At 68.7% G+C, this 40,753-nt stretch carries 42 protein-coding genes, 1 tRNA gene, 2 pseudogenes and 1 riboswitch; of the genes and pseudogenes, 18 read left to right on the forward strand and 27 right to left on the reverse strand.

The window, feature by feature from the left end; genetic code table 11:
* Nucleotides 1-169: 169 nt before the first annotated feature.
* The 9 genes and pseudogenes from UK23_RS27635 to UK23_RS27675 all read right to left on the reverse strand — a co-directional run bounded on the left by UK23_RS27635 (nucleotide 170) and on the right by UK23_RS27675 (nucleotide 9,269).
* Nucleotides 170-1,240, reverse strand: coding sequence for a hypothetical protein (locus tag UK23_RS27635; RefSeq protein ID WP_045314581.1), 1,071 nt, complete (start codon nucleotides 1,238-1,240; stop codon nucleotides 170-172).
* 136 nt (nucleotides 1,241-1,376) lie between these two features.
* Nucleotides 1,377-4,278, reverse strand: a pseudogene (gene gcvP / locus UK23_RS27640) (aminomethyl-transferring glycine dehydrogenase).
* A gap of 150 nt (nucleotides 4,279-4,428) precedes the next feature.
* A riboswitch (glycine riboswitch) is annotated at nucleotides 4,429-4,524 on the reverse strand.
* Between the two features lie 55 nt (nucleotides 4,525-4,579).
* Nucleotides 4,580-5,539, reverse strand: coding sequence for a Clp protease N-terminal domain-containing protein (locus UK23_RS27645; RefSeq protein WP_045314582.1), 960 nt, complete (start codon nucleotides 5,537-5,539; stop codon nucleotides 4,580-4,582).
* Between the two features lie 88 nt (nucleotides 5,540-5,627).
* The gene (locus UK23_RS27650) at nucleotides 5,628-6,194 is read right to left on the reverse strand and encodes a MerR family transcriptional regulator (RefSeq protein WP_045314583.1); all 567 of its coding nucleotides are present in this window, start codon (nucleotides 6,192-6,194) and stop codon (nucleotides 5,628-5,630) included.
* Between the two features lie 305 nt (nucleotides 6,195-6,499).
* Nucleotides 6,500-6,973 carry a bifunctional nuclease family protein gene (locus tag UK23_RS27655; protein ID WP_030468959.1) on the reverse strand — a complete coding sequence of 158 codons (474 nt, stop codon included), beginning with the start codon at nucleotides 6,971-6,973 and terminating at the stop codon, nucleotides 6,500-6,502.
* Between the two features lie 125 nt (nucleotides 6,974-7,098).
* Nucleotides 7,099-7,686: a MerR family transcriptional regulator gene (locus UK23_RS27660; protein ID WP_052685115.1), complete on the reverse strand. Its 588-nt coding sequence runs from the start codon at nucleotides 7,684-7,686 to the stop codon at nucleotides 7,099-7,101.
* A gap of 3 nt (nucleotides 7,687-7,689) precedes the next feature.
* The gene (garA, locus tag UK23_RS27665; RefSeq protein ID WP_030476302.1) at nucleotides 7,690-8,148 is read right to left on the reverse strand and encodes a glycogen accumulation regulator GarA; all 459 of its coding nucleotides are present in this window, start codon (nucleotides 8,146-8,148) and stop codon (nucleotides 7,690-7,692) included.
* A gap of 113 nt (nucleotides 8,149-8,261) precedes the next feature.
* Nucleotides 8,262-8,645 (reverse strand): glycine cleavage system protein GcvH, encoded by a 384-nt coding sequence (gcvH, locus tag UK23_RS27670; protein ID WP_045314585.1) that lies wholly within the window; start codon nucleotides 8,643-8,645, stop codon nucleotides 8,262-8,264.
* A 42-nt stretch (nucleotides 8,646-8,687) separates the two neighbouring features.
* Nucleotides 8,688-9,269 (reverse strand): CDP-alcohol phosphatidyltransferase family protein, encoded by a 582-nt coding sequence (locus UK23_RS27675; protein ID WP_045314586.1) that lies wholly within the window; start codon nucleotides 9,267-9,269, stop codon nucleotides 8,688-8,690.
* Nucleotides 9,270-9,844: 575 nt separating this feature from the next.
* Here UK23_RS27675 and UK23_RS27680 point away from each other — a divergent pair.
* Nucleotides 9,845-10,510: an ANTAR domain-containing protein gene (locus tag UK23_RS27680; protein ID WP_156213433.1), complete on the forward strand. Its 666-nt coding sequence runs from the start codon at nucleotides 9,845-9,847 to the stop codon at nucleotides 10,508-10,510.
* Between the two features lie 141 nt (nucleotides 10,511-10,651).
* Nucleotides 10,652-11,014: an STAS domain-containing protein gene (locus UK23_RS27685; RefSeq protein WP_052685116.1), complete on the forward strand. Its 363-nt coding sequence runs from the start codon at nucleotides 10,652-10,654 to the stop codon at nucleotides 11,012-11,014.
* Here UK23_RS27685 and UK23_RS49000 read toward each other — a convergent pair.
* Nucleotides 11,004-11,663, reverse strand: a complete 660-nt coding sequence (locus tag UK23_RS49000) for an ATP-binding protein (RefSeq protein WP_052685117.1) — start codon at nucleotides 11,661-11,663, stop codon at nucleotides 11,004-11,006. The two genes, UK23_RS27685 and UK23_RS49000, sit on opposite strands and share 11 nt — an antisense overlap.
* Nucleotides 11,664-11,758: 95 nt before the next feature.
* Here UK23_RS49000 and UK23_RS27695 point away from each other — a divergent pair, with 95 nt between their 5' ends.
* Together UK23_RS27695 and UK23_RS27700 are read left to right on the forward strand one after the other, a co-directional pair.
* Nucleotides 11,759-12,193 (forward strand): ATP-binding protein, encoded by a 435-nt coding sequence (locus UK23_RS27695; protein ID WP_045314588.1) that lies wholly within the window; start codon nucleotides 11,759-11,761, stop codon nucleotides 12,191-12,193.
* Nucleotides 12,190-12,975, forward strand: coding sequence for a SigB/SigF/SigG family RNA polymerase sigma factor (locus UK23_RS27700; RefSeq protein ID WP_045314589.1), 786 nt, complete (start codon nucleotides 12,190-12,192; stop codon nucleotides 12,973-12,975). Before UK23_RS27695 ends, UK23_RS27700 begins: the two co-directional genes overlap by 4 nt.
* 92 nt (nucleotides 12,976-13,067) lie before the next feature.
* Here UK23_RS27700 and UK23_RS27705 read toward each other — a convergent pair whose 3' ends face one another.
* Both UK23_RS27705 and argS read right to left on the reverse strand, forming a co-directional pair.
* Nucleotides 13,068-13,367: a WhiB family transcriptional regulator gene (locus UK23_RS27705; protein ID WP_045314590.1), complete on the reverse strand. Its 300-nt coding sequence runs from the start codon at nucleotides 13,365-13,367 to the stop codon at nucleotides 13,068-13,070.
* A gap of 69 nt (nucleotides 13,368-13,436) precedes the next feature.
* Entirely contained in the window at nucleotides 13,437-15,170 is a 1,734-nt protein-coding gene (gene argS, locus UK23_RS27710; protein ID WP_045314591.1) for an arginine--tRNA ligase, read from the reverse strand.
* Nucleotides 15,171-15,318: 148 nt separating this feature from the next.
* Between argS and UK23_RS27715 the strand changes: the two genes are divergently transcribed.
* Together UK23_RS27715 and UK23_RS27720 are read left to right on the forward strand one after the other, a co-directional pair.
* A complete protein-coding gene (locus UK23_RS27715; protein ID WP_045314613.1) occupies nucleotides 15,319-15,741 on the forward strand; it encodes an ester cyclase in 423 nt (140 codons plus the stop codon).
* A gap of 17 nt (nucleotides 15,742-15,758) precedes the next feature.
* On the forward strand, nucleotides 15,759-16,604 hold the full coding sequence (locus UK23_RS27720) for an NAD(P)H-binding protein (protein ID WP_045314592.1): 846 nt from the start codon (nucleotides 15,759-15,761) through the stop codon (nucleotides 16,602-16,604).
* Here the strand turns inward: UK23_RS27720 and UK23_RS27725 are convergent.
* The 7 genes from UK23_RS27725 to UK23_RS27755 form a co-directional block, all read right to left on the reverse strand.
* Complete coding sequence (locus tag UK23_RS27725) at nucleotides 16,552-17,235, reverse strand: M50 family metallopeptidase (protein ID WP_045314593.1); 684 nt, start codon at nucleotides 17,233-17,235, stop codon at nucleotides 16,552-16,554. The two genes, UK23_RS27720 and UK23_RS27725, sit on opposite strands and share 53 nt — an antisense overlap.
* Nucleotides 17,236-17,324: 89 nt before the next feature.
* Nucleotides 17,325-17,954, reverse strand: coding sequence for a DUF4383 domain-containing protein (locus tag UK23_RS27730; RefSeq protein ID WP_045314594.1), 630 nt, complete (start codon nucleotides 17,952-17,954; stop codon nucleotides 17,325-17,327).
* Between the two features lie 36 nt (nucleotides 17,955-17,990).
* A complete protein-coding gene (locus tag UK23_RS27735) occupies nucleotides 17,991-18,305 on the reverse strand; it encodes a hypothetical protein (RefSeq protein WP_045314595.1) in 315 nt (104 codons plus the stop codon).
* 206 nt (nucleotides 18,306-18,511) lie between these two features.
* Nucleotides 18,512-19,975, reverse strand: a complete 1,464-nt coding sequence (locus tag UK23_RS27740; RefSeq protein ID WP_045314596.1) for a helix-turn-helix transcriptional regulator — start codon at nucleotides 19,973-19,975, stop codon at nucleotides 18,512-18,514.
* Between the two features lie 6 nt (nucleotides 19,976-19,981).
* Nucleotides 19,982-20,668 (reverse strand): SAM-dependent methyltransferase, encoded by a 687-nt coding sequence (locus UK23_RS27745; RefSeq protein ID WP_052685119.1) that lies wholly within the window; start codon nucleotides 20,666-20,668, stop codon nucleotides 19,982-19,984.
* A gap of 119 nt (nucleotides 20,669-20,787) precedes the next feature.
* A tRNA-Glu gene (locus UK23_RS27750) sits at nucleotides 20,788-20,859 on the reverse strand.
* A 144-nt stretch (nucleotides 20,860-21,003) separates the two neighbouring features.
* Entirely contained in the window at nucleotides 21,004-22,368 is a 1,365-nt protein-coding gene (locus UK23_RS27755) for a PucR family transcriptional regulator (RefSeq protein WP_156213434.1), read from the reverse strand.
* 83 nt (nucleotides 22,369-22,451) lie between these two features.
* Between UK23_RS27755 and UK23_RS27760 the strand changes: the two genes are divergently transcribed.
* Genes UK23_RS27760 through UK23_RS27775 form a run of 4 tightly spaced genes read left to right on the forward strand, consistent with a single transcriptional unit; the run spans nucleotide 22,452 to nucleotide 27,842 of the window.
* On the forward strand, nucleotides 22,452-23,876 hold the full coding sequence (locus UK23_RS27760; RefSeq protein WP_045314597.1) for a sodium:solute symporter: 1,425 nt from the start codon (nucleotides 22,452-22,454) through the stop codon (nucleotides 23,874-23,876).
* Nucleotides 23,873-24,811, forward strand: coding sequence for an agmatinase (gene speB / locus UK23_RS27765; RefSeq protein WP_045314598.1), 939 nt, complete (start codon nucleotides 23,873-23,875; stop codon nucleotides 24,809-24,811). Before UK23_RS27760 ends, speB begins: the two co-directional genes overlap by 4 nt.
* Nucleotides 24,808-26,421 carry a thiamine pyrophosphate-binding protein gene (locus UK23_RS27770; RefSeq protein ID WP_045314599.1) on the forward strand — a complete coding sequence of 538 codons (1,614 nt, stop codon included), beginning with the start codon at nucleotides 24,808-24,810 and terminating at the stop codon, nucleotides 26,419-26,421. The genes speB and UK23_RS27770 overlap by 4 nt, the downstream gene beginning before the upstream one ends.
* A gap of 44 nt (nucleotides 26,422-26,465) precedes the next feature.
* A complete protein-coding gene (locus UK23_RS27775; protein WP_045314616.1) occupies nucleotides 26,466-27,842 on the forward strand; it encodes an aldehyde dehydrogenase family protein in 1,377 nt (458 codons plus the stop codon).
* Here UK23_RS27775 and UK23_RS27780 read toward each other — a convergent pair.
* Genes UK23_RS27780 through UK23_RS27790 form a run of 3 tightly spaced genes read right to left on the reverse strand, consistent with a single transcriptional unit; the run spans nucleotide 27,836 to nucleotide 29,131 of the window.
* A complete protein-coding gene (locus UK23_RS27780; RefSeq protein ID WP_045314600.1) occupies nucleotides 27,836-28,429 on the reverse strand; it encodes a hypothetical protein in 594 nt (197 codons plus the stop codon). The genes UK23_RS27775 and UK23_RS27780 overlap by 7 nt on opposite strands.
* Nucleotides 28,419-28,760, reverse strand: a complete 342-nt coding sequence (locus UK23_RS27785) for a hypothetical protein (protein ID WP_156213435.1) — start codon at nucleotides 28,758-28,760, stop codon at nucleotides 28,419-28,421. Before UK23_RS27785 ends, UK23_RS27780 begins: the two co-directional genes overlap by 11 nt.
* Before the next feature lie 11 nt (nucleotides 28,761-28,771).
* Nucleotides 28,772-29,131: a hypothetical protein gene (locus UK23_RS27790; RefSeq protein WP_045314602.1), complete on the reverse strand. Its 360-nt coding sequence runs from the start codon at nucleotides 29,129-29,131 to the stop codon at nucleotides 28,772-28,774.
* Nucleotides 29,132-29,243: 112 nt separating this feature from the next.
* On the opposite strand from UK23_RS27790, the gene UK23_RS27795 reads away from it, so the two are divergent.
* From UK23_RS27795 to UK23_RS27805, 3 genes are read left to right on the forward strand one after another with little or no spacing between them, the layout of a single operon-like run.
* Complete coding sequence (locus UK23_RS27795; protein ID WP_045314603.1) at nucleotides 29,244-29,621, forward strand: D-arabinono-1,4-lactone oxidase; 378 nt, start codon at nucleotides 29,244-29,246, stop codon at nucleotides 29,619-29,621.
* Nucleotides 29,622-29,654: 33 nt separating this feature from the next.
* Nucleotides 29,655-30,473, forward strand: a complete 819-nt coding sequence (locus tag UK23_RS27800; protein WP_045314604.1) for a hypothetical protein — start codon at nucleotides 29,655-29,657, stop codon at nucleotides 30,471-30,473.
* A gap of 58 nt (nucleotides 30,474-30,531) precedes the next feature.
* Nucleotides 30,532-31,476 carry a zinc-binding dehydrogenase gene (locus tag UK23_RS27805; protein ID WP_045314605.1) on the forward strand — a complete coding sequence of 315 codons (945 nt, stop codon included), beginning with the start codon at nucleotides 30,532-30,534 and terminating at the stop codon, nucleotides 31,474-31,476.
* Nucleotides 31,477-31,530: 54 nt separating this feature from the next.
* Here the strand turns inward: UK23_RS27805 and UK23_RS27810 are convergent, their stop codons facing one another.
* From UK23_RS27810 to UK23_RS27825, 4 genes are all read right to left on the reverse strand, one after another.
* Complete coding sequence (locus UK23_RS27810) at nucleotides 31,531-32,238, reverse strand: anti-sigma factor family protein (RefSeq protein ID WP_045314606.1); 708 nt, start codon at nucleotides 32,236-32,238, stop codon at nucleotides 31,531-31,533.
* The gene (locus tag UK23_RS27815; RefSeq protein WP_045314607.1) at nucleotides 32,235-32,786 is read right to left on the reverse strand and encodes a sigma-70 family RNA polymerase sigma factor; all 552 of its coding nucleotides are present in this window, start codon (nucleotides 32,784-32,786) and stop codon (nucleotides 32,235-32,237) included. The genes UK23_RS27810 and UK23_RS27815 overlap by 4 nt, the downstream gene beginning before the upstream one ends.
* Nucleotides 32,787-32,907: 121 nt before the next feature.
* Nucleotides 32,908-33,828: a DUF1996 domain-containing protein gene (locus UK23_RS27820; protein ID WP_231114704.1), complete on the reverse strand. Its 921-nt coding sequence runs from the start codon at nucleotides 33,826-33,828 to the stop codon at nucleotides 32,908-32,910.
* A 132-nt stretch (nucleotides 33,829-33,960) separates the two neighbouring features.
* The gene (locus UK23_RS27825) at nucleotides 33,961-34,470 is read right to left on the reverse strand and encodes a hypothetical protein (RefSeq protein WP_052685121.1); all 510 of its coding nucleotides are present in this window, start codon (nucleotides 34,468-34,470) and stop codon (nucleotides 33,961-33,963) included.
* 248 nt (nucleotides 34,471-34,718) lie between these two features.
* Here UK23_RS27825 and UK23_RS27830 point away from each other — a divergent pair, with 248 nt between their 5' ends.
* Genes UK23_RS27830 through araD form a run of 3 tightly spaced genes read left to right on the forward strand, consistent with a single transcriptional unit; the run spans nucleotide 34,719 to nucleotide 37,961 of the window.
* The gene (locus UK23_RS27830; RefSeq protein WP_231114705.1) at nucleotides 34,719-35,366 is read left to right on the forward strand and encodes a GntR family transcriptional regulator; all 648 of its coding nucleotides are present in this window, start codon (nucleotides 34,719-34,721) and stop codon (nucleotides 35,364-35,366) included.
* The gene (locus UK23_RS27835; RefSeq protein ID WP_045314608.1) at nucleotides 35,353-36,258 is read left to right on the forward strand and encodes a dihydrodipicolinate synthase family protein; all 906 of its coding nucleotides are present in this window, start codon (nucleotides 35,353-35,355) and stop codon (nucleotides 36,256-36,258) included. Before UK23_RS27830 ends, UK23_RS27835 begins: the two co-directional genes overlap by 14 nt.
* Nucleotides 36,255-37,961, forward strand: coding sequence for an L-arabinonate dehydratase (araD, locus tag UK23_RS27840; protein WP_419503905.1), 1,707 nt, complete (start codon nucleotides 36,255-36,257; stop codon nucleotides 37,959-37,961). The genes UK23_RS27835 and araD overlap by 4 nt, the downstream gene beginning before the upstream one ends.
* Here araD and UK23_RS27845 read toward each other — a convergent pair.
* Nucleotides 37,923-38,804, reverse strand: coding sequence for an alpha/beta hydrolase family protein (locus UK23_RS27845; protein ID WP_045314610.1), 882 nt, complete (start codon nucleotides 38,802-38,804; stop codon nucleotides 37,923-37,925). The two genes, araD and UK23_RS27845, sit on opposite strands and share 39 nt — an antisense overlap.
* Before the next feature lie 100 nt (nucleotides 38,805-38,904).
* On the opposite strand from UK23_RS27845, the gene UK23_RS27850 reads away from it, so the two are divergent.
* Together UK23_RS27850 and UK23_RS27855 are read left to right on the forward strand one after the other, a co-directional pair.
* Nucleotides 38,905-39,447: a TetR/AcrR family transcriptional regulator gene (locus UK23_RS27850; protein WP_045314620.1), complete on the forward strand. Its 543-nt coding sequence runs from the start codon at nucleotides 38,905-38,907 to the stop codon at nucleotides 39,445-39,447.
* Between the two features lie 230 nt (nucleotides 39,448-39,677).
* Nucleotides 39,678-40,753: pseudogene (locus UK23_RS27855) on the forward strand (hypothetical protein); the annotation flags it as partial.

Genomic DNA, 40,753 nt, shown 5'->3' on the forward strand with positions numbered 1-40,753 from the left:
CTCTTGATCAAATCGCCTCTAACTACTACCAACAGCCCCGGAACCCGCCGTCGCGCGGCACGGCAGCCGGGCCGGTTGGCAGTAGGAAAGTGCTGGATGACCTTGGGTTGGTGGTACTTGCAGACGTCATGGCCACCAGACGGCGTGAGGCGCCCTGGGAATCAACCGTCTAGGCGCCGACGACCCTGTGCTCGACCAGAGCCGCCATCGCCTCCACGACGGGGCACCGCTCCAGCGGGGTCAGCTCCTCCAGGCCACGCGCCTTCCGGAGCGCGAGGCGCAGCGTGGACGCGGCCAGCGGCGTGGCGACCTGCCAGGCGTGGAACAGCGCCAGCGGCAGCTCCCACCGGCCCGCGGCGTCGTCGAGGCGGCCGTCCAGCAACGCCCTGGCGCCGGAGCCGATGGAGGGCCAGCGGTGCAGTTCGATCACCAGCTGGGCCGGGGTGAGCGACTGGAGCTCGTCGCAGCGGGCGAACGGGTGCTCAGCGACGTCGGTCAGCAGGTCCCAGGAGACCCGCGGAGGCGAGCCCTGGGTGAAGTCGGTGGCCAGGTCCGTCGCCTCGGACAGCTGGGCGGCGCAGGAGTTGAACGACGCACGGTCGTGGAACGGGACCTCCTCCCACAGCACGCCGAGCCGGCGGTCCACGGGCGGATGGCCGGCACCTCGCACGAACAGCGACTTCTCGACGTTGTGCACGACGGTGACGGCGATGAGCGCGCCCAACGGCACCAGCGACGGCGGGCCGGAGTCGTGCGCCGCGAGCACCGCTTGGTAGGCGAGGCGATCGGCGTCCAACGGGCCGCGCAGGTGGTGGGCCAGCTCGTGCGCGATGACGAACCGCAGGCTGTGCGTGGCCAGCAGGTCCGCCGTGTGCTGTTGGAAGGGTTCCAGCGGGATCGTCAGAGTCTGCACGGAGCCGGACGAACGCTCGACACGGCTCGTGTACCGCAGGATCGCGGCGAGGAGGGCGGTGTCGAACGGACGGCGCCTCCTGAGGCGCCTGAACAGTGAGCTCGGGCGGGCGACGGCCAGGGCCAGGTGCCTGCTGTAGACCGGGATCAGGGCCAGGACGGCCTCGGAGATCCCGATCAGCACGGAACCGTCCGGGTAGCTCGTCGAACCGGCCGAGGCCGCGGCGTCCGACGTCAGCCCGACCGACCGCAGGCGCCTGCGGTCGTGGCCTGCCTGGGCCATCGCCTCGACGACCGAGTCCTTGATCTCATCGGCGGTCTCCGCCATCGTTCGCACGCTCGATCAGTCGGCAGTTGATCAGCGAGCGTTACGGACTTTTCGTTGCACCACAACGTTTCCACCCGACCGGACCCAGAAATACCGAAGGGGCGCACCCCCGAGTGCGCCCCTTCGGAGTATCAGATCAGCTGCCGTACGCCGAGAGCGGCGGGCAGGAGCAGACCAGGTTGCGGTCGCCCTTCGCGCCGTCGATGCGGCGGACGGGCGGCCAGATCTTCGGAGCGGAAGTACCGGCCGGGTAGACGGCTTCCTCGCGGGTGTACGGGTGGTTCCACTCGCCGACGGTCACGCTGGCCGCGGTGTGCGGGGCGTTGCGCAGCGGGTTGTCCTCGACGGGCCACTCGCCGGCGCCGACGCGGTCGATCTCGCGCTTGATGGCGATCATGGCGTCGATGAACCTGTCGATCTCGGCCAGGTCCTCGGACTCGGTCGGCTCGACCATCAACGTGCCCGCGACCGGGAACGACATGGTCGGCGCGTGCAGGCCGTAGTCCGCGAGCCGCTTGGCCACGTCGTCGACCGTCACGCCGGTCGCCTTGGTGATCGGGCGCAGGTCGAGGATGCACTCGTGGGCCACGAAGCCGCCCTCACCCGTGTAGAGCACCGGGTAGTGCTCGTCCAGGCGGCGGGCCACGTAGTTCGCGGCGGCCACGGCGGTCAGGGTGGCGCGGCGCAGGCCGTCGCCGCCCATCATGCGCACGTACGCCCACGAGATCGGCAGGATCGACGCGGAACCCCACGGGGCGGCGCTGATCGGGCCGACACCGGTCGCCGGGCCCGCGGTCGGCTGCAGCGGGTGGTTCGGCAGGAACGGCGCGAGGTGCGAGCGCACGCCGATCGGGCCGACGCCGGGGCCACCGCCGCCGTGCGGGATGCAGAACGTCTTGTGCAGGTTGAGGTGCGAGACGTCCGAACCGAACTTGCCGTAACGCGCCAGGCCGATGAGCGCGTTGAGGTTCGCGCCGTCGACGTACACCTGGCCGCCCGCGTCGTGGACCAGGCCGCAGACCTCGCGAACCGTGTCCTCGTACACGCCGTGCGTGGACGGATAGGTGATCATGATCGCAGCGAGGTCGTCCGAGTGCTCCGCGACGGTCTCGCGCAGGTGACCCATGTCGATGTTGCCCTTGTCGTCGCACTTCACGACGACGACGCGCATGCCGGCCATGACGGCGGACGCGGCGTTGGTGCCGTGCGCGGACGACGGGATCAGGCAGACGTCACGGTCGGCGTTGCCGTTCGCGCGGTGGTACGCGCGGATCGCGAGCAGACCGGCGAACTCGCCCTGCGAACCGGCGTTGGGCTGCAGCGACACCGCGTCGTAGCCGGTGACCTCGGCCAGCCACGCCTCCAGGTCCGAGACGATCTTCAACAGGCCCTTGGCGTCCTCGACCGGCGCGAACGGGTGCAGCGTCGAGAACTCCGGCCACGTGATGGACTCCATCTCCGCGGTCGCGTTCAGCTTCATCGTGCAGGAACCGAGCGGGATCATGCTGCGGTCGAGCGCGACGTCCTTGTCCGACAACGCACGCAGGTAACGCAGCAGCGCGGTCTCTGAGCGGTGCGCGTGGAAGACCGGGTGGGTCAGGTAGTCGGACGTGCGGCGCAGGTCGGCCGGGATGCCGTCCGCGGTGTCGGCGTCGATGGCGTCCACATCGGACCCCGTCACACCGAACGCTTCCCACACCGCGACGAGGTGCGCGCGCGTCGTCTTCTCGTCGCAAGCGATTGCCACGACGTCGGCGTCGACCTGGCGCAGGTTGATGCCGAACGAACGCGCCTTCTCGACGACCTCGGCGGCACGACCCTCGACCCGGACCTGGACGGTGTCGAAGAACTCGCCGTGCACGACGTCCAGACCGGCCTCGCACAGGCCCGTGGCGAGCACGGTGGCGAAGCGGTGCACGCGGGTCGCGATCGCGCGAAGACCCTCAGGACCGTGGTAGAAGGTGGTAGACCGCGTACATCGACGCGATCACGGCGAGCAGCACCTGCGCGGTGCAGATGTTCGACGTGGCCTTCTCGCGGCGGATGTGCTGTTCACGCGTCTGCAGCGCGAGCCGGTAGGCCAGCGAGCCGTCGGAGTCGACCGACACACCGACGAGACGGCCGGGCAGCTGACGCTCCAAACCGGAGCGGACGGCCATGTAACCGGCGTGCGGGCCACCGAAGCCGATCGGCACACCGAAGCGCTGCGTGGTGCCGACGACGACGTCCGCACCGATCTCGCCCGGAGCGCGCAGCAGCGTGAGGGACAGCAGGTCCGCGACGACGACCGCCTGCGCACCCGCGTCGTGGATCTCGGTGATGAGGTCCTTCTGGTCGCGCACCACACCGGACGCACCGGGGTACGACAGCAGCACGCCGAAGAAGTCGCCGCCCAGGCCGAGACCCTCGATGCCCTGCGACAGGTCCGCGACGACGATCTCGATGCCCAGCGGCTCGGCGCGCGTCTCGATGACGGCCAGCGTCTGCGGCAGCGTGTCCGCGTCCACGACGAACTTGTTCGACTTCGAGCGACCGCCGCGGCGCACCAGCGTCATCGCCTCGGCGGCGGCGGTCGACTCGTCCAGCATGGACGCGTTCGCCACCGGCAGGCCGGTCAGGTCGCCGACCATGGTCTGGAAGTTCAGCAGCGCCTCGAGCCTGCCCTGCGAGATCTCCGGCTGGTACGGCGTGTACGCGGTGTACCAGGCGGGCGACTCCAGCACGTTGCGCAGGATCACGCCGGGCGTGACGGTGTCGTAGTAGCCGAGGCCGATCATCTGCGTCATCGGGCGGTTCTGCGACGCGAGCTCACGCAGCTCGGCGAGCGCCTCGGTCTCCGTCGCCGGAGCCGGCAGGTCGAGCACGAGGTCGCGCTCGTGAATGGACGAAGGCACCGCGTGCTGCGCCAGCTCCTCCAGCGATCCGACGCCGATGACGTCGAGGATGCGCGCGAGTTCGGCCGGGCGCGGACCGACGTGGCGGTCGGCGAACGGGGTGCCGTGCTCGAGAGCGGCGAGCGGAATGCGGTCCTGCGTCATCAAACGCCTCCGGGGGCTGCGGGCACACGTGTCCTGGTGCCCTCCCCGCTCTGTCCGTACCCCGAAGGGCGCCTGAGAGGTTCACCCCTGCTCTCACAAGGGCTTTCACCGTCGGCGGGTTCCTCGAGAGGAACCACTTTCCAGAGGCGTCTAGCTCACGCGGTCCTGGGTGCCTGAGAGGTTCCCGGGGAGGAACTTGCTCCTTCGGCGCCGGGCTCGAAACCCGGTCTCTCCCGCCTGAGTTCAGCGACTACCCGAGAAGAATACCCGCAGGCAGCCCGGCTAGTCGCCAAGGCGCGACCTACGTCTCAACAGCGAGACCGCGCAACACCCTGCCAACAGGGTCGAGCAAATCGTCGCGCACCGCCACCAGCAGGTGCTCGGTGCTCACGACGGCGTCGCCACGACGGGCCGCCACGGCCTTCGCGCCCTCCACGAACCTCCCGACCCCGGCACCGCTCGCGGCCGGCAACGCGGCCGGATCCACACCCGCCGCCCGCAGCGCCGCCGCCCCACCGGACTCGAACTCCGGCCGCAACCGCCGCCCGGCGGCCGTCAACTGGTCGTCGACGGTCAGCACCGCCGCCACCAGGTCCGCGGCCGTGGCTTCCTCGCGTCCTGCGGCCAGCGCGAGCCTGTGCGCCTCGTTCCGCACGACGGTCAGCACAGGTCCGCCCAGCCCCTGTCCACGGGCGACGAACCGGACCAGCCAGCGCACGTAGCCACCACCGGCGTCGCCCTCCAACGCCCCGGCCTTGCGCAGCAACCGAACCGCGGGAGCCTCTTCCGGTTTCGCGGCACGCCGCACCGCTTCGATCGTGGCCTCGGCATCCACCCGCAGCACGGCCAACAGCTCGGCGGCGCGTCCGGACTTCAGCGACAGCAACGCCACCGAGAGATGGGTCGTGGTCAGCACCCCGTCGCCGGCCTCGGCGATCGCCGCACGCAAGCACTCGTCCAACGCCCGGCTCACCGGCAGCGCGGACTCGAGGCCAGTGCGGTCGTGGGCTGTGCGCATCAGTGCGGCCACGTCTGGGTCAGCCTCACCTGCGCCGCCGTCGTCAGCGGCCCAGTTCCCGACGCCCCTGGCCACCGCGTGTGCCCGCACCGACCACACGCCCAGTCTGCGGCCGGGTCCGATCGCGTCCGCCAGAACGATCAGCAGGTTCTCGGTGCCGACGACGGCGAACCCCAGCCGGGAAGCTCGCTGCACCGCGTCGGCGAGCACCTTCACGACCTGGGAGGAGGGTGTGCACATCATGCGTTCAACGCTAGGGATCGCTCACGCGTCAGCGCGTCCGCCGACTGGCCACCGACACCCGTCCGGTCGGCCAGTCCGGAAGCGACGGTCAGCCGGTCGCGCGTTCCCTGCGCCGGCGCGTCAGCTCGTCCTCGGTCATGGGAGCGATCTCGACGCCGTCCGCACGTTCGGCCGGGAACTCGTGGATCGTCCCGGAGATCTCCCGCATGGCACCGGAAACCGCGATCCCGAACACGCCCTGACCGCCCTGCAGCAGGTCCACGACCTCTTCCGGCGAGGTGCACTCGTACACGGTCGTGCCGTCCGAGAAGAGCGTGATCTTCGCCAGGTCCTGCACGCCGCGACGGCGCAGGTGGTCGACCGCGACCCGGATGTTCTGCAACGAGACACCGGTGTCCAGCAACCGCTTCACGACCTTCAGAACCAGGATGTCCTTGAAGGAGTACAACCGCTGACTGCCGGACCCGTGGGCCATCCGCACCGTCGGAGCGACGAGCCCGGTCCTGGCCCAGTAGTCGAGCTGCCGGTACGTGATGCCCGCGATCTGGCACGCCGCGGGACCCCGGTAGCCGACGAGTTCGTCCGGCAGCGAGGAGTCCGGGAACAGCTCACCCTGCTGCCCGGATTCGGCCCGCACGGGCGCTTCCTCGACCACGCCTGCCTCCCCTCGGAACGGCCACGAAACTCATGGCCGTCAAGCCGCTGCGTCAGCTCACGCGAAGCAGCGACGTCCACTCGAGTTCGACGGTAAGACCGGTCAGAGGGCAGGTCAACGCGACGCGCGGGGAGTGTCGACCCTCAACCTCAGGTAGAGAGTCACCTCGTCACCCGAACCAGGACGTTCAGGTGACGTTTAGTGATCGTTTAGCGGGTAAATCGAGCGGAAAGTAGCCCAAATGAGCGACGAGCCACGGAGGTACCGCGGTTCCAAACGAGACAGACAGCGACACCGAGCAAAACTCAGGTGTCCGCGCCCCTGAAGTCCTCCGGCGAGACCGAGTCGAGGAACTCGCGGAACTTCTCGACCTCGTCCTCCTGCTCGTCCGGGATGATCAGGCCGGCCTCGGCCAGCACCGACTCCTCGGCGTGGATCGGCACTCCGACGCGCAACGCCAGCGCCACCGAGTCCGAAGGCCGCGCGGAGACCCGCACGTCGCCGTCGAACACGAGCTCGGCGAAGAAGGTGCCCTCCTGCAGGTCGGTGATCCGCACCTGTTCGAGGTTGCGTCCCAGCGCCCCGATGACGTCCTTCAGCAGGTCGTGCGTCAACGGGCGGGCGGGACGGACGCCCTGTTGCTCGAGCGCGATGGCCGTGGCTTCGACGGAGCCGATCCAGATCGGCAGGTACCGCTCGCCCTCGGTTTCGCGCAGAAGAAGGATCGGCTGGTTCTGGGGCAGCTCCACCCGTACGCCGACGACGCGCATCTCGCTCATCGGGCCTCGCCTCCCTCTATGTCGTTCGGGAGTACCCGGATTCACACCCGAGCATCCCCCGGCGTACGTGTTCGACGCTACCCGCCAAGCGGGCCGTGTGCTCAATTGTTGCGGGCCGATCGTGATCAAGACGACTGGCGCAAGCCCGCTCTTACCAACAACGTGTGCAACGAGGTGAACAGGTCAGCCAATTCCCGGACCGTCTCGGGATCTGAGAAGGACTTCAGCAGAACCACCTCGTGGTCCGCCGCAGCGCGAACCGCGCGCAGGTGTTCGCGCTCGACGCCGAGTCCGGTCATCGTCCGGATCGTGCGGAGCGCGGTGATGTCGTCGGCGGTGAAACGGCCGCCGGGGCCGGCGCGCAGCAGACCGTCACGTTCCAGCTGGGACAGCTGTTCGGCGCTGAATCCGGTCTGCGCCAGCAGTTCGACCCGCGACAACGACGAAGAGTCCACAGGGGTGGCGTCGAGTTGTTCGCGGATCACCTTGAGCGGCAGGTATCTGTCGCGTTGTGCGGACAGCACGAAACGCAACCTCTCGACGTCCGCCACGGAGAACTGGCGGTAGCCGGAGGCCGTGCGTGCCGGGCGGACCAGCCCCTCCGCTTCCAGGAAGCGGATCTTGGAGATGGACACCTCGGGGAACTCGGGGCGGAGCTGCGAGAGCACCGCCCCGATGCTCAGTCCCCCACGTTGTGGCCGCCCGGCCGTCACGCGTCAGGCTCCCGCGGAGCCAGGACCCGTCAGGAAGACGAGGCGGAACTTGCCGATCTGGACCTCGTCACCGTTCGCGAGGACGGCCTGGTCGACCGGCTCGCGGTTGACGTAGGTGCCGTTGAGGCTGCCGACGTCGATGACGACGAACTCGCCGCTCTCCCGGCGGAACTCGGCGTGGCGGCGCGAGACCGTCACGTCGTCCAGGAAGATGTCGCTGTCGGGGTGGCGCCCTGCGCTCGTCGTGTCGCGGTCCAGCAGGAACCGGGACCCGGCGTTGGGGCCGCGCTTCACCACGAGCAGCGCGGAACCGGCGGGAAGTGCGTCAACACCGGCAACTGCCGGCTCCTGGGCGGGCGCCTCGGCGCCGCCCTCCATCTCCTGGAGGAAGTCCGCCCGGAAGACGGAGGTCCGCTCCGGGGACTGCTCCGGCGGAACGCCTGGGCCGTCGTTCGTGCTCACCTGAGCTCTCCTCCTGCTGCTGGATCCGTCACTTCCGGTAAAACCTATCGCGTTCGGGTCGCCACCTTCAGCGCGGCTCCCCTTCCGGCCGAAGATCCGGCGAAAGATCGACGTCACTCCTTCTCCACCAACGCCTTGTACCCGTCAGCGTCCAGCAGGCCTTCCAGCGCGTCCGCGTCGTTCAGGCGGATCTCCACCATCCAGCCCTCGCCGTACGGGTCGGTGTTCACCGAGTCGGGTGCCTGCACCAACGCGTCGTTGATGGCGACGACCTCACCGTCGAGCGGGGAGTAGAGGTCGGACACGCTCTTGGTGGACTCGACCTCGCCGAACGTGTCGCCCGCGGAGACGGTGTGGCCGACTTCGGGCAACTGCACGAAGACGACGTCACCGAGCTGTTCCTGGGCGTAGTCGGTGATGCCGACGCGCACGGTGTTCTCGCCAGTGCTGGCGACCCACTCGTGCTCCTCGGTGTAGCGAAGCTCCTCGGGAATCAACTGACTGCGCTCCTCGTGCTGAACCTGTATGGGGTGATCTTTTCACGCGGCCTTGGTGGGAGTGACCCTCAGGGCCTGGAAGAACTGGTAGACGTACAGCAGCGCCGACCACAGGTAGAGCGCTCCGCCCCAGGCCGTGAAGGCGTAGGCGAACGGCTGGGCGAGCTGCGCCCACGCCGAATCACCCTGCGCGAGCAGCAGCAGGGGGAACGCGTACAGCAGGTTGAACGTCGCGGCCTTGCCCAGGTAGGTGACCTCGAACGGGCCCCAGCCCCGTTGCCTCAGGATCAGCAGGCAGACGCCGACGACGAGCTCTCGCCCCACCAGCACGAGGGCGATCCACAGCGGCACGATGTCCCTGATCACGAACGCCAGCAGCGTGCAGAACACGTAGAGGCGGTCGGCGGCGGGATCGAGCAGCGCGCCCAGGTTGCTCATCTGGTTGAGCCAGCGCGCGAGCTTGCCGTCCAACCAGTCGGAAAGCCCCGCGAAGACGAGGACGAGCAGCGCCCAGCCGTCCGCGCGGGGTCCGAGCAACAGGTACAGGAAGAGCGGAACACCGGCCAGCCGCAACACGCTGAGCAGGTTCGGAATCGTCAGCAGGCGATCAGCCGGATCACGCACACCCGCACTCTAAACGAGTGACTGCGCAGGGGCTGCCGGATGGCGTCACGGCACGCGGTGCGACTGGTTGCGGGTTCGTGCGGAGCGTTCAGTTCTTACAAGATCAAGCTGTCTTGAAGAGTGTCCAGCCGCGGCGCTGCATCTCGGCGCCGGAGATGGCGTGCGGGCGGCCCCGGTCGTCCCGGCCGACCCAGCGAGCGCGAAGACCCTCGAGCACGTACGCGTGGCCCCGGCTCCACACAACGCTGCAAGGCGTCGTGGGCAGCCCACAGGAATCAGGCGCAGTTGCCTCGTGTGGCTGGATCTCCATGGCGGTTCTCATTTCAGTCCCTCCGTGACATCAGGGATGTCGCGCACCGGGGCTCCGGCGTTATCCCTGTGAACGAATTCTGGCGGACTGTGGTTCAGAACACGTGTCCTGTTTGGGTCCTTAGCGTTAACTGGATCAATCGGCGCGCCGAGCTGTTCGGGTCCGAAGCGGGACGGATAACTGGTTGGTTGCCTACGCAACCGTTCGTCGTACGCCGACGACCGCACGTCTCGTGCCGGGCATCGGCAGGGCATAACCTCGCGTGGTGGACCAGGTGAAATTTGGTGGCGAACTGATCTCCCGCTTGATGGACCACCTGTGTGAGCGACTGCAGGGGTGCCGTGGCGTAGGGCTGAGCGTGTGGCCGGACGGCGCGGTGCTCAGGGCGATCGGCGTCGCGGAGGACCTGGACCAGGCGCAGGTGGAGGGCGGGGAGGGGCCGCTCGTCGACGCCTCGCGCGACGAGCGGCAGGTCACCGGCAAGGTCGGCGATCTGGACGTCGTGGCGGTCCCCGGCAGCTGGGGTGACGGCGGTCCGGTGGTGCTGACCGTGTACCTGGACCACCCGCCGCGGGTGGAGGACCTCAAGGCCATCGAGGAGATCGAGCCGCTCGTCGCGACCGCCGCCGCGGTGGTGGAGTTCTGCGCCGGGGAGGTGCTCAGAGCGGACCAAATGGTGCGGATGGTGCAGCACCGACGCTACATCGAGCAGGCCAAGGGGCTGCTGATGGGAGCACGGCCCTGCACGCCGGGGGACGCGTTCGAACTGCTCGTGCGGGCCAGCCAGCACGCCAACGTGAAGCTGCGGGACGTGGCCATGGCCCTGGTGCTGGTCGCCAGCGGCGAACTGGAGGACGCCGACAGCATGACCCCGCCACCGAGGATCGCCTACGACACCGCGCAGCGACTTTGGGAGGCGCTGCACGTTTGAGATCTGCCGCGCCGGGGTACGAAACCCTCGACCTGTCCTGGTCGCGGACACTCACGTACGGTGAGGCCGCAGCGGTTGAGCCAGCAGCCGCATTGGAGCCGCTGCGGTAGTGGCTCCCTGGGTGCGAGAGGGAGAACATCGGTGACTGTGCAGGACCCGCGAGCGGAGCAGACCATCGCACTGTCGGCCAGCCAGCCGGCGGCCGGTGTCACGGTGCTCGCCGTGTCCGGCGAGGTCGACATGGTGTCCGCGCCCGCGTTGCGCGACGCCCTGGTCAACGGCCTGGCCGACGGTGGCACCTTCGTGATCGACATGAAGGGCGTCACGTTCCTCGGATCCGCCGGTCTGGCGGTTCTGGTGGAGGCCGCGAGGCTGGCGCCCCAACACTCCGCGGCTCTCAAGGTCGTGGCCACCGCACGGGCCGTGACGCGCCCTCTGGAGGCCACGGGCCTCGGTGAGGTGTTCAGCGTGCACGAGTCCGTGGACGCTGCCGTCAGCGCCTGACGGTGAGGCGGTTGCCCGCCGCCTCCAGGGCCTCGGCGACCGCGTGGAGCGCCTGCTGGACCCCGGTCCTGTCCTCACCGAGCTGGGTGAGGTCGACGGTCAGCGGCACGGTGCCTCCGCGCGCCGCCGTGGTGAGCGTGCGCCTCAGTGCCGGTCCGGCCTCCGCGGGCACGTTGCCCCGGACGACGGCGACGACGCCGGAGGAGGTCTCGTGGAGTTCGCAGTCGGGCGCCACCTGCGGCCCGAGGGTCAGGGGCGATCGGGCCCGGCGCAGTCGCACCGTCGTGCCTCTCGCCGAGCGGTCTATCACGACCTCGTCCACGCTCTCCCGCATGAGCAGAAGTCCTCGGCCGCGCATGGTGAGCGCGGGCGGCGGGACGCGCCACTGGCCGTGGTCGGAGACGTCGACGGCGACAGTGCCGTCGTCGCCGATCTGCGCGCGGACCTCGATGGTGCCCTGCGCGGGCGCCGGGTACGCGTGCTCGACCGAGTTGTTGACCGCCTCGCTGACGGCGAGGACGAGATCGCTCGCCTCGTCCTCGTCGAAACCGCTGCCCTGCAGCCACTCGCGAAGTTGGTGCCGAACCGGCGCGACCTCACGTGCGTCTGCGGGGAAGCGAAGGGCCAGGGAGTCCTCTTGCACCAGCACAACGCTCCTCCCCTTGGATGCCTCTGCCAGGTGATTTCCCAGGCCGTCCGGCCAATACACGTGTGAAATGAGATCAATTCGGGTACGGCAATGACATGCCGGCCTTCAGCAGAACGGACTACGAGGTGGGTGTGACGCATTTGTCAGGGGTCGAACTCAGGATGGCCGCGGATCCCACGCAGCTGTCCATCGTCCGCGCCGTCGCGGCGGACATCGCCATGCGGCAGGACTTCGACCTCGACTCGATCGAGGACCTGAAGCTCGCCGTCGACGAGACGTGCTCCACGCTGATCACGCTGGCGGCGCAGGACGCCGTCCTCAGCTGTCACTTCGCGGTGGACGGCTCCGGCGCGGTGAGAGTGTCCGCCCAAGTCGTCGCCAAGTCGGCCTCCGGGCCCGACGAGGGCAGCTTCGGGTGGCGCGTGCTGACCGCGCTCGTCGACTCCGTGGAGACCAGAGTCGACGAGGCCGAAGGGTTCGTGGTCCACATCGACCTCGTGAAGTCTTCGGCAGGGGCGGTGGATGCGTGACGGGCTCCGAAGAGGCGACCACGACGAAGCAGGGCGGTGACTACGACCACCTGGCCCCGCTGTTCGCCGAGCTCGCGGTGACCCCCGAGGGGCCCGCGCGTGAGACGTTGCGGGACAGACTCGTGACCGAGCACCTCCCGGTCGCCCAGCACATCGCCCGCCGGTTCGGCCACCGCGGCGAACCGCACGAGGACCTGGTGCAGGTGGCGACGGTCGGCCTGATCAACGCGGTCGACCGGTTCGACCCCGATCGCGGATCAGACTTCTTGTCGTTCGCCGTGCCGACGATCATGGGTGAGGTCCGGAAGTACTTCCGCGACTCCAGCTGGTCGGTCCGCATGCCGCGACGCCTGAAGGAACTGCACCTGGCGATCAACGCCGGCACTTCGCGGCTGTCGCAGTCGCTGGGTCGCGCGCCGACGCCGTCCGAGCTCGCCGAGCACCTGGGGCTCTCCCGTGAGGAGATCCACGAAGGACTCGCGGCCGGAAACGCTTACCAGAGCGCGTCTTTGGACGACATGCTGATGTCGGAGGACTCGTCCATCTCGCTGGGCTCGACCATCGGCGAGGAAGACCCCGAGATCGCGATGATCGAGCAGCGGGAGGCACTGCACCCGTTGCTGCAGAAGCTGCCCGAACGGGAGCGGAAGATCGTGATCATGCGGTTCTTCGGCAACATGACGCAGACGCAGATCGCCCAGAAGGTCGGGATCTCGCAGATGCACGTCTCGCGGTTGCTCGCGAAGACGTTGCGGCAACTGCGAGACGTGCTGGAGGAATGACGGCTGGGCGCCAGCCCTGATGGCGTCTGCAAGTACCGCCAACCCGAGTGTTGGTAGTACTTGCAGACGCCATCAGCACCAGCCACGCATGGCTAGGACGCCACGCGGACGCGGCGCCGGGCAGCAGTGATGATCTGGCGCCGCTCGTCCTCGCCCATGCCTCCCCACACGCCGTACGGCTCCTGGGCTTCGAGGGCGTGCTCGCGGCACTGCGCCAGCACCGGGCAGTGCGCGCAGATCGCCTTGGCCTTCTCCTCCCGGGCGGCTCGGGCGTAGCCGCGTTCGTTGTCCGGGTGGAAGAAGACGGCGCTGTTCTGGCCGCGGCACAGCCCTTCCATCTGCCAGTCCCACACGTCGGTGACCGGCTTGGGCAGACGGGTCGTGCAGGTCATCGCGACTCCCTTGCTGGGCGGAAGAGTTGCGATCACTGCGTACCCGTGGTCTGACCAGCGGTAAACCTGTTAGAGCCTTTCGGGTGCCCCGATACCCAGCAAGGACAGACCCAGCGTGAGCACCCGGGACGTGAGCGTGAGCAGGTGCAGCCGCGAGTCCTGCAGCTCCTGCGACTCCGCCGTGGCCACCGGGCAGTTGTTGTAGAACGTCGAGAACGCCGTGGCCGTCTCGAACAGGTAGTTCGTGATCTTGTGCGGCGCCAGCTCGTCCACCGCCGCCTGAATGGCCGTGGGCAGCTGCAACAGCTTCAACGCCAGATCCCGCTCCGCCGGCTCCTGCAGTACGAGAGCAGCGTCAGCAGGCGCCGCACGCCCGACCTTGCGCGCGATCGAGAGGATCCGGGCGTTCGCGTACTGGATGTACACCGACGTGTCGCCGGTCGTCGCCAGCATCTTCTCCCAGGTGAAGACGTAGTCCTTCTCCCGGTCGTTCGAGAGGTCCGCGTACTTCACCGCGCCGAGTCCGATGGTCCGGGCGAGGGCGTCCTTCTCCGCACCCTCCACTTCGGACGTTTCCGGCATCACCTTGTACGAGTTCTCGACCGCCTCGGTCAGCAACTCGATCAGCTTGATCGTCCCGCCCGCGCGCGTCCGGATCGTCTTGCCGTCCGAGCCGAGAATCGTGCCGAACCCGGTGTGCACTGCCGTGTGCGCGTCGTCCAGCCAGCCTGCCTGCTTGGACGTCGCGAAGATCATCTGGAAGTGCTGCGCCTGCGGGTTGCCGACGACGTAGATGAGCTCGTCGACCTTCCGCTCCCGCACCCAGTACCGGACCGTCGCGAAGTCCGTGGTGGCGTACCCGTACCCGCCGTCGCTCTTCCGCACGATCAACGGCAGCCGGTCGCCCTCCCGGTTCGAGAACCCCGGCGGGAACACGCAGAGCGCGCCGTCGCTCGTCTCGACGAGCCCCTTCTGCTGCAGCTCGGTGATCGTGTCCGCGAGGTACGGGTTGTAGAAGCTCTCCCCGTAGTTGTCCTCCACCGACAGCCCGATGCCGAGCAGTTCGTAGATCTGGTTGAAGTGCCGCTGCGACTCCCCGACCAGCTCGTGCCACAGCTTGAGCGTCGCCTCGTCGCCGCCCTGCAGCAGCACCACCCGCCGCCGCGCCCGATCCGCGAAGCCCGGCTCGTTGTCGAACTTCTGCCGCGCCTGCTGGTAGAACGCGTTCAGGTCGCTGATCTCGTGGTCGGCCCCGTGCCCTTCGTCCGTCAGGTGCTCGATGAGCATCCCGAACGGCGTCCCCCAGTCCCCCAGGTGGTTGTGCGGGATGACCTCGTGCCCGGCGAACGTCAGCAGCCGGCAGAACGCGTCGCCGATGATCGTCGACCGCAGGTGCCCGACGTGCATCTCCTTGGCCACGTTCGGGCTGCTGTAGTCGATCGCGATCCGCCGGGGCCGTTCGGTGACCGGCACGCCGAGCCGCTCGTCCCCGAGCAGCGCCGCGGCCTGCGCCTGCAGCCACTCCTTCTTCAGCCTCAGGTTGATGAAGCCGGGCCCGGCGATCTCCGGCGCCTCGATCGCATCCGCTGCGTCCAGGTGCTCGACGATCAGCTCAGCGACCTCGCGGGGCTTCTTGCCCACCTTCTTCGAGAGGCTCATGGCGACGTTGCACTGGTAGTCCGCACCGTCTCGGTTGGACGGTCGGATCAGCGCTTCCTCAGCAGTGATGTCCACGTCCAGCGCAGCGCGCAACGCAAGCGCGACCCGCTGGCCCAGCTCGAGCCCGACATCCCCACGCAGCACTGAACCCACCTTCCACCGCAAGCTTTCCGACAAGTATTTCACCCGGCACCAAACCTGATTCGACCGCGCCCGGATCGAACACGCGTTCGGCCGTTGTGACGCGGCTCACGGGCTGTCACATCCAGGCGGAGGGCGACGTCCTGTGGGCATGAGCAAAGCGATCAACGAAACGACGTTCAGCCGCCTGCACGACGCCATCGGCACCCGCGATCCGGAGGTCATCTCGAAGGTGATCGACGAGGTCGCCGATCCCGGCCTCGTCTTCCACGCGCCGAAACCCGGTGACATGTCCGGGGCGGAGGCGCTCAAGCAGGTGTGGGTGACGCTCCTCCGCGCGTTCCCCGACATCGAGGTCACGATCGAGGACGTGGTCGCGGAGGGGGACAAGGTCGTCTACCGCAACAAGGTCACCGGCACCCATCGGGGCGAGTACCGGGGCCTGCCACCGACCGGCAGGCCCGTCGCCTACGCCGAGATCTTCATCGTCCGCTTCGCCGCCGGGCGGATCGCGGAGATCTGGGGAGTCGTCGACGTCTTCACGCAGTTGAAGCAACTCGGCGTCATCGACTGACGAGAGGAACAACGACCATGATTCTGATCACCGGAGCCAACGGCGTCGTGGGACGCGCGGTGATGACGCTGCTGTCAGGGCAAGGCGCGGCCTTCACCCCGATCGGCCGCGCCCAGGGCGACCTGTTCCATCCACAGTGGATCGAGCCCGCGCTGGACGGGGTGGACGCGATCCAGATCAGCCCGCGAGCCACCGGTCCCGGCCTCGAGGAACTGCTGAGACTGGCGGTGAAGCAGGGCGTGCGGCGCGCGGTGCTGTTGTCGGCCACCACCGTCGAGCACCCGGCGGGAGAAAGGCGCTTCGCCGCGCAGTTCGCACGCGCCGAGGACCTCGTCACCCGCTCAGGTCTGGAGTGGACGGTCCTGCGCCTGGCCGACTTCGCCGCCAACGCACTGGCCTGGGCAGCGCAGCTCGAGGCGGGTGACGTGGTCCGCGGCGCGTACGGGAAGGCCGCCACGTCGCCGATCCACGAGACCGACATCGCGGCGGTGGCCGTGCAAGCCCTCCTGAGCGGTGCGCACGCCGGAGCGGTCCACACGCTGACGGGCCCGCAGTCGCTCGACCAGTACGAGAAGGTGCGGATCATCGGCTCGGCCGCGGGCAGGACGCTGTCGTTCCAGGAGCTCCCGCCAGAGCAGGTACGGCAGGCCATGCTCGCGCAGGGACTGCCGGAGGAGGTCCCCGCTCGCCTGCTCGGCTCGCTGGCGGACTACGCCGAACGACCCGGCCCCACCACCGGCACCGTGGAGGACCTGCTGGGCCGTCCCGCGCTCACCTTCGCCGACTGGGCCCGCGCCAACGCCCAGGCCTTCACCACCGGCCGAGCAGCAACGCCCCGCCACCCACCAGTGCCGCAACGCTGACGACGCCGAAGAACGTCACCCACCCGAGCGCCGGCACCCCGGTCAGCCAGGCCAGCTGGTCGGCGTCCGACCGAGGTGCCTGCCGCCTCCACCGCTTGACCTGCAGTTCCCACACCGGCCGGACCCCGCCCAGCAGCAGGAACCAGGCGAACACGTACGCGGCCGTGTCCCGGACCTCGGCGGAGGCGTAGAAGGACACGAAGAAGAACGCCCCGCCGGTGACGATGATCGAGAGCACGCCGAACACGTTGCGGATCATGATCAGCATCGCGGCCAGGAACACGATGCTGATCCACAACATCAGCTGGATGTGCTCGTTGGTGATCAGGACAGCCGCCCCGAACCCCAGCAACGACGGCGCGATGTAGCCGGCCAGTGCGGTCAGCACCATGCCGGGCCCGCGGGGCTTCCCCCTGGACACGGTGAGCCCGGAAGTGTCCGAGTGCAGCTTGATCCCGCTCAACCGCCGCCCGCTGAGGACCGCGAGCAACGCGTGCCCGCCCTCGTGCGCGATGGTGATGACATTGCGGGTGACCCGCCAGATCCCGTGCAGCGCGACAGCCAGGAACGCGGCCAGCGCCGTTCCCCACGTGATCAGAACCTCATGAGTCAGCAGCTCGTCGGGAAGCATCGCAACATCGAAACAGACGCGCCGTGAGAGCCGCATGTGGGCTCTCACGGCGCGCCTGCGCCGGACCAGGGGGGATCCGGCGGGGAGACCTAGTGCTTGATCTTGTCCTGGCTCACGCGATCGGTCTTGGGATCGACCGCCGCCTGCTCGGTGGTGATCGGCTCGCGATGACGGACAGTCGGGTCCATCTCCTCGATCCGCGGCTCACGGGTGTTCTCGTCGCGAACCTCGTGCGAGTCGTCGAACGACGACCTCTGCTCCGGCAGCACCGGCTCCTCCTCCTCGATCAACCGCCGCCGCGCGGGAAGCACGGCCAGCAGCAGACCGAAGATCGCGAGCCCGAGGTGCAACCAGTTGTCGTTCGTGTTGAGCGCCAACGGGTTCCCGAACTCCGACGCCGGGTTCTGCGCCAGCACGCCGGTGATCATCAGCCCCCACACGAAAATGGCGCCGTACCCGAGGAACAGCAGCCACCCGTACAGCCGGGCCATCCCGGACCCGAGAGCCATGAGCAGACCGAGCACGCCGACGACCACGTGCACCAGGTTGTGGAACGGGTTCACGGAGAACCCGAGCACGAACGAGTGGGTGGACCAGTCGCCCACCCCGGTGCGGGTGAATCCCACGACGCCGAACACGATGAACGCGATACCGGCCAGTCCGGCCAGAATCTGCACCGGCTGAAGACCGGCGACCTTGACAGTGACGCGGTGGGTCATGACGCCCTCCAGGCTCCGTACTTGTCGCCCGGACGGCTACCCCGCGTCGACCACTGCCAAACCGTCAGGCACGCCGTTCAGGGACACGTCGGGCATGCCGGTGCGCGGCACGACGACGTTGCGCTTGCCGATGTGGACCACGCGGGCGCGGGCCGGGTTGACCAGCACGGTCGTCTCGGCGTTCTGGTCGTTGTACGCGCGGACCTCGACCTGCGTGCCGCGCGCGGCAGCGTTGCGCAGAGCCGCGGCCAGCGTGTCCAGGTTCCACGGCTTGACCAGGCGGAACTGGAACTCGTCGACGTGCAGCACGGCCCAGAGCTCGAGGTCGGTAGGTGGATCGATCGGATTCACGGGCTGCTCCCCCTCAGGGAAATGGTGGGCTCCGGGACGCCGCGCCCACCGCTCGGCGCCCCGGAATTCTGGTACGGCATCTGACCTTCGGCGAAGGGGCGCGTGTTGGTTCTGCCGTCACAACACGGCCGCGTGGCGCCGGCGGTTCATCCCGTTGTCCGTCAAGGAGAACTCACACCGGTCCACCGGCACATCCAGAGCAATACCTAGGTTTGGTCGCGCGCGATCCGCGCCGCCTCGGACCGGTTGCCCGCGCCGAGCTTCGCCAGCACGTGCGACACGTGCAAGCCCACCGTCCGAACACTCAGAACCAGCTCGGCGGCGATTTCCTTGTTGGTGCGGCCCCACCCCAGCAACTCCAGCACGTCGCGCTCGCGGGGCGTCAACGTGCCCAGCTGCGGTTTGTCCTGATGCAGCAACGGAACGCGCCGTCTGCGCGCCTCGCGGTCGATCATCTTGGCCAACGGCAGCGCGCCGAGCCGGTGGGCCGCGCGGTCGGCGTGACGCAGCGCTTCCGGTTCGCCACAACGAGTTCGCGCATACGCCGCCTGGTACGGCATCTTCAGCCGATCCCACTCGAGAGCGATCTCCGCCCACGAGTCCCGCCCGGCCTCCGCGAACGCGAGCCGCCGCCACACCTCGTCCTCCGGCCCCTGCGGTACGGGCAACCGGGCCAGCAGCTCGGCGACCGTCGCTTCCGGATCATCGAGCTTCGTGACCCGGCCACCCGCCGCCTGAAGATCCCGTGCCGCACCAAGACCCGCCGCGCACAGCCGCAGCACCTCGCCGCCGGTCAGCGCCTCCGGCAGGTCCAGAACCGTCTCCCTGCACAGTTCGACAGCGGTCCGGTACTGACCTTTCGCCCGTGCCGCAACGGCTCTGGTGTACGCGCACTGGGCGAGGAACAACGCGTCCTGCCCCTCGATGACCTTCTCGGCGCGCTCGATCAGGTCGTCGGCATCCCGTCCCCGCAACGCGGCAGCTTCCGCCTGGCACAGCAGGATCCGCGCGGCCTTGTTGCCCGGAATCGCGTCCGGAACCTCCAGGGAGTCCAGTTCGTCCCACCGCCCGAGCGCGAGCAGGCTGGTCGAGACGTTGTACCGGATGACCGCCGAGAACGTCGGCGCGAGCCCCTGAATCCCCAGGCGTGTCAACGCTTCCCTGCCGATTCGCGCGTTTCGTTCGTGCTGCCCGGCAGTGGCGAGCACGAACGTCAGGTTCCCCACCGCACGAGTGAGCTCACGGATGCTGCCACTGCGATGCGCGGCCGTGCGCGCGTCCTCCAAAGTGGCGGTGCCGCGCGGCAAATCCCCCAGGAACGCCTCGCACACACCACGAACGCTCAACGCGTACGCCCGAATCTCATCGGACTGAGTGCCGACCGAGTCCGCGAGCTCCATCGCCGCGCGGTACTCCCCCTGCGACATCAGCCAGCTGGCCTCGGCCACCTCGATCCGCTGCACCATCGAGCCGGTGGCCAGTCCCTTGGCCTCCAGCAACGTCTCGTGCGCGGCCGCACGGTCACCGAGCACGAACTGGCAGTCCCACAACAGGTACAGCAGCTCGCAGCGGTCGCCGGGACCGGCGAGCGCCTTGCGCAGCTCCAGAGCCGCGTCCTCCGGCCTCCCCGCCCACCGCAGAGCCTTGGCCCGCTCAAGCGCTTCCCGCACGTTCCCTTAGGAGGCGCCGCGAACTCCCTGGATACGGCCCGGCTTGCGGCCGATGCCCGCGTAGGCCCCGGGAACGACGCACGGCGCCTCGATCGACAGCCCCTCCATGAGCTGCTCGACCGGCGCCGGATGTGACACCACCAGGAACCCTCCCGCCGGCAACGCGTGCCGATACCGGCGCACCACCCGCCCTGGCCCGGTGACGTCGTCCACGTATCTCAGGACGTCGACCATCAGCACCGCGTACGGCTCGCGCAGGTCGAGATGCGACATCACGCCCGGATGCCTCAGCACCTGCTCGGGGCGGCGCAGGTCGGCCTCGACCGCGCACGTCCGCGGCTCACCGCGCAGCAGCCCGCGCGCGAACGCCACGGTGACCGGGTCCGAGTCCACGTAGACGACACGGGCGTCCGGCAACGTCTGGTGCGTCGCACCGCACGTCGGGATGCCCGAGCCGAGGTCGAGGAACTGCCTCACGCCGGCCGCCCAGCAGTGCCGGACGGCGTGCTTGAGGAACGCCCGGTGCGCTCGCGTCACGAGCGGCAGCTCCGGGTCGATCCGGACCGCCTGCTTGGCGAAGGCCCGGTCGGCGGCGTAGTTGTGCGCGCCGCCCAGATAGAAGTCATGGATCCGCGCGGCGTTCGGCCGACGTACGTCGACCTCGTAGCGTGCGAAGGCGGGGACCGCAGCCATTCGCAGAGCGTAACTGGCGCCTAGACCATTCGGGCGAAGTTTTCGAAGATTCTTTGGGTCCGTCTGACATGGACCCGGTTGCGGGCGGGCCCGGTCCACCCCACACAGACCGGGCCACGTAGCGCGTACGGGGATCGAACCCGTGTTTCCGGATTGAGAGTCCAGCGTCCTGACCACTAGACGAACACGCCAAGGACGAGCATTGATACACAAATGCTCACAGAGATTAGAAGAAAGTGAACTAGCTGGTCACGGCTTTGATGGCGCTCCGGCCCATTCCTCTGCGGTAAACATGGAACAATGATGACCGACTCGCCGCACCGCTCGCAAAGGAATTAATCGAGCCAGGTCAGCGCGAGCCACAGCGAGGCCCGCGCGTCGGCCGTCCCAAGATCACGACCGAGCAGCCGTTCGGCGTGCGAAATTCGGTGCCGAACGCTGTTGCGATGCACTCCGAGCACGGCCGCGGCGCGGTCCCAGCTGCCGTGCTGCCCCAGCCAGGCCCGCAGGGTGTCGACGAGTTCGGGGCGGCCGAGGAGGGGTGCGAGCTCGCGGCGGGCGAAGGCTCGGGCGGTTGTGGGGTCCACGAGAGAGGACAGGTCTGACGCGGGGAAGGCGGGCTCGCCGGTGGCTCGGGCGCGGGCGAGGAGGGCTGAGGCTTCGGCCGCCGCGTGGTCGATCGCGGAGGTGGAGATGGGGATCAGGGCTGGGGCGGGAGCTGGGATCGGCGATGACACCCCGACCGGACCCGCCACCTCGAAGTTCGCCGGCACCAACGCCAGAAACTCCTCCCCCGCCTTCGACACCAGCGGCCCGTACCGCTGCGCCAGCACGTCGTAGTCCGCCCGCGACTCCCCTGCCACCACCCGCCAAGGCCCAGGTCCCAGCACGTTCACCAGGCCGACGACCTGCGACCTCAACAGAGCCGAGGCAGCGAGCCGCGCGATCTGCCCGCGTTCGCTCTCCAGATCCCTGCGCAACAGTCCGAGCAACGCGAGCGCCACCGCGACGACAGCACGTTCGGCAGGAGAGAGCGGAGACGAGCGGCGCACCACGAGCACCGCGGACTCCACCGGATCGAGCGTCACGTGGTCTTCACCCACCTGGGCCGAAGCCGAACGAGGCCCAGTGCCCGACGCAACACGCGCCACGAGAGAGGCGAGTTCCTCAGGTGCGGAGGCGGCATCAACGAGATCAGCGCGGCAGTTCAGCACCACGGCGAGAGTGGTCAGCACGGACTCCACGGGCCGCACGCGCGTGGCGGCACGGGTCAGGGCGCGCTGGCTGTCCGCGAGCATCCGCTGCTCCCGCACGGCGATCTCCGCGAGCAACGCCCCGAGCGCCTGCGACACCGCGAGGAACGGCGTCGACGGCGGCACCTCCAGCAGTGGCATCCCCTGCTCCGAACAGGCCTCCACCAGCGACGACGGCACCGTCGGGAACTCCGGTTCGACGCCGAACCCGATCGCGGACACGCCCGACGACACCAGCCCCGCCACGTACGCGGGCACGTCGGACGGGAACCGCACACCGGCCGTGAGCAGCAGCTCCTCGCCGACCAGGTACGGCGTCGGGTCCTCGAGCTCGGACACGTGCGCCCACCGGATCGGCCTGTCCAGCGCGTCGGCTCCACACAGGACGGTCAGCCCGAGATCGACTCGCGCGACAAGATCCTTCAGTGGGACGGTTTGCACAACCATGGTCCGACGATTGTGCAGAACGACCACTTACCAGCGCCAGGACCGCGTTCCTACTGTGACCTGCAACCCAAGGAGGTCCGACAGTGGCTCTCGACTACGCGGTGATCGCCGCCTACGTGCTCGGCATGATCGGCATGGGCTGGTGGGGCATGCGCCGCGCCACCAGCAAGAGCGAGTACCTGGTCGCCGGACGCAGGCTCGGTTTCGGCATGTACTCCGGCACCATGTCGGCCGTCGTGCTCGGCGGCGCGTCGACCATCGGCGGTGTCGGGCTCGGCTACAAGTACGGCATCTCCGGCGCCTGGATGGTGTTCGCCATCGGCCTCGGAATCCTGTTGCTCTCCGCACTTTTCGCGCGCCGGATCGTCAAGTTGAAGGTCTACACCGTCTCGCAGATGCTCGACCTGCGCTACGGCGGCAACTCCAGCCTGATCTCCGGTCTGGTGATGGCCGCGTACACACTGATGCTGACGGTCACGTCCACGATCGCCTACTCGACCATCTTCAACGTCCTCTTCGGACTGCCGAAGAGCGTCGGCGTGATCATCGGCGGCAGCATCGTGGTGCTGTACAGCGTTCTCGGCGGCATGTGGTCGATCACGCTGACCGACATCGTGCAGTTCGTGGTGAAGACGATCGGCATCCTGTTCCTGCTGCTGCCGATCAGCCTGGCCACCGCGGGTGGGTTCGACGGCATCCAGCAGCGCCTGAACGACCCGGCGGTGTTCGACGTCGGCAACATCGGCGTGAGCACGATCATCACGTACCTGCTGATCTACGTCTTCGGCCTGCTGATCGGCCAGGACATCTGGCAGCGCGTGTTCACCGCGAAGTCGCCGGAGGTCGCGACCTGGGGTGGCATCACGTCCGGCCTGTACTGCCTCGTCTACGCGGTGGCCGGTGCTGTGATCGGTCTCGCGGGCAAGGCGCTGTACCCGAACATCGCGAACAAGGACGAGGCGTTCGCGACGATCGTGGAGAACCTGCTGCCGACCGGTGTCCGCGGGCTGGTGCTCGCCGCCGCGCTGGCCGCGATGATGTCGACGTCGTCCGGTGCGCTCATCGCGTGCGCCACGGTGGCGTCCAACGACATCTGGCGCCGCAGGACCGACTCGGACGTGCACAACAACCGGATGTTCACTTTGGCCATTGGCGTTGTGGCCATTGGCATCGCGGTGGCGTTGAACGACGTCGTGGCCGCGTTGACCGTCGCCTACAACATCCTCGTCGGCGGCCTGCTGGTCGCGATCATCGGCGGCCTGGTGTGGAAGCGCGGCACGCGTGCCGGTGCCATGGTGTCGATGGCGCTCGGTTCGCTGACCGCGATCGGGTTCATGGTGTTCGTCGACGTGTACGCCAACGAAGCCATCTACTACAGCCTCGGCGCGTCGCTCGTGACGTACGTGGCCGTCAGCCTGGCCACCCCGGCCACGGATCCCGCTGTGCTGGCTCAGTGGGACCGCCGGGTGGCGGGTGAAGCAAGCGAAGAGGAACTGGTGAACGCATGATCGGCCCCGTCGACTCCTCGAAGATCCCGCGTTACGCGGGACCGGCGACCTTCGCCCGGCTGCCGCGCCTGGACCAGGTGGCGCACGCGGACGTCGCCGTGGTGGGAGTCCCGTTCGACACCGGCGTCTCGTACCGGCCGGGGGCGCGGTTCGCGCCCTCGGCGGTGCGGGAGGCCTCCCGGCTGCTGCGCCCGTACAACCCCGGGCTGGACGTGTCGCCGTTCGAGCGCGTCCAGGTCGCGGACGGCGGGGACATCGCGGTCAACCCGTTCCACATCGGCGAGGCGATCGAGACGATCGAACAGGCTGCGGCTGATCTGCAGGCCGAGGGGACGAAGCTGGTCACGATCGGCGGTGACCACACGATCGCGCTGCCGTTGCTGCGCGCGGTGTCGCGGATCCACGGGCCGGTGGCGTTGCTGCACTTCGACGCGCACCTCGACACGTGGGACACGTACTTCGGCGAGCCGTACACGCACGGGACGCCGTTCCGGCGCGCGGTCGAGGACGGGATCCTGGACACCGAGGCGATCTCGCACGTCGGCACGCGGGGACCGTTGTACGGCAAGAAGGATCTCGAGGACGACCGGCGGCTCGGGTTCGGGATCGTCACGTCGTCCGACGTGATGCGGCGCGGTGTCGACGAGACGGTTGACGCTCTGCGGCAACGGATCGGGTCGCGGCCGTTGTACGTGTCGATCGACATCGACGTGCTGGATCCTGCTCATGCGCCTGGGACTGGCACGCCCGAGGCCGGCGGGATGACCTCGCGGGAGCTGCTGGAGATCGTTCGCGGGCTGCGGGGGCTGAACCTCGTGGGCGCGGACGTGGTTGAAGTGGCGCCTGCTTACGACCACGCTGACATCACGTCGGTCGCGGCATCGCATGTGGCGTATGACTTGGTGAGTCTGTTGGCGCTCAAGGAGGGGCAGTGACTCGCAACGGCGGTGACGTCGTCGTCGAGACGCTTGAAGCTCTCGGCGCCCACACCGTTTTCGGCATTCCCGGCCAGCACGCGCTGGGGTTGTTCGACGCGCTTCGCCGATCCGAGCTGCGGTACGTCGGGTCGCGGACCGAGGTCAACGCCGCCTTCGCCGCGGACGGGCACGCGCGGATCACCGGGTCCGTCACGCCGCTGCTGGTGTCGACCGGGCCCGGGGCGTTGCAGACGTTGGCCGGGTTGCAGGAGTCCGCTGCGGCTTCCGCGCCGGTGCTGGGGATCTCGTCGCAGATCCCCTCGGCCGGGCTGGGTGGCGTGCGCGGCGGGTACCTGCACGAGCTGACCGATCAGCTGGCCTCGTTCCGGGACGTCGTGAAGCACGCTCGGGTGGTGCGGCACGCGTCGCAGATCCCGTCGGCTTTGGCCGAGGCGTGGGAGATCGCGCTGACCGCGCCGTACGGGCCGGTGTGGGTGGAGATTCCGCAGGACGTGCTGCTCGGTCCGGCTTCGGTGCCGCCGGTGACGTCGGTTTCCTGGTCCGCGCGGGAGCTGTACCCGCGTGCCGAGCTGGTCGCGGAGGCCGTTCGGGTGCTGGATTCCGCCGAACGCCCGGTCATCCTGGCCGGCGGTGGCGCCCTGCACGCGAAGGACGAGCTGCTGGAGCTGGCCGAAAAGCTGCGGGCGCCGGTCGTGACGACGTTCGGCGGCAAGGGCAACTTTCCTTGGGAGCACCCGCTTTCCGCGCAGTCGTGGCTGGAGGACTGGCACACCACGGAGTTCCTCGCGTCCGCTGACGTGGTGCTGGTCGTGGGGTCCGGGCTGGGTGAGCTGTCCAGCAACTACCGGACGTTCCGGCCGGCCGGCTCGGTGATCCAGATCGAGGCGGATCTGGGCAAGCTGGAGTCGAACTACCCCGCTCTCGGCATACACGCCGATGCCCGGTATGCGTTGCGCGCCTTGACTTCCGGGGTGACGGCACGGGCCGCGGACGGCGTGTCCGAGTCGCTCGTTCAGCGGCTTCTGGAGCAGGTGCGGGCGCGGCTCACCGAGCAGGAGCTGGACCTGGAACGGCAGGTCCTGAACGCACTGCGCTCGGCAGTTCCTGATGGCACACCTACCTGCTGGGACATGACGATCCTCGCTTACTGGGCCTGGTCGGCGTGGGATCCGCGGGGTGGCGCGCAGTTTTCCGCGCAGGGTGCCGGTGGCCTCGGATATGGCTTCCCGGCGGCGTTGGGTGTGGCGGCGGCGGTGGACGGGCCGGTGCTCGCGGTGTCCGGTGACGGCGGCGCGATGTACGGGATCTCGGAGCTGGCCGTGGCCGCGCAGCACGGGTCGCGGGTCGTGTGGCTGATCGTCGACGACGGCGGCTACGGCATCCTGCGCGAGTACATGACCGACGCGTTCGGCCAGGCCACCGCCACCGAGCTGGCCAGGCCGGACTTCGTGGCGCTCGCCGAGGCGTTCGGGGTGCCCGCCACCCGCAGCACGCCCGAGTCGCTGCGCGAAGATCTGGCCAAGGCGTTCGCCGGGGACGGCCCGCACGTGGTGGTGCTGTCCGCGGTGTTGCGCATGTTCGCCCCCACGCACCTGGAGCACACGTGATCGTCGCGAACTTCATCAACGGCACCTCCGCACCCGCTACCGACGTGACCACCGGCCTCCCGGTCGAGCAGCGGACGGAGACCAGTCCGCTCGTCGACCCGGCGACCGGCATCGAGTTCGGCCGGGCCGTCGTCTCGCGTGAGATCGAGGTCTTCTACGCCGTCGCGGCCGCTGCGGAGGCGTTCAAGACGTGGTCGCGGACGACACCGGGTGAGCGTCAGCTGGCGTTGCTCAAGCTCGCGGACCTGCTGGAGGCTCGGGCGGGCGAGGTCGCCGACGCCGAGGTCCGCGAGACGGGCAAGATCCGCTCGGTCGTGCTCGACGAGGAGATCCCGCAGTGCGTGGACCAGATCCGGTTCTTCGCCGGTGCCGCGCGTGCTCTGGGCACCGCGGCCGCCGGTGAGTACATCCCCGGCGCGACCTCGTACCAGCGGCGCGAGGCCGTGGGCGTGATCGTGCAGATCACGCCGTGGAACTACCCGCTGATGATGGCGGTGTGGAAGATCGCGCCCGCGCTGGCCGCGGGCAACACGGTCGTGGTCAAGCCCGCCGACACCACGCCGTCGTCGACCGTGCTGCTGGCAACGCTTGCGGCTGAGGTGTTGCCGGCGGGTGTGTTCAACGTGGTGCTGGGTGATCGCGACACCGGCCGGTTGCTGGTCGAGCACCCCGTGCCCGCCATGGTGTCGTTGACGGGATCCACGCGCGCCGGCATCGAGGTGGCTCGTAGCGCTGCCGCGACCGTGAAGCGCACGCATCTCGAACTCGGTGGCAACGCGCCGGTTCTGGTGTTCGACGACGTGGACGTGGACGCGACCGCTTCCGGAATCGTCGGCGCTGCTTACTACAACGCCGGTCAGGACTGCACGGCCGCGACGCGCGTGCTGGTGCACGCGGGTGTGCACGACGAGTTCGTCGCCGCGCTGGTGAAGGCGGCGTCCGCCCAGGTTCCCGGCGTGGACTTCGGCCCGTTGAACAGCAGGGCGCAGCTGGACCGCGTGCTCGGGCTGGTGTCGCGTTCGTCCGCGACGGTCCACTGTGGAGGGAAGCAGCACGGCTCTGCCGGGTTCTTCCTGGAGCCCACGGTGATCTCGGGCCTCTCGCAGTCCGACGAGCTGGTGCAGGAGGAGCCCTTCGCACCGGTGATCACCGTGCAGTCGTTCAGCTCGGACGACGAGGCCGTCGCGCTCGCCAACGGTGTGCCGCAAGGGCTTGCGTCATCGATCTGGACTCGCGACACCGGTCGAGCGGCGTCGCTGACGGCGCGGCTCGACTTCGGCATCGTGTGGGTCAACACCCACGGGCTCGTCGCGTCCGAGATGCCGCACGGAGGGTTCGGCGCTTCGGGCTACGGCAAGGACCTCTCGATGCACGGCCTGGAGGACTACACGCGCGTGAAGCACGTGATGATCGCTCACTGAGCGCCGAGGCGGTGCTCCAGCGGCCCGTTGTACGGATCTCCCAGGAGGCGCAGGCCATCCGCGGGCACTACCGCGTCGAACCTCCTCGCACGGATCACGTAGCCCTCGTCCGACACGCTGATCTCCGGATTCAGCAGCTCGTCAGGCAGCTCGACGACGCGGACGCCGGTGAAGACGATGTCCAGCGGCCGGTCGTCCACGTGATAGCGAACCGTCTCGCCGTTCTCCTGCCGCTGGAACCTCCACGGCAGGAAAACGGGGAACACATCGGTCGCCGCTTCCCAGCCCTCCGCCATCGTGATCAGCTCCGCCACCCGGCCCCGCACGATCTCGTTCTCGCCGGGCAGCTCCTCGCGCAGCGGACCGAGGATCACCCGCACGATCTCCGCGGCCTGCTCGTCGGGATACCAGCTGAGGTCGAACATCTTGAAGTGGTGGCCGAGGGCATCCCGCACCGCCGCCTCTACCCCGGGATCCGCCGTCAGGTCGGCGATCCGCTCGAGAACCCAGTCGAAGACACCGAAGGACGCGTTCCAGATCGGGCTGTACCAGGTTCCGGCGCGGCCGACGAAGAAGTCACTGGACATGGTAGATCCTCTTGATGTCGTGCTCCTCGATGCGCAGGACGTCGAACGTCTCCCAGTCGTCCACGTCGTCCTCCGCGTAGTGGAACCTGTCGGCGAGGACGTATCCGTCCGGGAACTCGGGCGTGGACAACGAGTAGCCGCCGTCGATCAGGTCGACGGTGACGTCGTGCAGCTTCGGCTGGACCTTCATCTCCCTGACACCGCCGAACATCAGGTCGATGTGGGTGCTCACCTCATGCCCCTTCTCCGCGCGGTAGGACAGCGTGTTCGTCTTCGGCTCGAACATCCGCAGGAAGAACTCCCGTGGCAACCGCATGGGAAAATCGGACACCTGAACTCCTGTCAGCTTTGCCGGAAGTGGTGCAGATACCGCATCCGGTGCAGGACCAGCTGCTCGTCCTCGAACACCGACGGCTGGCGGTCCTGCAAGTCGTCCTCGGCAACCTGCACGTTCTCCGCGACGACGTACCCGTCCGGGTAGTCCGCGGCCACCAGCGCGTAGCGGTCCCCGTGCAGATCGATCACCAGGTCGTTCAGCACCGCCGGCAGCTTCAGGTCGCTGGTGAAGCGGAACTGGACGTCGATCCGGGTCGGCTGGTCCGGCCCTGGAGCGCTGCGCAACAACAGCACCCCGTGCGACACCTGGTACGACCACAGCTCGAACCGCCGCGGCAGCCTCAGCGGAAACTCTATCGCCGGCATCCAGATCCCTTCATCTCGTACAACGCGGAGCCTATGCCGCGTTGGCGCGCGGCACGGCAACGTTGAACAAGCAGTTGACCTCCAGTTAAGTCGAGCTCATAGCGTCGCGGGCATGTTCGCGATTCGACAGGTGCGCATCACCGTGGCCGCCGCCGGGTGCACCCCGGCACTGCGGATTTCCGAGATCCGCACCGTCGGCGCGGACACGTCGTGGCTCAGTCCGCTGTACCAGCGAGCCAGTGCCGCCTTCCACTTCACGTGGGTCCCGGACGCCGAGGCGGTGCGCGACGCGGTCGAGCTGGTCGAGCGGGCGCTGGCACCGTTCGAGGCACGTCCGCACTGGGGCAAGGTGTTCGCCGCCGCACCCGGACGCCTCTACCCGCGCTGGGACGACTTCCGCGTCCTGGCGCCGCCACCTCCGACCCGCGGGGCAAGTTCGGCAACGCGTGGCTGGACGGCTTCTTCCGCTGACTGCGATATGACTTGGTGATCAGATGTCACTCAGACCCGAGGACGTGATGACTTGCGCGTCTCCTTCGCCACCGAGCCGGGCTCGCTGACGAAACCGAACGAGGACTTCGTCCAGGCGACGCCCCGTGTGGTGGCCGTGCTGGACGGTCTCGGCGTGCCGGGCGGCCTGTCCACCGGTTGCGTGCACGGCACACCGTGGTTCGTCGCACAGCTCGGCGGCCAGCTGGTGCGACTCGCGAGCGATCACGCCGGCGAGGATCTCCGCGGCGTGGCCGCCGCCGCGATCGAAGCCGTCGCCGCCGCACACGGCGACACCTGCGACCTCGACCACCTCGGCACACCGTCGAGCTCGATCACGCTGCTGCGCGTGGGCGAGGAGACCGTCGACTACCTCGTCGTGCACGACTCCGTCGTCGTCCTGGACGGGCCGGACGGGAACGTGGTGGTGTCCGACCTGCGAGGCACCGACGTGGCCCAGGAAGAGCACCTGGAGACCGAGAGGCACCTGATCGGGACGCCGGAACACGACGAGTCCCTGCGCAGGCTCGTGACGGCACAACGACCACACCGCAACGTCCCCGGCGGCTACTGGGTGGCGGCGTCGAAACCCGAGGCGGCACAACACGCGTTGACCGGCTCCCTGCCGAGAGCGGCCGTCCGGCGCGCGGCCCTGCTCACCGACGGAGCAGCCGCGTACGTCGAGACGTACGGCATCGCCGACTGGGCCGCGACGATGGACCTGCTCGAACGGCAAGGCCCGTCGGCACTGGTCACCGGAGTCCGCGAGGCCGAGTCGGCAGACCCGCACGGCTCTCGGTGGCCGCGTTACAAGCGCAGCGACGACGCCACCGCGGCGTTCTGCCTGCCCTGACCCCCCTTGCCCGGAGTCCCTTGACCTCCAGTTAAGTCGAGCTCATAGCGTCGCGGACATGTTCGCGATTCGGCAGTACGAGTTCGGTCCGGCGTCGAACCTCCTGTTCGAGGAGGTGCCCGACCCGTCGCCCGCGCCCGGCCAGGTGCGCATCACCGTGGCCGCCGCCGGGGTGCACCTCGTCGACACCACCATCCGCAAGGGCGGGTTCGGGCCCGTCGAGTTCCCGATGACGCCGGGGCGGGAGGTCGCCGGGGTCGTGACGGCGCTCGGCGACGGCGTGGAGGCCGAGTGGCTGGGGCGGCGGGTCACGGCCCATCTCGGCACGGCCAACGGCGGTTACGCGGAGCTGGCCGTGGCTGATGCCAAGTCGCTGCACGCACTTTCGGACGACGTGTCGTTCGAGGCCGCGGTGGCGATGATCGGCACCGGGCGCACGGTCGTGGGGGTGCTGCACGCCGCGAAGCTCACCCAGGACGACGTCGTGCTGGTGACGTCGGCGGCGGGCGGCATGGGGACGTTGCTCGTGCAGGAGGCGCGCAACGTCGGGGCGCAGGTGGTGGGGCTGGCGAGCGGCGAGAAGCTCGACCACGTGATGGACAACGGTGCCGACGCCGCCATCGACTACACCCGGCCGGACTGGGCGGACGGGATCAAGGACATGACCGTGGTGCTCGACGGCGTCGGGGGCTCCGTGGGCGAGACGGCGTTGAAGACGCTCGGGGTCGGCGGGCGGCACATCCTCTACGGCTGGTCGTCCGGCGAGATGACGAAGATCAGCACGGAAGCGTTGTGGGCCAACAGTCTCACGGCGACGGTCGCGCTCGGGCCTGGGCTGATGCGGCGCGGGTTGCGGGTGCTGGAGGACGAGTCGATGGCGGGACTGGCGAGCGGGCGGTTCGTGCCGCTGGTCAACCCGGCGTTCGCGTTGAGGGATGCCGCGAAGGCGCACGAGGCACTGGAATCCCGTGCCACGGTTGGGAAAGTCGTGCTCAAGCCGTGAGCAAAGGGGCCGCCTCCGCACAACGGAGACGGCCCCTCCTCTCCAACCCCTCGGTCAGGCTTGGACCGGTACCTCGACGAACTTCTTGCCCGCGAAGTTCTCGACCACGACCGACTTCACGTCGTTCGGGGCCACCAGCGCGGAACCGTCCAGGTTCGTGCCCTCGGCGGCGCCCTTCTTGGACACCACCCAGGAACCCGCCTCCTGGCGGCTGCCGTCCTTCGCGACCACGAAGATCCGGCACTTCTCGCCCTCGGGGATACCGCTGATCGCCGTGTTCGTGCGCACCCAGCCCGCGGCCGGGACGACCTTGACGGTCATCGACGCCTTGGTGTCCGGGTCGGTGAACGTCGCGAGCTTGGTGCCCGACGGATCCGGTGCGGTCGTGGTCGGCGCGGGACCCGCCTGGACGTCCGGCGAGGTCGCCTTGCCGACGAACACGCCGGCACCGAGCACCACCGCCGCCACGACGGCTGCCGCGGCGCCCAACGCGAACTGGCGACGCCGCGCGACGCCGCCTCGTTCCGAACGCACCTGGCGAAGCGTGCGCTGCAACAGCAGATCGCCACCCTCGGGCGGCCCGTCGAGCATGGCCTCCGGCGGAACTTCGCCGAGGTAGGCCTCCATGGCGCGGAGGTCTTCCAGCTCACGCGCGCAGTCAGGGCAGGACGCCAAGTGCTCGTCCATCTCGCGCACCTCCTGCTCGTCCATCGCTCCGAGAACGTAGGCACCGAGCAGCTGCGGGTCGTGCTGCGTGGTCATCCGGCCACCCCCTTCAGTGCGACCTGTTGACCGACGAACGTCTCCCTCAGGGCTCGCAACGCGTAATACGATCTTGATTTCACCGTGCCCGGTGGTACCCCGAGCGCCTCTGCCGCCTCCGTCACGCTGCGGCCGCGGAAGTAGATCTCCATCAGCACGTCGCGGTGGTCCGAGGACAGCTTGTCGAGTGCCTCCAGCACCACCACCGAGTCGACGACCTGGTCCGCGTGGTCGCGCTCGATCGGTGGCGTCGCCGGAGACTCGGCCACCTCCTGAGGCCTCGCGGCCTTCGCACGCACCCGGTCGGTGACGATGTTGCGCGCCACGGTCAGCAACCAGCCGCGCACCGATCCCTTGCCGTTGACGAGGGCGTCGGGATGGCGCCACGCTCGGACGAGGGTCTCCTGGACCACGTCCTCGGCAGCCGCCCGATCGCCGGTCAGCCGCGTCGCGTACGCCAGCAGAGCCCGACCGTGCTCCTCGTAGAGCGATCGGATCAGCGCCTCGTCGGCCGCGGTCTCCCGTTTGCGGGAGAACAAAGCCGCCATCCACCCACTCCTCCCCGCCCGCGAACACCTCTTGCGGGCGTCCTGTTCAAGACCTCAGCCGACACACGAGCAGAGACGGGCTTCGGTTCAAAGAGGTTCGAATAAAAGATTGTGGCGGATGTTAGCGGGCTTCGTTGAGGTGCCCGACCAGCTCCTTCATCAACGCCTCCGGCATCACGTTGATGAACATCGCGTGGTCGGTCGCCGGGTCCCGCATCTCCTCGGGGAAGCTGTCGATCGCGAACGGGCGACCGGGCGGAACGTCGTAGCCCACGGTGATGCGCAGCCGCGGGATCGGGAACGTCCTGGGCGGACACGCGCCGCCGACCAGCGGGAACGCCACGTGCGTGCGGTGCGAGGCGCTGTCGGTGTTGTTGCCGTCCCAGCAGCTCGCGAAGTCGTAGCCGCGCAACGTGGTGGCGTTCCCGCACAGCGGATACCTGGTCGTGAACCGGCCGGGCTGGTCCGAACAGCCCCACTGCGCCCGGACATTCGGGCCGTAGTTGTTGGTGAACGCCATCGGGTCGCCGGTGATCATGCGCAGAAACCGCGGCATCGGCAGCACATTGCTCACCGGGCTGCCCTCGTACCGGATTTCGACGCTCTTCGGCTTGAGCACCTCGCCGACGTTGCCGTGCAGCCCGCCGCCCTCGGCATGCGCGTCGTGCCCCGTGCCGTCGGTCAGGCGCAGCACCGGCCAGTAGTACGTCGACCGGTCGTCCTTCTCGCACGTGCTGGGCGCGGCCGCGAGAGAGATGTTCGTCGACATCGCGTCGGCCGACTCGTTGCCCACGTACTCATGTGTGTGGTGGGCGCCGAACGGGATGCCGGGCGACACGACCGGGTTGTCGGCGTTGAGGTGCCGTTCCTCGTTGGTGCCGCACCGGATGACGACGCTCGGCGTGGCCCGCTCGCTGAGCACGTGGTCGAGCTCGCTCACGTACTGGTCAGGGCCGGATCGGGCGTACGCCACCGCGGAGGCCACGACCACCATGACCGCGACCGCCGCTACTGCGAGGGTCATCGGTTTGCTGCGGGCCACGGCTACAGCTTGCCAAGCGCGCCATCGAGACGACAGGCCGCTGTCTCACTTCGGAATTTCACCGCTGCTCCAGCGAGCGATGAAGGGCGCCTTCATCCACGTGAGGTGGCTGAAGGCGCCCTTCACAGAGAACTAGTTGGCGGTCACCAGCGGCTGGTGATCGTGGTTCACGACGCTGACCCCGGCCACGTCCCCCGCCCGCACCATCGCGGACCCGGCCAGCGTCACCTCGCCGTCGTGCGCCCTCCAGGAGCCGGCGGTGAAGGTGCGTCCGTCCTTCGTGTGCACGACGAGCCAGCAGGCTTCCCCGTCCTGCATGCCGTCGACCGTGGCGACCAGCCTGAGGCCGCCCTCGGTGTCCGTGACGCGCACAGCCAGATGAGCGCCGTCGGCCGAGGTCCCCTGCAGGGTCCCGGCGACGTCGTCGGTACCGCCGATGCCCAGGCCCTGGCCCAGCCAGACGCCCCCAGCGAGCACGCCGGCGACCACGAAGGTCGATGTCAGGGCCGTGACGCGCCCTCGGCGTCGCACGGCCTGGTGTCTCTCGTCGCGGACCGTCCCCAGCGTGCGCTGCAAGAGGTGGTCCGCGTCGCGCGGAGGGCCGTTCAGTGCGGCCTCCGGTGGCAGTTCTTCCATCAGCATGTGTCGATCTCGTTCAACTCGTCGGTGCCCAGGACGTTCGGTGCCATGCGCTGGCGGACGCGGCAATGGACACGGTTCACGCGGAACGACTCACTCATTTTCTCCTTCTCCGGTCCGCGCGTTGGTGCGGTGACCGACACCTTCAAAACGAGCCTGCGAGGAAGTTGGTTCAACGCAGATACAAGGCAGTTGCGCAGCCCACAGAAGACGGTTGACCTGGGGCTCCGGCAGCTCCTAGGGTCTCGTATATGATGTATGACCGGGTGGAAGCGCCGCCTGCGTCGCGCACGGACTTCGTTCTGGAATCGATCAAAGAAGCGATTCTCAACGGAAAACTGAAGCCCGGACAGGCGCTCGTGGAAACAGATCTCGCCGCCGCGCTCAACGTCTCCAAGACGCCGGTGCGCGAGGCTTTGAAGACTCTCGCCGGGTCGGGGCTCGTCGTGATGAGCCCGTACAAGGGGGCCGCGGTTCGCACGGTCGACGCCGCGATGGCCAACTCGGTCTACGACGTGCGCATGCTGATGGAGCCCGAGGCGTTGCGGCGATCCGTGCTGCTCGGGGCCTCGTTCGACGACGCCGCGCTGGCGTTGGAGGACGTCTCTGACCTGGCCCGGCGAAGCTTGGCCAACCGCCGCTTCCACCGCGCCCTGTACGCCGGGTGCGGCAACCCGTTGATGATCCAGATCCTGGACGGCCTGCGCGACCAGGCCGCGCTGATCACGGTCGCCGGCTGGGGCATCTGCCCGACCTGGGACGACGAGGCCGCCGAGCACCGCGCGATCCTCGCCGCCGCGGTCGCCGGCCGGGGCGACCTGGCGTTCGAACTGCTCCGCCGCCACATCCAGACCTTCGCCGACCGAGTAGTTGAGGAGCTTCCCGATGGCGTTCGATGACCTCTCCGAGCGGCTCGCGTCCGTCGTGGCGATCACCGTCACGCCGTTCGCCGAGGACGGCACGATCGACGAGAAGAACTACGCCGCGATCGTGGACCGGATGGTGGAGGGCGGCGTCTCGGTCGTCACGCCGAACGGCAACACCAGCGAGTTCTACACACTGTCCTCTGCCGAGACCGAGCGCGCGCTGCAGATCACCGTGGACACCGTCGGGGACCGTGCCGCGATCGTCGCCGGGGTCGGGCATGATCTTTCTTCCGCCGTCGCGGCTGCACGGTTCGCTGACCGGGCGGGCGCCAACGGGATCATGATCCACCAGCCGGTGCACCCGTACGTGTCGCTGGACGGGTGGGTGGACTACCACCGGGCGATCGCGTCCTCCGTGCCCGAGCTGAGCGTGATCCTCTACGTGCGGAACCCGCGGATCGGGGGCGCGCAGATCGCTGCTCTGTCCGATGCCTGTCCGAACGTCGTCGGCGTGAAGTACGCGGTGCCGGATCCGGTTCGGTTCGCGACGGTGGCCCGGGATGCCGGGTTCGATCGGCTGACGTGGGTCGCGGGGCTCGCCGAGCTGTCCGCGCCCGGCTACTTCGCGGTCGGGGCGACGGGGTTCACGTCCGGGCTCGCGAACGTGGCGCCGGAGCTGTCGGTGCAGATGTTCCGGTGTCTGCGGGCCGGTGAGTTCGGTGCGGCGATGGAGTTCTGGGAGGTCATCCGGAAGTTCGAGGAGCTGCGGGCGTTGAACGAGTCCGCGAACAACGTGTCCGTGGTGAAGGAGGCGTTGGCACAACTGGGGTTGTGCCGCCGGGACGTGCGGCCGCCTGCTTCGTTGCTGAGCGAGGCTGATCGGTCGGCCGTTGGTGTGCTGCTGAACTCCTGGAGCATGCTGTGAAGTTGCGCAGCGCTGAGTGGTTCGAGGGTGAAGGGTTGCGGGCGTTCTCGCACAACGCGCGCATGCGTCAACTCGGGATGAACCCCGAGGAGCACCTCGGCAAGCCCGTCATCGCGATTCTGAACACGTGGAGCGGCATCAACCCGTGCCACATGCACCTGCGCGAGCGGGCCCAGCAGGTCGAGCGCGGGGTGTGGGAGGCGGGCGGATATCCGCTGGAGTTCCCGGTTTCCACGCTGTCGGAGACGTACCAGAAGCCGACTCCCATGCTGTACCGGAACATGCTGTCGATGGAGACCGAGGAGATCCTGCGGTCGTACCCGGTCGACGGCTGCGTGCTGATGGGTGGCTGCGACAAGACGACGCCCGCGTTGCTGATGGGTGCGGCTTCCGCCGGCCTGCCCACGGTGTTCGTGCCTGCCGGGCCGATGCTGCGCGGCAACTGGCGTGGCCAGAAGCTCGCGTCCGGCACCGACATGTGGCGATTCTGGGACGAGAAGCGGGCAGGAACGATTTCTTCCGCCGACTGGGCGGAGATCCAGTCCGGGCTCGCTCGCTCCCCCGGCACGTGCATGACGATGGGCACGGCGTCGACGATGACCGCGGCCGCCGAGGCTCTGGGGCTCACCTTGCCAGGGGCGTCGTCGATTCCGGCCGTCGACTCGGCGCACCACCGGATGGCCGCGGCGTCCGGCATGCGCGTCGTCGAGATGGTGCGCCAGGGGCTGACGATCGGTGACGTGCTGTCTCCTGAGGCATATGAGGACGCGATTCGGACCGTGCTGGCGTTGGGCGGTTCCACCAACTCGTACATCCATCTGATCGCGATGGCCGGGCGGTCGCAGATCTCCTTGTCGCTGGACGACTTCGACCGGTTGTCGCGCGAAGTCCCGGTGCTGGCTTCGGTTCAGCCCGCCGGCGAGCACCTGATGGAGGACTTCTACTACGCGGGCGGGCTGCGCGGCCTCCTTTCACAGCTCAGGGATTCGTTGCACCTCAAGCGGATCACGGTGACCGGCCGGACGTTCGGCGAGGATCTCGAAGGCGCCGAGGTGTACGACTCCTCGGTGATCCGGCCGGTGGACGACCCGGTTTCCACTGAGGGTGGACTGGCTGTGCTGCGCGGAAACCTGGCGCCGGACGGTGCGGTGATCAAGTACGTGGCGGCTGATCCCGCGTTGTGGAAGCACACCGGGCCCGCCGTGGTTTTCCACGGGTACAAGGACTTGCAGGCACGGATCAACGACCCCGCGCTGGAAGTGACGAAGGATTCGGTGATCGTGCTCGCGGGTGGCGGCCCCAAGGGCGGGCCCGGCATGCCTGAGTACGGGATGCTGCCGATCCCGGACAAGCTGCTGCGCGAGGGTGTGCGGGACATGGTGCGCGTGTCAGACGCGCGGATGTCCGGAACTTCTTATGGTGCTTGCGTTCTACACGTGGCACCGGAGGCCCACGTCGGTGGGCCGCTCGCGCTGGTGCAGGACGGCGACCTCGTCACGTTGGACGTCGAGGCGCGCGTGTTGCGGGTGGAGATCTCCGACGAGGAGATGGCACGGCGACGGGCCGCGTGGACTCCGCCGCCACCCAAGTTCGAGCGCGGGTACGGAGTTCTCTACTACGAGCACATCACTCAGGCGAACGAGGGCTGCGACTTCGAGTTCCTGTCACGGCCGGGAGTCAACCCGGAACCCAACGCCCACTAGCGCCTCCTCCTGCCAGTCAGCCGTTCCGAACAGCCGGCTGCGCAGGTAGGCCGTGGTGAGCCGCTGCACGGTCGCGACCCGTTCCGGGCTCTCGTCCGTGGTCTCGGCGACGTCGTACCCGGACACGCCACCGAACCCGTGCTCCGCGCCTTCCAGCACGAGGAGGTCCTTCGGGCCGGGTGCCAGGTGGAACGGGTCCTCGTGCCACGCGGGCCCGTTGACCGTGAGGTGCTCCGATCCGTCCTGGTCACCGGCGACCACGAGCGCCGGCGTGGTCATGTCGCCGAAGTCCGGCGTCAGCATGAACGAGTAGCTCCCCCGCACGACCTCGGTGAGGCCTTCGCCGCGACCGGTCGAGCCGAGCAGCACGCCCGCCTTGATCCGCGGCTCTTTCAGGCTGATGCCCTCGGTCTTCATGCCGAGGAGCAGGCTCGCGGTGTGGCCGCCCATCGAGTGGCCGGCGACCGCGATCTTCGTGCGGTCGAGCCGGTTCTGCAGCTGTGGCACGGCTTTCTCGATCTCGTCGAGCCGGTCGATGAGGTGCGACATGTCCTCGGCGCGTTCCTGCCAGAACATCGGCGCGCCGGGCGTGTCTGCGGGCAGGTTCAACGAACGCGAGCTCAGGTGCGTGGGCTGCAGGACGACGAAGCCCTGCTCGGCCCAGTGGTTCGCGAGCGGCGCATAGCCGTTCAGCGAGGACAGGTGGTTCGAGAGCCCCTGCCCGTGCGACAGCAGGATGATCGGCAGCTCGTTGCCTTCCATCGGCGCAGAGACCTTCAACTGCAGGTCAACGGGCCTGCCGGGGATTTCGAGCACGACAGGACTCACCGTGAAGACGGTCATCGGTTCCCCTTCGAGTAGTCTGTCGCCGTAAGTGGAGCGACGTTCCGGAACGATACGGAGCACTGTTCCGCTTTGTCAACCGTGCCGGAAGGGAGTGCGCGTGCCACCACGCAAGCGAGCTGATGCCGTGCGCAACGAGCAGACGCTGCTCGCGGCCGCCGCCGAGGTGTTCGTCAGGTCCGGCGTCGACGCACCGATCCGCGAGATCGCGGCCGAGGCGGGCGTCGGCATGGGCACGATCTACCGCCACTTCCCCACCCGCGCGGACCTGGTCGTGGCCGTGTACCGCCACCAGGTCGAGGCGTGCGCGGAAGCAGGGCCGCAGCTTCTGTCCGAAAAGGACTCACCGCGGCAGGCGTTGCGGCAGTGGGTCGACCTGTTCGTGGACTTCCTGGTGACCAAGCACGGGCTCGCGAACGCGTTGCAGTCGGACAGCAGCGGGTTCGAGCAGCTGCACGCGTACTTCCTCGAGCGACTGGGACCGGTGTGCGATGAGCTGCTGAAGGCGAGCGGGATCGAGGACGTCCAGCCGTACGAGCTGATGCGCGGGATCGGCAACCTGTGCATCGGACGGGGCGACGACGCGCGCTACGACCCGCGCCGGTTGATCGCGCTGCTCCTCGACGGCCTGCTGGGGGCCTGACTGCCGCGAAATGCAAGTTGCATAAGGGTTTCCGATGGGCACGTCGGCGCGTTCAGGTGAAACACGAGTCGTCGCCCGAATGGAATCTCATGCACAGTCACATGTTCGCCCGCGGCACGTTGGTCTGATGGGGCAGAGATGGTGTCCACGCGGGTGACATGGCGTTGTTGGGATTCCGGCAGATCCCTAGCTTCGGTGGTCAGTTCCCAACCACCGCCGAAGGGACCACCGTGCGAAGACGCCTGCAGGCAATGGTGCTCGCGACCGCGCTCGCCGCCAGCGCACTGTCCTCCGCCGCCCCCGTTGCCGCCCAGCCGCCCGTCTCGACGCTCACCAAGTCCGTGCAGGGCGTGTCCGATCCCGCCTCCCACGGCGACACCGCCACCTGGGTCGTGGCCTATCACAACGGCACTCCGGGCGCCGCCACCATCACCGACACCATCGGAGCGGGCCAGGCCTACGTGCCCGGTTCGTTGCAGGTGCCGCCGGGCTGGACCGGCACCGAGCCGGCCCAGGGCAACCCGGTCGTCAGCGCGACCAACCCGAACGTCCGCAACGGCGGCACCGCGCGCGCCAACCTGCTCACCCCGCCCATCCCGGCCAGTGCGAGCTCGACCGGCGGCGACGGGTTCTCGCCGTTGCTGCAGCGCACGCCGGACGGGCGGCTCCAGGCGTGGAACATCTACCACCACCTGTCGTTCGCGAACCGCAAGCTGATGTGCACCGATCTCGCGACCAGCGCACCCTGCCCCGGCGGCCCGTGGCCGAAACCGCTCAACACCACGCCCGGCCCGTTCGGCACGGGCGACACGGGTGACATCGCCAGTCCCCTGGAGCCGCAGTACGTCCGCGATCCGGGAACCCCGTCGAAGATCTACTACTCCGCGGTCACCACGACCTCGATCGGCGTCGGCTGTCTCGACCTCGCCGCGCCCGGCAACTGCGGCTACTGGCCGCTGATGAACCGCGGCGGGCAGACGGTTGAGCTCGCCGGACTCGTCGCGCTCGGCGGAAACCTCTACGGCGTCGCGACTTCCGGGCACGTGGTGTGCTGGACGATCGCGTCGCAAAGCGCGTGCGGCGCGCAGCCCTACGCCCCGATCGTGCCGTACACCAACAACAGCGGCTACTACTTCGGCGCGCTGGCCACGGCCGGGGGCAAGCTGTTCGCGTCGTCGACGCCCGCCGGCGGCGGCACAGCGGTGATGGGCTGCTTCGACCCGGCCACCACGAGCGCGTGCGCGGGCTGGCCGTCCCCGAAGCCGCTCGGGCCGTCCGGCAACAGCACCTACAACGCCTACACCGT

The organism is Lentzea aerocolonigenes (assembly GCF_000955955.1).
In the GTDB taxonomy this organism is placed as follows: Bacteria; Actinomycetota; Actinomycetes; order Mycobacteriales; family Pseudonocardiaceae; genus Lentzea; species Lentzea aerocolonigenes_A.

What these genes read in the sequence shown, in the direction of transcription:
- UK23_RS27790 (WP_045314602.1), bottom strand. Translation starts at nt 29,131, where the DNA reads ATGCCGGCGATAGAGTTTCCGCTGAGGCTGCCGCGGCGGTTCGAGCTG.
- UK23_RS27810 (WP_045314606.1), bottom strand. Translation starts at nt 32,238, where the DNA reads ATGACCACGCAGCACGACCCGCAGCTGCTCGGTGCCTACGTTCTCGGA.
- UK23_RS27805 (WP_045314605.1), top strand. Translation starts at nt 30,532, where the DNA reads ATGTTCGCGATTCGGCAGTACGAGTTCGGTCCGGCGTCGAACCTCCTG.
- UK23_RS27745 (WP_052685119.1), bottom strand. Translation starts at nt 20,668, where the DNA reads ATGGCTGCGGTCCCCGCCTTCGCACGCTACGAGGTCGACGTACGTCGG.
- UK23_RS27780 (WP_045314600.1), bottom strand. Translation starts at nt 28,429, where the DNA reads ATGTCCAGTGACTTCTTCGTCGGCCGCGCCGGAACCTGGTACAGCCCG.
- UK23_RS27635 (WP_045314581.1), bottom strand. Translation starts at nt 1,240, where the DNA reads ATGGCGGAGACCGCCGATGAGATCAAGGACTCGGTCGTCGAGGCGATG.
- UK23_RS27655 (WP_030468959.1), bottom strand. Translation starts at nt 6,973, where the DNA reads ATGAGCGAGATGCGCGTCGTCGGCGTACGGGTGGAGCTGCCCCAGAAC.
- UK23_RS27815 (WP_045314607.1), bottom strand. Translation starts at nt 32,786, where the DNA reads ATGGCGGCTTTGTTCTCCCGCAAACGGGAGACCGCGGCCGACGAGGCG.
- UK23_RS27825 (WP_052685121.1), bottom strand. Translation starts at nt 34,470, where the DNA reads ATGCTGATGGAAGAACTGCCACCGGAGGCCGCACTGAACGGCCCTCCG.
- speB (WP_045314598.1), top strand. Translation starts at nt 23,873, where the DNA reads ATGATCGGCCCCGTCGACTCCTCGAAGATCCCGCGTTACGCGGGACCG.
- UK23_RS27730 (WP_045314594.1), bottom strand. Translation starts at nt 17,954, where the DNA reads ATGACCCACCGCGTCACTGTCAAGGTCGCCGGTCTTCAGCCGGTGCAG.
- UK23_RS27695 (WP_045314588.1), top strand. Translation starts at nt 11,759, where the DNA reads ATGCCGGCCTTCAGCAGAACGGACTACGAGGTGGGTGTGACGCATTTG.
- UK23_RS27720 (WP_045314592.1), top strand. Translation starts at nt 15,759, where the DNA reads ATGATTCTGATCACCGGAGCCAACGGCGTCGTGGGACGCGCGGTGATG.
- UK23_RS27645 (WP_045314582.1), bottom strand. Translation starts at nt 5,539, where the DNA reads ATGATGTGCACACCCTCCTCCCAGGTCGTGAAGGTGCTCGCCGACGCG.
- UK23_RS27705 (WP_045314590.1), bottom strand. Translation starts at nt 13,367, where the DNA reads ATGACCTGCACGACCCGTCTGCCCAAGCCGGTCACCGACGTGTGGGAC.
- UK23_RS27845 (WP_045314610.1), bottom strand. Translation starts at nt 38,804, where the DNA reads ATGACCGTCTTCACGGTGAGTCCTGTCGTGCTCGAAATCCCCGGCAGG.
- UK23_RS27795 (WP_045314603.1), top strand. Translation starts at nt 29,244, where the DNA reads ATGTTCGCGATTCGACAGGTGCGCATCACCGTGGCCGCCGCCGGGTGC.
- UK23_RS27830 (WP_231114705.1), top strand. Translation starts at nt 34,719, where the DNA reads ATGATGTATGACCGGGTGGAAGCGCCGCCTGCGTCGCGCACGGACTTC.
- UK23_RS27725 (WP_045314593.1), bottom strand. Translation starts at nt 17,235, where the DNA reads ATGCTTCCCGACGAGCTGCTGACTCATGAGGTTCTGATCACGTGGGGA.
- UK23_RS27755 (WP_156213434.1), bottom strand. Translation starts at nt 22,368, where the DNA reads ATGGTTGTGCAAACCGTCCCACTGAAGGATCTTGTCGCGCGAGTCGAT.
- UK23_RS27715 (WP_045314613.1), top strand. Translation starts at nt 15,319, where the DNA reads ATGAGCAAAGCGATCAACGAAACGACGTTCAGCCGCCTGCACGACGCC.
- UK23_RS27835 (WP_045314608.1), top strand. Translation starts at nt 35,353, where the DNA reads ATGGCGTTCGATGACCTCTCCGAGCGGCTCGCGTCCGTCGTGGCGATC.